We start from the raw sequence: 57,671 nt of genomic DNA, 5'->3' as shown, positions 1-57,671 counted from the left end.
ACCGATGTGGCGCGTGTAAGTAAGCATGGCGGCGGCGTTGGGGCGTATCTTGGTTATGTTCGTTCGTCGGGTGCGGCTATCCGTGGAGTACGCGGTGCAAGTGGTGGCGTTGTTCCGTGGATTAAGCAACTGAACAATACGGCGGTTAGTGTCGATCAATTAGGTCAGCGTAAAGGCGCAATTGCCGTTTACTTGGACGTTTTCCATAAAGATATCGAAGCTTTCCTAGACCTTCGTTTAAACAACGGAGACCAGCGTTTACGGGCACATGATGTATTCACGGCTGTTTGTATGCCAGACTTATTCATGGAAGCTGTCGAGCGTCGTGGGGACTGGTACCTATTTGATCCACACGAAGTTAAAGAGAAGAAGGGTTGGTACCTACAAGATTTCTACGATGAGCAAAAAGGTGACGGTTCTTTCCGTGAGAAGTATGAAGAGTTAGTGATGGATGAAACAGTGAGCAGAAAAATCGTGAAGGCCATCGATATCATGAAACGCATCATGGTGAGTCAACTAGAAACAGGGAACCCATTCATGTTCTACCGCGATGAAGTGAACCGGATGAATCCGAATAAACATGCGGGAATGGTTTACTCTAGTAATCTATGTACTGAAATTATGCAAAATATGAGCCCGACGCGGATGATTCAAGAAATCATTAGCGGTGACCAAATCGTGATTACGAAGCAAGCAGGAGATTTCGTCGTTTGTAACTTGTCTTCGGTCAATCTTGGTCGTGCTGTGACAGCGGAAGATCCGGAAACATTGGAACGCTTGATTGCGATTGAGGTTCGGATGCTGGATAACGTGATCGATTTGAACGAACTCCCAGTACCGCAAGCAACGATTACAAATAAGAAATACCGTTCAATCGGTCTTGGCACTTTTGGATGGCATCATCTGCTAGCCCTGAAAAATATTGCGTGGGATAGCGCAGAAGCAGAAACCTTTGCGGATGAGCTATACGAAGAAATCAATTTCCTAACGATCAAAGCAAGTGCTGCCTTGGCAAAAGAAAAAGGCGCGTACTCTGTCTTTAAAGGTAGTGATTGGAATACGGGTGAATACTTCGAGCGTCGCGGTTACGAAACGGATGCGTGGAAAGAACTCGCGACAGATGTGGCCCAAAATGGTATTCGTAATGCATACTTGCTAGCTGTTGCACCGAACATGAGTACAGCGCAAATCGCAGGATCAACGGCTTCTATCGATCCCATTTTCAGTCCGTTTTATTATGAAGAGAAGAAAGACTATCGTCGTCCCGTGATTGCGCCGGATCTTTCCCTTAAAACATATCCGTACTACGGCAAAGGCGCGTACCAAGTGGACCAATTCGCAAGTGTCCGCCAAAATGGTCGCCGTCAACGCCATGTCGATCAATCACAAAGCTTCAACTTCTACGTGCCAAGTGGTATTAAAGCAAGTAAATTGCTAGAGCTGCACATGTTAGCATGGAGCGAAGGCTTGAAAACAACATATTATGTCCGTTCGAATGATATTGACGTAGAAGAGTGCGAATGGTGTTCAAGCTGATAAATTGAATAGCGAAACGAGCAAAGCGAACGTCTTTGCTCGTGTTTTACATATCTTGAAGGAGGTTATGATATGACGGATCAAAAAGAAGAATTGCACCGTATTAAAATTTTGGAACCGTTGAGCCCGAATCGCTCAACTGCAATTATAAATGGTGACACGAGTGGGATTTTGAATTGGAATGATATTCCGTATCCATCGTTTTACCGCGCGTATAAAGAATTATCGACGAACTATTGGATTCCTGATGAGGTCGACATGAAGAGTGACGCGAAACAATATCCGCTACTTTCAGAAGAAGAGAAGTATGCTTTTGATGCGATTATTGGTTTGCTTGCGACGCTTGATTCTCCGCAAACCCGGTTTATTTATAATGTCGCCGAATATATTACAGACCCCGCAGTGCATGCAAATACCGCGATTATCGGGCAACAAGAAGTAATTCATAATGAGAGTTATTCTTATGTGCTTGCTTCGATTACGAACTTGCAGGAGCAGAAACGTATTTTTGAATTGGCGCGAACGCATCCGACGATTGTGAAGCGTAATGAGCCAATTATGGAATCGTATGATAACTTCATGAATAACAAAACAGGTGAAAATCTGGTCAAGGCGTTGATTCAATCCTCTATTTTGGAAGGTATCAATTTTTATAGTGGTTTTGCTTATTTTTATAACTTGGTTCGTCAAAATAAAATGACGGGAACTGGGAAAATTATTAGTTTTATTAATCGTGATGAATTGGCACACTCGAAGTTTATCTCAGAAGTTATTCGCGCTATTCTTGGTGAAAATCCGGAATTGCAAACAGATGAACTTGTGGAATATACACATGAAGCTTTTCGTCATGCCGTGGAACTTGAGACGATTTGGTCAGAGGAAGTATTGGATGGGATTGAAGGCATCGATGTATCGGAAATGGTCGATTACGTGAAATATCGCGCCAATAAGATGCTTGGAATGCTTGGAATTCCTGAACTTTATCCAGGTCACAGCGAGAATAAGATGTCGTGGATTAAGGCGTATGCAGATAACTTTACCGAAACGAAAACGGACTTTTTCGAAATGCGCAATAGTAGTTACAAAAAAACAAATGTTGACAACGGTTTTGACGATCTATGAAAATCCTCTTGGCGTATGATTCTTTGAGTGGAAATACGAAGATGGTGGCAGAGGAAGTGGAGGCGGAACTTGTTCAAGCAAAGCATGATGTGACAAGTTTCCGCGTGCATCCTGACGCCCAGTATCCGCTTGAGACGGACTACGATTTGTTCATGTTAGGGGCATGGACAGCTGATTTAGGTAGGACACCGCCAGATATGAAGGATTTTATCGCAGAATTGGGAAGGAAACCGCCACACGTCGCGATTTTTGGGACAGGCGAAACACAATGGAGTATGGCATACTTTTGCGGAGCGGTCGATCGGATGGCCACCTATTTTGCATCGGATTATCCGAAGTTGAAAATTGAGCAAATGCCGAATAATGAACGGGACCACGCAGCCATTAAGAAGTGGGTTGCGGAAGTATTGTCCATGAGAGAAGGGGTAGTAAAATGACAAGTATCGAAATTAAATCAATGGAAGAATTCGAACAACATATCGCAGCAGGAGAATTAGTATACGTGGATTATTGGAAAGACAACTGTCCAAACTGCAAAATGCTAGATCTCTCATTCCAAGAGTTCAAAAACTCATCGATGGCAGATAAAGTGAAAGTGTTGAAAGTAAAATTAGAAGAAGTAGGCGAAAATTTCTTTTTCGATCGCAATGTCCGCCAAACACCGACGTTGGTGTTGTATAAAGGCGGCGAAGAGGTTTCACGTTTGAATGGTTTTATTCCGCCGGAGCATATTGAGGAAGCGGTAGTGGCGCAAGAAGCATAATAGAATTTAAAGTTTTAAATTGGACACTCTAGCTAAGAAATATAGCAGGGTGTTTTTTTTTGTTCCAATTAATTCTGCTCCAATCTTGTCCGTGCCTAAAGGACAAATTCCAATTTTGATTGTATTGCTAACTTGGTACCGCTGTCATACAATATAAATAAGAGCTAGGCCAACAAGTGAGACTAAGGTGTGGAATTGCGCAATTTCATTAGTGGATCTGGCAATAGCGTTTACTTCGAAGTAACAGAAATACAATTGACAAAAGGGCATTCTTTTCGAGTTTGGAGAGAATGAAGGAGGACATAAAAATGGAGCAACAACAAGAAAAGTCTGGCTTCCGTGTGAAGGTTCAGCATTTTGGTAGTTTTTTAAGTGGTATGATTATGCCTAATATTGGGGCGTTTATTGCATGGGGACTTATTACGGCGTTATTTATTCCAACTGGTCGAATTCCAAATGCGGAGTTTGCTAAACTTGTAGATCCAATGATTAAATACTTATTGCCACTTTTGATTGCTTATACTGGGGGGAAATTGGTATATGAAACGCGTGGTGGTGTCGTTGGTGCAGCTGTGACAATGTGGGGCTATCGTAGGTACATCAATGCCAATGTTACTTGGCGCGATGATTTTAGGGCCATTCTCGGCTTGGTTGATTAAGCGTTTCGATAAATTAATTGAAGGAAAAATAAAAGCTGGATTTGAAATGTTAGTCAATAATTTCTCGGCAGGTATTTTAGCAGGTACGTTGGCTATTATATCTTTAAAAACGATTGGGCCTGCACTGCAAACGGTGAATCAGGCGATGGCATCAGGTGTTCAGTTCTTAATTGATAATCATCTTTTGCCACTTGTCAGTATTTTTGTAGAGCCAGCTAAGGTACTATTCTTAAATAATGCGATTAATCAAGGTGTATTATCACCACTAGGTATTGATCAGGCTGTGAGCACGGGGAAATCGATATTATTCTTGATTGAGACAAACCCAGGACCAGGGTTAGGGATTTTGCTTGCCTATACGGTATTCGGTAAAGGAACAGCCAGACAAACAGCTCCTGGCGCGATTATCATTCAGTTTTTAGGTGGTATTCATGAGATTTACTTCCCTTATGTTTTAATGAAACCAGCATTACTATTAGGTGCAATTGCTGGTGGGATGACAGGGATTATTACGTTTAACTTGTTTGATGTTGGTTTGGTTGCAACCGCTTCTCCAGGAAGTATTTTTGCGATACTTGCATTGACGCCTCAGGGAGATTATATGGGTATTATCGCTGGGATTCTATTCGCGACAATCGTTTCGTTTGCCGTATCGGCGGTAGTGCTGAAAACTTCTAAAGCGACGGATGATGCAGAACTCGCGACAGCGGAGCAAAAAATGGCTACAATGAAAGGTAAGAAGGCCATGGTAGCAAGCGCAGTCGTTGGAACAAGTGAGGCAGAACTTGCGGCGGAAGGCATCCCAACCGCGACGCGAAAAATTATTTTTGCGTGTGATGCGGGAATGGGATCGAGTGCGATGGGCGCCTCGGTATTGCGTAACAAGGTGAAGAAGGCAGGGCTGGATATTGAGGTTGTGAATTTCGCGATTTCGCAGTTGCCAGCGGATGCGGATATTGTCGTGACACATCAAGATTTGACGGCTCGTGCGACAGAAAAACTACCAAAGGCCTATCATATTTCGGTCGAAAATTTCTTGAATAGCCATAAATACGATGAGCTAGTGCAGAATTTGGCTGACCAGAAATAACTGGGGGAATAAAAGATGTATATTTCGGCAAGGACGAGACTTATTTTGGAGCAGCTTTTAATGAGCCATGAACCTGTAGCAACAGCGGATTTGGCGGAATATATGGATGTGAGTGAGCGAACTATTCGGCGTGATTTGAAGGAGGTCGAAGCGGTTCTTGGATCGTATCAATTGGCGCTAGAACGCAAGGATGCCAAGCTTTCTGTGTTTGGATCGGACGCTAGTCGCCAAGCTTTCAAATGGCAATTGCTCGATCTTTCTTACAATGAGTTCACACCGATGGAGCGGCAACAATTTATTTTAAAAACCTTGTTAAAGGAAAATGAACCGGTCAAACTAATCGCATTGGCGAATGACTTGAATGTGACAATATCAACGGTTAGCAGTGATTTGACGAAACTTGAAGATGAGTTGCTTGGGCGCGCGGAAATTGAGCGGAAACGTGGATATGGTGTGAAGTTGATGGCAGAAGAAGTGACAAAGCGGGCGCTTCTAAGTGATTTAATTTCTAAGACTGGCTCGAAAAATTCGCTATTTCAATTGTTTCAGCAGCAAAAGCAAGACGAGATGGAGATGTTGGCGGACGAACGCTTGCTTCACGTAATTGATAATGCGCTCATTCAAAAAGTCGAAGCGAATGCGCGATCTTGGCGCAAGGATTTGGCATATGAAATTACAGATGAGGCTTATTTGACGCTTGTCGTGCATATTTCGATTTCGGTAGAACGAATGATTAGCGGGAATTATTTGCAGGAGATGAAGCCGGAACAAGAATATTTTCGGAATTTTCCAGAATTTACAGTGGCGAAAGAATTGCTAGCGGCTTGTTTGGAGATGGAACCATTTGTGGTGCCGGATGGGGAAGCGTTGTATGTAACGATGCATATTCGTGGGGCGAAGGCGCAGGATGAGACGGGGATTTTTTCGGGGAATGAAAATGTGCAGGCAGTGACGATGGCCAAACGCTTGATTTCAAAAGTGGAGGCAGAGCTTGGCAGTTCTTTTCAGGAGGCGTCTTTGCTCAATGGTTTGACAGCGCATTTGCGACCGGCTTTGCGACGTCTAGATCAGAATATGCGGATTCACAACCCATTGATTAAGACGATTAAACAGGATTATCCGTCACTTTTCCAAATTGTGCGGGTGGCATTTCGGGAAATTTACCAGCAAACGGATGTGCCGGATGAGGAAATTGGTTATTTGGTGTTGCATTTCGGAGCGGCCTTGTTGCAGAAAAATGAGCGTCGTGTGTTTTCAGGCTTGGTCGTTTGTTCGAGTGGAATTGGGACGTCCAAAATGTTGGCGACAAGGTTGAAACAAGCGTTACCGCAATTGAAGGACTTGCATAATGTGTCGTTATTTGAGGTTTTGAATCATCGCAATACGCGGTATTTTGACGTGATTGTGTCGACGATTGATTTAGGGAAAGTGGATTTTGAGTATTTTCTTGTGAGTCCGATGCTCACGGATCGGGAGATTTCGCAAATTGAGGTTTTTTTGAAGCAGAAGGAAATATTTGTGCCACAAAAGGCGCCCGCGGAACAGGAAGAACAGATGACGTTGCTCGAGGCGGTGCACCGTTTGGAGGGGCAGCAGGAGTATGCGAATACGGTACTTGCGATTTTGAAGGGATTTCAGGTCGTGCCAATGGATGAGACGCAACATGATTTGGAAGACACGTTACGTGCGGTTTGTATGGCGATGTTTGAGCAGGAACGGGATATTCAGGTGGAAATACTGCTCCGGTCGTTGTTGGAACGGGAAAAATGGAGCGGTTTTGGCATTCCTGAGACGAGGCTGGCGTTGTTTCATGTCCGAAATGAGTTTGTGCACCAGCCCGTTTTTCAGATTTTTTCTTTGCAAGATGCGGTGGAAGTACCGGCAATGGGAGGCGGAAATGTAGCGGCGACCACACTACTTGTTTTGCTAGCACCGGAAAAATTGGCGTCGCAAGGACTCGAAGTGATGAGTTTTATTAGTGCGATGGCGATTGAAAATGAGGAAACGACGCAGTTACTAGAATCGGGAAATGGGAAAGAGATCACGGCTTTTGTGATCAGCAAATTGAATCAATTTTTATATGATACGAGGAGGAAATAAGAATGGTAGCACTTAATAGTCAAGATATTGCTTTGAAACAGGCGTTTAGTACGAAGGAGGAAGCGGTTACGGCAGCAGGGCAATTGCTCGTGGAACAAGGATATGTGGATGCGCCTTATATTGAGAAGATGAAGGAGCGTGACGCATTAACGTCAACATTTATTGGAAATATGGTTGCGATTCCGCATGGCACGGATGATTCGCGAGATATGATTAAAAACTCGGGCATTGTGATTTTGCAAGTACCACAGGGCGTATCGTTTGATGGTAATGAAGTGAAAGTGCTTATTGGGATTGCGGGCGCGGATGGGGAACATATGGATTTACTGAGCAGTATCGCGATTGTTTGTTCTGAGGAAGAGAATGTGAGTAAAATCGTTGCGGCAGAATCCAAACAAGAGATCATCGACTTCTTCGAGGGGAGCGAAAGCGCATGATGGCTGTACATTTTGGTGCTGGTAATATTGGGCGCGGGTTTATCGGGCAGTTGCTTCACGAAGCGAAGTATCATGTCACGTTTGTAGATGTAAATAAGAGCGTTGTGGATGCGCTGAACGAGAAAAAACAATACCAAGTGATTTTGGCGGATGATTCGCAGCACGTGGACTTGATTACGGATGTGAGCGCGATTAACAGCCAAGAAAATCCGGAGCAGGTGATCGCGGCTATTTTGGACACAGAATTGGTGACTACGGCAGTTGGACCAACGATTTTACCATTTATTGCAAAAACTTTGGTGGCTGGTATTAAAGCGCGAATCGCTATTCAAAAACCGCTAATCGTCATGGCGTGTGAAAATATGATTGGCGCATCGGCATCGCTTCAAGCGAGTGTTTACGCGGAGCTTTCGGAGACAGAAAAGCAGTATGCGGATGCGTTCGTATCGTTTCCGAATGCGGCTGTGGACAGGATTGTTCCGAATCAAACACAGGATGACCCGCTGAGCGTTCTTGTGGAGCCATTTTTTGAGTGGGTAGTGGAAGAAAGCGCAATTAAAGGCGCGGTACCAGCTATTCCTGGTATCACGTATGTCGCAGATTTGACGCCGTATATCGAGCGCAAGTTGTTCACGGTTAACACGGGACACGCGGTCACAGCTACATTGGCCATATGAAAAATATCGATTCAATCGAAGCCGCAATTCATAATGATAAAGTTTTATTCGCAGTGCGCAGTGCTTTAGAAGAAACAGGAGCTTTACTGGAGAAAAAATTTGATTTTGGACATACAGAACATCAAGCTTACATTGATAAAATTATCGAAAGATTCAAAAATCCGCACATCTCTGATTATGTGTCTCGAGTTGGACGTTCACCAATGCGTAAACTAGGACCAAATGATCGTTTTGTGCAGCCGGCACGTCAATTTGTAGAAGCTTTCAATGAAACACCAAAAGCATTAGCAGACGCGATTGCAGCGGCTTTACGTTTCAATGATCCAGACGATGCAGAAGCGGTGGAACTGCAAGCTCTTGTCGCGGCGGTGGGGCTAGAAAAAGCGATCGCGGACGTCACTGGAATTGAAAGTTATTCCAAGCTTTTCGAAAAAGTGAAGGAATCTTACTTAAAATTAGCATAACGCGAGTATCTTGTGCTACACTCATTGTAAAAAGAGATGGGGCGCAGTGATGGAGCAATTAAAACAAACCGTGCATCAATTTCTTCTGGATCGCGGTTGGGAAAATCAATATAACATGCAGAAAGATTTGGCGATATCTCTCACGTTAGAGGCCAGTGAGTTATTAGAATGTTTCCAGTGGAAGACAACGGAAGAAGCGATTCATGAAAATCGAGAAGCTATATTAGAAGAGTTAGCAGACGTCTTTATTTATGCGCTTCAAATGGCAGAGGCGATGGATGCGAATGTAAATTCTATCGTGGAAGCTAAGCTAGCTAAAAATGTGATAAAATACCCAACAAAAGGTTCCTAATGCGCGTCTAGGGCCTTTTTATTGTCCTAGTATACATTATTTTGCAAAAGTTCATGGTTTTGTCATGGATTATATTTTTTAGACCTGATATACTGGAAGAGGATAGCTATAAACGATGGGCGAATCTGATAATCAACTTTTAGGAAAGTGGGAAAAGGAATATGGGGAAAGTGACAATTGGTATTGATATTGGAACGGCTAATATTAGTATCTACTCAGACATGGAGAAAATGATTTTTCATGAGCCTACAGTTTTAGCATATGATACGAAGAAAAATAAGGTTTTAGAAATAGGGCATGAAGCGAAAGAGTTAGCGGAGAAGACGCCTGGCTCGATTGTCGTGATCAGTCCGCTTCAAGGCGGAATCATTGTTGATTTTGATATGACATTGCGATTAATGAAAAAAGTAGAAAGCCGTGTGAGCGCAGTGACTGGGAAGCGTTTTAAGCAAATGGACTTGATTGTGTCACTTTTGCCAGGTGCGACGAATATTGAGCGTCAAGCGATCGGTGATATCTTATTTTCGCTAGGTGTGAAGTCGCTTTATTTTATCGAGGGATCACTTGCGGCAACGATGGGTACGGGTCTGCCGTTTGAAAAGCCGATTGCTAATGTCATTGTTGATATCGGTGCAGGTAAAATCACAACATCACTTGTTTCATACGGAGGTATCGTAACGAGTGCAACGATTCGTAAATCTGGCAACGAGCTGGATCGTGAAATTGCGCAACTTGTTCGCAGTAAATATAATGTATTGATTGGTTTGGAGACAGCAGAGCAAGTGAAGTGGCAACTACATTGTGACATGTCACAGGTGAACCATACGATTGAGATTGAGGGGCGCGATCTAGTTACGGGTTTCCCGATTACGATCGAGGTAGAGTCCACCGAGTTTCAAAACGAGGTCAATGAATTTTTAAATCGGATTCTGGGTGTGGTACAGACGACGCTTGAGAATAGTCCGCCAGAACTAAGCGGTAATATTCGGGCCAGTGGTTTAATGCTAACAGGAGGCGGTTCTTTACTAGGCGGCTTATCCGAATGGCTCCACAGCAAAATTGCAGTGCCAATCCATCTGGCGCCAGCTCCGTTTGAATCTGTCGCGCTCGGAACAAGCATGGCGATGGAACACATGGATCGGCTAATTAATATCGATAAAGTAGTCGCGCGATAAGAAATAGAAGATAAACGAGTCTTGGATAAGTGGTCTGGGCTCGTTTTTGCGTTGTGCGCATGATCGGCGTAAATCCATTGATAAAAGAGCGGAATTGTGGTAGATTTATTGTCTTAGTGTGGAGCGATAAATGGGAGGGAAAGCAATGAAACCATATGCACTAGCGTTTTCAGAGATTGATACGACGAAACAAGAGCTGGTCGGCGGCAAAGGGATGAACTTAGGAGAATGCTCACGAATAGAAGGCATACGGGTACCAGCAGGTTTCTGCGTGACGACGGAAGCCTACCAACATGTTACTGGTGAAAACGAAGCATTCCATCGACTGGTGGACCAACTAAACCATCAAAAAGCAGGAGATAAAGAAAAAATTAATGCGCTTAGTAAGCAGATTCGTGAAGTAATTGAAGCTGCTCCTATTAAGGCGGATATTGCGGCAGAGATCAAGCGACACCTCCTTAACTCGAGCCCTGAACTTGCCTATGCGATTCGTTCTAGCGCTACCGCAGAAGATCTTCCTTCGGCCTCGTTTGCGGGACAGCATGACACCTATTTGAACATTAGAGGTAGTGATGCCATTTTCGCACATATTCGCAAATGTTGGGCATCATTATTCACTGATCGCGCCGTAATTTATCGCATCCAAAACAAGTTCGATCATAGCCAAGTCCAATTATCTGTCGTGATTCAGCAAATGATTTTTCCGCAAGCATCCGGCATTTTATTTACGGCAGATCCGATGACCGCTAATCGTAAAATACTATCCATTGACGCAAGTTTTGGCTTGGGAGAGGCACTTGTTTCGGGGATTGTATCGGCCGATTGCTATAAAGTACAGGGAGATACAATCGTTGATAAAAGAATCGCCACCAAGAAACTAGCTATTTATGGCCGAAAAGAAGGTGGAAACAAAAACGGAGCAGATCGCGTCTGATAAGCAAAATACTGAAACACTGACAGAAGCTCAAGTATTAGAATTAGCACGCATGGGAAGGCGAATTGAAGCTTATTTTGGCTGTCCACAAGATATCGAGTGGGCTATTGCAGATGGGACCTTTTATATTGTGCAAAGCCGACCGATTACGACGCTTTATCCGATCCCAGAAGAAGCCGATGATGGAGAAAATCGCGTGTATATATCGATGGGACACCAACAAATGATGACGGATCCGATTAAACCGCTGGGCTTATCGTTTTATTTAATGACGACGCCCGCTCCTATGCGCAAAGCGGGTGGTCGATTGTTTGTTGATGTGACACCGATACTTGCGGCACCAGCTAGCCGAGCAGGTTTCTTGAAAATGATAGGTGATGCTGAGCCGCTTATAAAAGATGCGCTTACGACGGTAATCGAGCGCGGGGACGTCATAACTTTACTCCCTGGCGATGTGCCAATAACGAGTGAGGCGAATGTGACAACTACCCATTTTGAAGCAAAAATTGAAAATGATCCGACGATTGTTGCGGATTTGATGCAGCGTAGCCAAGCGTCGATAGAAGTTTTAAAGCAGAATATTTCGGACAAATCGGGGCTCGAATTATTGGATTTTATTGTGGAAGATATGCAGGAATTAAAGCGGATTTTATTTGATCCGCAAAGCTCTGCGGCGATTCATACAGCTATGGATGCTACTTTATGGCTTAATGAAACAATGAACGCGTGGCTAGGTGAGAAAAATGTTGCCGATGCCATCTCCCAGTCGGCGCCAAACAATAATACGTCAGAAATGGGTCTTGCCCTCATGGACGTTGCCGATGTGATTCGTCCGTACCCCGAAGTGATCGATTATTTGCAACAAGCCCAAGCGGAGCATTTTTTAGAGGACTTGCCTACACTTGTTGGTGGACCGGAAGCATTGGATGCGATACAGGATTATCTTCAAAAATACGGCATGCGCTGTGCCGGAGAAATCGATATAACGCGAACACGCTGGATGGAAAAGCCCACGACGTTGATCCCGATGATCCTTAGCAACATTAAAAATTTCGAACCGAATGCGAGCAAGCAGAAATTTGAGCAAGGGCTACAAACAGCTGTGGCAAAAGAGCAAGCGTTAATGGCACGTTTAGAGGCCTTACCAGATGGCGATGCGAAGGCAAAAGCAACGAGAGAAGTAATCAGCCTCATCCGGAATTTTATTGGCTACCGAGAATATCCGAAATATGGTATGATTTATCGTTATTTTATCTATAAACAGGCGTTGCTGAAAGAAGCAGAGAAGCTGGTACAAGCAGGGATTATGCATGAAAAAGAGGATATGTATTACCTCTCGTTTGAAGAGCTTCGCGAAGTGGTGCGCACGCAAGCATTAGATCTGGCAATCACAGACGAACGACGAGAAGCGTATAAACTATATGAAAAATTAACACCGCCACGTGTGATTACATCAGACGGAGAAATCATGAATGGGGCGTACAAACGCGAAGACCTTCCAACAGAAGCGATTATCGGCTTGCCTGTTTCCTCGGGTGTGGTCGAAGGGCGAGCACGCGTCATTTTAAACATGGAAGAGGCTGATCTTGAGGCAGGTGATATATTGATCACCGCTTTTACAGATCCTAGCTGGACGCCGTTGTTTGTTTCGATCAAAGGCTTAGTTACCGAGGTCGGCGGATTGATGACGCATGGCGCAGTGATTGCTCGCGAATATGGTTTGCCTGCAGTCGTTGGAGTGGAGGACGCTACGACACGCATACAAGATGGACAACAAATCCGTATAAATGGCACGGATGGGTATGTAGAAATTTTATAGCATAAAGAAACCCAGCGATCTTCTGCAATTGTCAGATCGCTGGGTTTCGTTTTATCTATATGAATAGGGACGACTACGTTTTCTTTTAGAACGAAGCATGAATAAGATACCAAGGATAAATAGGACAATAGAGACTAAACAGACGATAAAACCTATAATCCCAACAATGCTAAATGATACGCCAATACCAATGATGCCTAAAATAAGTAAAATCAAACCAGCAAATTTCATTAAAAAACTCCTTTCTATTTTTGGATACATCTCTATTATACAGAACTAGGTAGAAAAAATTAAGTGACTTTTGGAGTGAAATAAAATATTTAATCGACTAAACAAGATATTAAACATATAGCTGTTATTTTGTGCGATAATAGGGTTTTTGAATGATTATTAGTTATATTGTTTAGTAAGTAAAACATCATTTGCCTTTCATGCTTATCCTCGCTAGAATGAAGAAGATTAAACGAGAAAAGGGGATAAGGCATGAAGGATTATATTGTGGACCGCTCTTATAAAGCGTCGATGGGGATTGCAAACGCGGTACTCGTAACACTTGGTATGGGGTTGTTATTACAAACGATTGGGCAGATGATAGGATTCGCGTGGTTAACTGAAATCGGTGCGGTCGGGAAATTATTACTTATTCCGGGACTTGGTGTCGGGATTGCAATCTGTCTAGGTGCGAATACACTTGTCGTCATTAGTGCCGCGGCTGCTTCGGTCATTGGTGGCGGTGCCATATTAGCACTTGAAAATGGCGGATTTTCGATTATCGGTGGAGAGCCGATTGGGGCAATTTTAGCGGTGATTGTGGCAGTATGGGTTGGCAAACGCGTTACTGGCAAAACGAATTTCGACATGATTTTGATTCCGGCCGCGGCGTTACTTTCGGGGGGAATTAGCGGACTTCTTTTTTCAAAAATTATGGCGCCTGTTTTGACCTCGGTGAGCGGTGAAATTACATCACTGGTGGCTGGATCACCGCTATTTTCTTCGATGGTGATAGCGCTCGTGTTTGCAATTTTGATATTGAGTCCAGCATCATCGGCGGCGCTAGCGATTGCTTTGCAACTAGATCCAACGGCGAGTGCGGCTGCGTTGATTGGATGTTCGGTGCAGTTTGTTTCATTTGCGGTGCTAGGGTTCCGTGATAACAATTGGGGAGCATTTTTTGCGCAACTGATTTGTACGCCAAAACTGCAAACGCCGAACATTATTAAACGGCCAGCGGTGATGATCGTTCCGCTTATTTCGGCAGTGATAGCAAGCCCGATTGGTGTTCTTGTTTTTCATTTACAAGCGTCGGCCGAGGTAGCGGGGCTTGGATTATGCGCCTTTGTTGCTCCATTATTTTTGATTGCGAATTATGGGTGGTTGTCATTTGGGGCCTTCTTAATTGTAGCGGTCGTGATTCCAGCGGTGATAGCGCTCATTGCCAGACCATTTTTATTGCGTTCATCATGGTTGCGAGCCGGAGATTTACGAGTAGAATTAGAATAACAAAAAAAGAGGATGAAGTAGGAATGGTTACAAGAACGTATCCATTTCTACTCATCCTCTTTCCTCGAGATGTGTCGGAATTTGTCTGAGTAACTGGTTAAACAAAAATCGAAATATGATCGGATATTTAAAAATAATAGGTAGATCAAAGACGGGTAAAACCCGACATCTACTAGACAACTTTGGACTAATAAATATCACTACCAAGAATATATTTTTAAAACCCTTCCTTTGAATACGAAACTTTTTCGCGAGCTATATCAAAAGTGAGGTAAAACAAATATTGATATAGTTGGAGCGACGTAACGAGATTCCATATTCCTTGCCATACGAGTGGGTAATCCTCTTGACGCGACCTTTACATTTACCGTGGTCTTCCTCAAGCTCTCGCAAGACTGACCAGCTACTGAACTTTCCTTCACCAGACGATATCCGACTATAGCAAAGTTAATGTATCTCATCCATACACCTATACGCGTACTCAGTGAGACAAAACATATAGATTACTCGCACGATATTTAAAAAATATCGCTTTCGTTAACGAGAATTGGGAGTCGAGATACAAATAACTTGTGCAAACTAGATTCGGTATAATCGTATTACTACTTTAAAAACATTCCCTAAATACTGACGGCTCCGACGCGACATTGGTTAACTTATCAAACTGATCTTTGGCTTCCTTGGCTAATTCGTCTTTTTCACCGGTAAGCTTGTTCTTCAGTCTTTGCAATTCTGTCACCCAATCACCCTCTTATCGCTTTGATACTATACATTAGCCGCTTTTGGCAAAGTTAAAACATAAAAAGTGAAAAATGATACATTGGTGATGTGCCAAAATAAGGATGCATGGAATTTTAATGCAATTAATAGTATCGAAAGTAGTCTTTTTATAGGAAAATCGCCATAAAAATGTCATCTACGTACTCGCCATTAATAATAAATTCATTGTGTAGCTGGCCTTCTTTTTTTAAAACCATGTTTCGTATAAAATTGGATTGCTTTTTCGTTTGTCGAGAGGACACGTAGCGATATCTTTTCCTTGTTCTCGGCTTTGGCGATTCGGAATAATTCTTCCATCAATGTGGAACCGACGCCGTGTTTTTGGAAATCGGGATGTACAGCGATGTCGAGATCTAAGACATGTTGGTTTGTTTTGAGCGGAATCGGCGAATGGTAGCCTAAAATACCAGCAATTTTTCCGTCGATTTCAGCAACTACTTTCGAGCCGGCCGGATTTTTTAGCAGATATTCCGCTTCATTTGCAAAATGGATCTCGCCGGGGGTGGTTCCGGAAGTCCAGACGAGATGTTCTAACTCCATCATATCCGTAGCGTCTTGTTGCGTTGATTTTCTGATTATCATTCGTAAAACCTCTTTTCTAGTCACGTTTAGCATATTTTAAGGATGTTTTCCATGTTTTGAACAAGCCGTCATTTGTGTAAAGGAGTACGTTGCCGCGGTATAGTCGAATCGCTAACCAAAAGGCTAGAGCGTTTGTCAGAACTAGAATACCGAGTGAGATGAAAATACCCGTCGCGTCCACGGCGAGCAGGTCCATTCGGGCAAGCATCATCATTGGCGAGAAAGTCGGAATATAAGAACCAATAATGACGAGCATATTACTAGGCGCGTTGGCAGCGGCAATCGAGCCCCAATATCCAATAATTGCAAGCATCGTCATCGGATACATAAACTGAGAAACGGTCTCGACATTAGGCGCCATCGAGCCAATTATCGCGGATAGCAGAATGTAGAGAAGCAAGCCAAGTACGACGAACAAGATATTTAAAATCAAGTAATATGTCGGGAACTGGGCTAACTGATCAAGTACACTTTGGATGACCTCCGTATTTTTGCCACCGATCATGACGACAGCAATACAGAGCCCGTAAAAAGCGATTTGAGTCAGTAGCATCAGCAAAATGGCGGTTAGTTTTGCCATTAAATGTGTCGTTGAGGAGACGCTAGATAAAATAATTTCCATGATTCGTGTGCCTTTTTCGTTGGCAATTTCGGCAGCTACAATGCTAGCATAGCTCATCACGAAGATGAAAATAACGAGTGTCAGCATGAGAATAGCGGCACTCATGGCTTCTTTTTGACTGTTGGTGAGTTGGTCGTTGGATAGAAGCTCGTTTTTAACTGGAACGGGAGTGGTCAGGCTCGCGAGTTGTTTTTCTGTGATGTTGTATTCTTTTATTTTTTGTTGCAAGGTTACAGTTGTGATGTCTTTTTGAAGTGCTGTCATCAAGGCGTTTCCGGCGGTCTCTTGTGATGTATAGACAGCATTGACTTCTTTTCCAAGAGGTGTGATCGTTACGAAACCTTCGATGTCACCATCTTTGAGCGCGTTTTTTGCTTGTTTTTCGGTTTCGATTTTCTTGTCTACTTTAAAGTTGGCCTTGTCGGCGGCGATGACTTTAGCGAATGCAGGGTTTTCAGCGATAACCGCAATTTTTGTTGGATCGTCGCCACCTCCGAAGTAGTCAATGATTTTAGGTAAGGCGAAGATGAGTGCGCCAATAATTAACGGGAGTAAAAGAGATACTAGAAATGATTTCGTTTTGACGCGGCGTTTGTAGACTTGTGACGTAATGACCCAGAATTTACTCATTCAACTCACCTGCTTTCCATTTGAAAATTTCTTCGAGGGTTGGTGGCTCTAAGCTAAACATCGGTATAAAGCCGTCTTTTGTGACAAAATCAAATACGCTGTTGGCATCGGATTCTTCGGCGAGATGCACGATGCGGATACCTTTGTGGTTTTCGATTTGGATAACACCAGGTAGAGCGGCGAGTGCTTCACTTGGGTGTGGCGCATCCAGCATGATTCGTTTGCGGCCAAAGCTGTTTTTGACATCCTCAGATTTGCCACGAAGTACTGTTTTTCCGCGTTTTAGCATCACGAGGGAATCGCAGAGCTCATCGACATTTTCCATCCGATGACTGGAGAAAATAATGGTTGCGCCGTCTGCTTTGAGATCAAAAACGAATTTTTTCAGAATTTCGGCATTGACGGGATCAAGGCCACTGAATGGTTCGTCTAGAATGACTAATTTGGGTTGGTGAATAATCGTGCTAATCAGTTGAATTTTTTGTTGGTTCCCTTTGGATAAGGTTTTCACAAGATCTGTTTTCTTACCGACGATTTCAGCGCGATCCATCCAAAGATCGATTTCTGGCTTTATTTTAGCTCGAGAACAACCTTTTAGCTCAGCAAAAAAGAGAATTTGGTCTTCAATCGTGACATTTGGATAGAGACCGCGTTCTTCTGGCAAGTAGCCGATGATATCGGTATTGATTTTTGTGATCGTTTGGTTGTCCCACAGAATTTCCCCGCTATTGGGACGCAGGAAATTGAGAATAAGGCGGAATGTCGTCGTTTTACCTGCACCATTTTGGCCAATTAAGCGAGAATTTCCCCTTCATTAATTTGGAAATGTAGATCATCGACGGCTATTTTGTCGCCGAATTGTTTGGATACGTTATTGACTTGTAGCATGTGTGTATCATCTCCTTTTTTAAATTTTAAAGTAATTCTTCTTCTTGATGTGTTCGTGATTCGATATAAGCGTCAAGCATTTGCCAATCGCGCAATGTTGGATTAGTATTCCAGACGATTTGCGGGATATCGCTATGTGGTAGTGGTAAGTCGGTAATAATAAAATCGGCTTGTGGGTGACCACTTTTTACGATGATGAGTTGTTGCGCCGAGTATCGAGAACGAATTGTTTTTTTCACGAGATCTTCCCAGAGAAAACCGTTTTGTGAGAAGATTTTTGCGGTTAAAATGTCGGGGCGTGCGGAGCGTTCGATCGCTGTTTGGATGCTGATGCCGATCCGATACATTAAAACATCGTGATTTTCGCGTAAGTAAGCATACATGGGTTCTTCGGAAAACATTTGAAATATCCTATCAATTTCTCGTTCTAAATCAGGGGATAAAACGTGCTCTTCCTTGATTAAAAATCGTTCTTGCGCTAAAAACAATGGACTTTCTACCGCGTGAAATACCGAAAACGTGTCGATTAAACTGACAAGTAAATCGGTTTCATCCCAACCGACTTCTTTTGGTAGGGCATGGAAAATAGTGTCGACGAGTCGGAACGTGACAGGGGTTGCTTTTTGACAGATTTCAATTCGTTTTTGTTTGGATGTTTCTGAGGTATAGGACTTGGAACAAAAGAACATACAGGACAGCATGAAAATAGATTCTGCTTCGGAAATATCGATTTGTAACTCATCGCCAAGGTCTTGGAAACAGGTGCTAAATCATTGTTTTCATTGAAGATAAGCCATGTTTTTGTTGTGCGAGTGTCGCGAATATCGATAGGATAGCCGCGTTTGATTCGCGTTAGAGAAAGCCCAATCCAAGCCGCGTATTGAATTTTTGCTGCAGGTGAAAAGTATAGGTCTAATTTTCGCATAATATTCTCAATAAAGCGATCGATAATTTCCCACGTGATGTCGATAAAGAAAATATCATGCGCCGGATAGGCATTGAAAAATAGATCGTAGAAGAGGAAGCGAATTTGTGATTCTTTACCAATCAAATCAAGTGGTTTATTTTCTAGTTGTAGGTGAATCGATTTTAAGTAGCGATGAACGGGTGTGAGCTTACGATAAATGGTCGCTTGACTGACGAAGTTCTCCTGGCACCACGCGGCGAGAGAAAGTTTCTTTTCATCATAGATATCATAACAAAGTCGGAACAAATACGTTTCTGAAAAGAAGGCCGAAAATAGGTGAATGAAGTTTTCATCGAATGGCTTCTCAAGGCTAATTCCTTCGATAGTATTGATGAGAGACCAGTTGGGTGGTAGCGAATGCTCCAGATTTTTTAGATCGCGAGCCAATGTTTTTTTCGAACAGTTGACAAGTTTGCAGATTTCTTGGCGATCCCAAATTTTATGATCGGATAGGAGGAGTTTTATGACCAGCAATTGCCGTTCTTTATCTTTTTCTAGAATCCCATTCATGGCGAATCATCCTTTCTTGATTGATGAAACTTCTTATTTTTTCCGCTGCTGAAAGTCAACTTTGAGGCATCTTGCTCTTTTTTAGTTTCGCTTTATCGTTTACAATGAGGAGGGATCATAATAAAGTGAAGAAGCGGGTAATTGATGATGATACTAAACAATGAACGAGTAGCAGATGAAATCTATGCGTCTATAAAAAAGGACATTCTTTGCAAAAAATACAAAATTGGTGACACGATTGAGGTGCAACATCTTGCAGCTCTGTTTGGTGTGTCGAGTAATATTGCAGAACAAGCATTGCGGTTGTTGAGCCAAAGAGGTTTGTTAACGCAATTGCCTGATGATATGTATTGTGTAAAAGAAACGCATAGTCAAGAATTTTTTTATTCAGGTCGCTTCCAAATCATGTTTTTGAATATGGAATACATTATCCAGCGCATAAAAGAGATGAATGTGCCGATTGTGAAACAGCCGCTTTATACACATCTGGAAGAGATGAGAGTAAGTCTTGAGAATGCTAGCTATACAAATTATATAGATGCGTGCGAACGGTTTTACCTAAAACTTTGTCAACAGGCGAATATGATGAGTTTAGGCAGTAGTCTTCGGAAGATTAATATGCAATTGACAGAGTTTGATGATATCTTTGGTAGACAGTTTATACTTACTTCGGCGATGTGCACAGTGGAGGCGATGGGACTGCTACTGGATGCATTGGAAAAGCGAGAGTATGAGCGTGCGACGGAAGTTGTGCAACAACTGTATAAATATTATATCTCATTATTAACGGATTAGCTCGTGCTTCTCTTTATAGTAGCGCTTTCTGCGGGATAATGCTATTAAAAAATCGCGATTTGCAGGAAATTTTTTATGTATAAACGGAATAGTATACTTTTAGGTGAAAACAGCTTTCTAGCGTGGCGAATTTGTTGCGATAGAAAGTTGTTTTTATTGAAAAACCACTTAAAACCTCGATATAAAGTGGTTTTCATATTAACAAACAACATGTTCCCAATTAGCTTTGGAACGCCATTTGTCTTGGTTTTGTTGGATAAAGCTTGATTTACCAATGGTTTTGATTCGGATTCTAATGGGAAATATGCTAAAATTTATGTATGGAAGGAATATGCAAAATATAATGGAGGCGTATAGTTATGAAGGTCAGTATTTTTTCGACGTGTCTTGTGGACATGATGTTCCCTAATGTCGGGATGGCGATGGTGGAATGTTTGGAAAGGCTGGGGTGCACGACGGATTTCCCAGAGTCGCAAGTGTGTTGTGGGCAACCTACTTATAATAGCGGTTACATGGAGAAGACGCGAGCAACTTTGATCAATCAATTAGAAGCTTTTAAGGATTCGGAATATGTCGTTGGACCCTCGGGATCTTGCGTGGGAATGATGCGCGAGTACGAGGAGATTTTTAAAGCGGATCCGGAATATGCGGAAGCGGCGCGGGAACTTAGTGCTAAAACCTATGAGTTTTCGCAGTTTTTATATCATGTGTTGGGTGTGACGGATGTTGGCGCGACGCTTGAGGGGAAGGCTACATATCATCGCTCGTGCCATATGACGCGGATTTTGGGCGAGAAGGAAGCGCCGTATGCGTTGCTTGCGGAGGTGCAGGGATTGGAATTAGTGCCGTTGCCGCATGTGGAAAATTGTTGCGGGTTCGGTGGGACTTTTTCGGTGAAGATGCCGGCGATTTCGGAGCAGATGGTCGAGGAGAAGATGGCGGATGTTGTGGCGACGGATGCGGAGATTCTGATCAGCGCGGATATGGGCTGTTTGATGAATATCGGTGGGAAATTTAATCGTGAGGGTAAGGAAATCAAGATTATGCATATCGCGGAAGTGTTGAATAGTAATGTCACAAAGCCTGTTCGGGCAACGGTTTAAGGGGGATTCTAAAATGGGACTATCGACGAGTACGAAGGATTTTGATACGCGGGTGAAGGAGAGTCTGGACGATACGTTTATGCAAAAAGCGGTCGCAAAAGCGCAGGATGATCAGTGGGTGAAACGGGAAACGTCGCGGGAGAACTTGGGCAATTGGGAAGAGTGGCGTGATCTTGGAGAACAGATTCGGCAGCATACGCTTGAGAACTTGGATTTTTATTTGGAGCAGTTTAGCGATAATGTGACGAAGAATGGTGGTAAGGTGTTTTTCGCGTCGACGGAGCAGGAGGCCACGGATTATGTGAAAGACGTGATTCGGCAGAAAAATGCGAAGAAAATCGTGAAGTCGAAATCGATGGTGACAACGGAGATTGATTTGGATCGGTTGTTGCTTGAGATGGACGGAGTTTCGGTGATGGAGACGGACCTCGCGGAGTTTATTTTGCAGATGGATGATTGGGATGAGCCATCGCATATTGTTTTTCCTGATATACATAAGAACCGGGAGCAGATTCGGCTGGTTTTTAAGGAGAAGCTAGGATATGACGGGGACAATGAACCAGAGCATATGGCGCGATTTGCCCGAGAGGTGCTGCGGGAATTTTTCTTGGATGCGGACGTCGGCATTACGGGCTGTAATTTTGCGATTGCGAGCAGTGGCATGGTAAATTTGGTGACGAATGAGGGGAACGCGGATTTGTGTGAGAGTATTCCGGATACGCAGATTGTGTTGATGGGAATGGAGCGGATTGTGCCGAACATGGCGGATGCGGAAGTGATGGATAACTTGTTGTCGCGCAGTGCGGTCGGTCAGAGTTTGACGAGTTACATTACTTTTTCGGGGCCAAAATTGACGGAGGAATCGGATGGGCCGGATGATTTTCATGTGGTGATCCTGGATAATAAACGTTCAGAGGCGCTGGGTACGGAGTTTCAGTCGGTATTGCAATGTATTCGCTGTGGGTCGTGTTTGAATGTGTGCCCGGTGTACCGGACAATTGGTGGACATGGTTACGGCTCGATTTATCCGGGTCCGATTGGCGGGGTGTTATCACCGGTACTTGGCGGTTACGAACAGTTTGGCGAGTTGCCTTACGCGTCGAGTTTGTGCGGTGCTTGTACGGATACGTGCCCGGTCAAAATTCCACTTCATGGCTTGCTGATTGAGCATCGACGGGTGATGACGGACGAGTTGAAAATGGGACATGGTTTCGTGGATCAGCAAATGCGCTTTATCGCCAAAGCTACCTCGTCGCCGTTCTTGTTTAAGCAGGCGCTGAAATTTGGGCATGTTGGGCTCGGTGTGCTTGGCGCCAAACCGTCTTCTACGACGGAAAACTTGTATCAATACGGCGGCTATATTTCTGGCGGATTTGGCTTGATCAAAGGTTGGACGAGCGTTCGTGATTTGCCGCGGCCTCCGAAAGAGCGCGATAATTTCCGAACATGGTATAAGAATCGGGAGCAAGGAGGTGTCGCGAAATGACAGCGACGGATAACCGGGAAGCATTTTTGAATGGGATTGCGGAGAAACTAGGCCGAGAGCGGCGTCGGACAGGTGTTGAACGGCCAGAGCGCGTGCATACGATTGCGGATACGACGCTTGCTGGGAAATCGCAGGACGAGTTGTTGGCGATTGCGAAAGAAGCCTGTTCGCGGATTCATACCGATGTGGTAGAAACGGCTGTCGCGAATCTTGCAGCACACATCGAAAAAATCGCTACCAATTATGGTAACGAGTCGGTGCTTATTGCGGATGATCCACGGTTCGCGGAATTCGGATTACAGAATTTAGCGGATAATGCTTGGGATAATTGCGCGGTTTCCATTTGGAAAGAAGGACGAGAGAACCGCGTGGCGAACATTGCCACTGCAGCCGATGCGAACATTGCGATTTCCTTCGCGGACTTTCTCCTAGCTGAAAGCGGCTCGGTTGTCGTAGAATCTAGTCCTAAACAAGGACGGACGCTCCATTTTCTACCGGTTCACTACATCGCCATCGTGCCCAAAAGCAAGATTGTCCCGCGCTCCACGCAAGCCGCAGATTATTATGATGCGCGCCTTGCAAACGGTCAGGAAATCGGCTCCTCCATCAACTTCATCTCAGGTCCGTCGAATTCAGGCGATATTGAGATGCAACTTGTGGTGGGTGTCCATGGTCCAATTAGCGTCACCTATGTAGTAGTAACAGATAAATAGGTCGAATAAAAAGTCATGTTTAGTAAATCGCTAAGCATGATTTTTTATTCGACCTATTTTTTAGGCCTCGTTCTCTTCACTGATAAGAAGTACGCGCTTATTAAAGATGACACGGTCTTCTTCCATCAATTGTTGCAAATGCGTTGTCAGTGTACTAAGACTAATCCCAGCATAGTTCGCAATCATTTTTCTTGAAAAATATCTCGGTAATTCAATCATACCTTGATCATCCGCTTTCGGATTATAACGCGTTGCTAGTGTGTGAATGAACGCTGCAATCCTATTTTTCATGTCTAATGTTGCTTGGATTTGCTTCTTCTCTAAACGGCGCTGAATTGTTTGTAGCATGTGGTAATGCTGTAATTGAATCTCTGAGCTCTCTGCAATTTTGTTAAATACATCACTTTGTGCAAATCTCCAAACCGTCACTTCGTCTGTCAAAGCTTTTCCGAATAGTTGGCTAGAGTAGACGTTGTAATCTAGTAAATCACCTTCACCAGCAAAGTCAATCGCTACATTTGTGCTAGAAAAAATACCAGCAACACCAGAGACAATGACAAAGATATAAGGCGTGTTATTCGTTGACGTCAATTCAATTTTGTCATTCTTCTTTAATGTCATTCTGTCACGTGTTATATCAGACTCAAGTAATGACGTAAGGAATTTTCCGGCTTGTATCTTAGTATCCAATGCTTCGTTTTGTGCTAATGTATTTGTATTCATATAATCTCCTCCTACTATTTGTACGGCGCTTCGTCAGCTGCCTCTATAACCATTAAACCATGAATAGAACTTTTAGCAAATTCATTATTGTCATAGAAATGGACAGAAATGAAAAAAAATCGTTTTTTTGGAATCTAATGACCTGAAAAGGGGTAGTGTATAGATATAGTATAAAAAGCTATACCTTCATAAAAAAATTTAAAAATCTCATCCTATTTTTATCTTTCTTTGATACAATGCGAGCATGATGAAATACACGGGAAAAATACTTTACTTACTGTCTATAAGATAGTGCTATTCTAATGAGAAAAGGATCTGTTGAGATGAAAAATAAATTACAAACCCCAGCAGGCTTATCTTCAATTGAAGTAGCCGAGCGAATAAAACATGGCCAAGTTAATCATGCACTCAAACCACTAACGCGCAGTGTGCTAGGTATTATACGGGATAATACGTTTACGCTTTTCAATATGATAAATGTGGTGATCGCGAGTTTTATTATTCTTGTGGGAAGCTATCAAAACCTGCTATTCCTTGGTGTGGCGCTCTGCAATACGACGATGGGGATTTTTCAGGAAATAAGGGCGAAGCGGAATATCGATAAGCTAACGATTCTGACGCAGGCCAAAGTGAAAGTCATGCGGGATGGCGTGCTTGGCGAGTTGGAGCAGCATGAGCTCGTGCTTGGTGACATGATGGTTCTAAACCGCGAGGATCAAGTTTGCGCGGATGGCATGATTTTTCAGACGGATGGTTTGGAGGTCGATGAGTCACAGTTGACCGGTGAGGCGGAGCCTGTCGTGAAGCGGGCAGAGGATTATGTCATGTCTGGTAGCTACATTGTCAGTGGCCAGGCGTACGTGAAGGTTTCTGCTGTCGGAGAGCATAGTTTTGTATCGAAAATTTCGATGGAAGTCAAGCAGGAGAAGCGGCCAGATAGCGAGTTAATCCGCTCGATTAAGAAAATTATCAAAGTATTGACGTTTATCATTATTCCGATTGGTTTGGCGCTATTTTTCTCAAAGTATTTTCAAGGATTGGCGCTGAAAGAATCGGTGCTCGGAACGGCGGCTGCGATGATTGGGATGATTCCAGAAGGCCTCGTGCTTTTGACCAGTATCGCGCTTGCGGTCGGGGTTATTAACCTAGCCAAGCAGAAAGTTCTCGTAAAATCGATGCCGTGCATTGAGACATTGGCGCGTGTAGACGTGCTCTGTTTGGATAAAACGGGGACGATTACAGATGGAAAATTGGATGTCACGGATATCGTGTTGAAGCATCCGCGCGTGACTTCTTCGCAGATTACAGCCAGTGTCGGCGCCATTGTGGGGTCGCTTTCGGATAACAACGCGACGAGTGTCGCGCTTGGGAAACATTTCACGGAGAATCCAGAATGGAAAATTGAGAAGCGTATTCCCTTCTCCTCCGCGCGTAAATGGAGCGGTTGTAGTTTTGTGGAAAAAGGCACGTTTTTGATCGGTGCGCCAGAGTTTATTTTCAGAGATTTATCTCCGGAAAATCGGCAGGAATTAGATGATTATGCGAATCAAGGTTTCCGGGTTTTAGCGGTGGCTCATTCACGTGACATGCTTGTTGAAAGTGTTTTGCCAGAACAATGTGAGCTCTTAGCCTTCATCTTGATTGCGGACAATATTCGTGCGGAAGCGCCAGATACGTTCGCTTTTTTTGCCGAAGAGGGCGTTTCGATTAAGGTTATTTCGGGAGACAATCCGGTGACGGTCTCAAATGTTGCGGTTCGGGCGGGGATTGCGAATGGTGATAAATATATTGATATGAGCGAAGTTGCAGAGGATGCTGATTTGTTGCCGATTATCGAAGCTTATACCGTTTTTGGCCGCGTAACCCCGCATCAAAAGAAAGACTTGATTCGGACGTATAAATCGCAAAGCCACACCGTTGCGATGACTGGTGATGGCGTCAATGATGTGCTTGCGTTAAAAGAAGCCGATTGTAGCATTGCGATGGCAGAAGGTAGTGATGCCGCACGTAGCGTTTCTGATTTTGTCCTGCTATCGAATAATTTTGATTCGATGATTGGTGTGATGCGGGAAGGTCGGCGTGTTGTCAACAATATTGAGCGTGTGGCATCACTGTACCTCATCAAAACGATGTATTCGACGGTACTCGCGCTCGCCTTCATTTTCCTAGCAGGGGCGTATCCGTTCCAACCGATTCAACTCAGCCCAATCTCGGCGCTAACCGTTGGAATCCCGTCGTTCTTCTTAGCACTAAAACCGAACTACGACCGCATCAAGGGACAGTTCCTACACAAAGTATTGCAAACTTCCGTGCCAGCTGCGACCTGCGTTATCACCTATATCATGCTTATTCTAGGTTTTGGAAACATGCTAGGATTAAGCTTCGCACAAACATCGACCATGAACGTCATGCTAACAGGGGCTACATGTTTCGTCGCTTTGATTAGTGTTGGACATCCATTCGGACGCAAAACGAAAGTACTCGTGGTAACGATGATGGCTGCGTTTGTTTGCCTATTCTTATTCGGTGGTAAGCTATTCTCACTCGTATCGATTTTCGATTGGCACATGATGCTGATTTACGTACCGCTACTCGTGTCATGTGGACCGTTATACTGGTTCATCCGTCACATGATTATGCGATTCAGCTGGGCTGGAGCTAGGGATTAGCATTACACGAAAAAATGGATCGACTCATCAATTTTCGAGTCGATCCATTCTTTATTCTGCGTCAAAAAACTCGTTATACAACGCGCGTACCGCTTTTTTCTCCTCCTCTTCCTTCACGCCAAACATAATGCTGACCTCAGAAGACCCTTGATTGATCATCTCAATGTTGACATGCGCTTCCGATAAAGCTTTTGAAGCGCGCGCGGTGGTTCCGACATTGTGCTTCATTGCCTCACCAACGACCATGACAAGCGCGATGCCATGCTCTATAATGACTTCATCAGATGACAACTCATTTTTCAAGCGATCTAGCACGGTTGTTTCTGTTTGTCGATCCATCTGATTCTCCCGCAAAATAATCGTCAAATCATCGATCCCAGAAGGCATATGCTCATACGTCAAGCCAACATCTTCTAAAATTTCTAACACTTTGCGACCAAATCCGATTTCGCGGTTCATCAAGTATTTCGTAATATAAATACTGCAAAAACCGCCATCACTCGCGATTCCCACAACTGGACCATTCGTATTTTCCCGGTGGTGAATCACGCGTGTACCAGGCAATTGTGGTCGGTTCGTATTTTTAATTTGAACAGGGATTCCTGCTTGAAAGGCGGGAACAAGCGCTTCATCATGGAACACAGAAAAACCAGCATAAGATAACTCACGCATTTCCCGATATGTCAGCTCGACAATCGCGCGGGGTTTATGTACGATAGAAGGATTCACCGCATACACCGCATCGACATCCGTAAAGTTCTCATAGACCTCCGCTTTCACGCCATTCGCCACAATCGCCCCCGTAATATCCGAGCCACTGCGCGAAAACGTACTGATTTCGCCGTCCTTCGTATAACCAAAGAACCCAGGGAAAACAACAATCCCGTCACGTTCCAGTAATTTATACAAATTATCATAACTTTCCGGCAAAACTTGCGCATTTCCAGGCTCATCTGTCACAAATAACCCCGCATCTTTCGGATTCACGTAGTGCGCTTCTGTTCCTTGACTTCGGAAAAATGCCGCGATCAATTTCGCATTATTATCCTCACCACTCGCCTTAATCCGGTCCATGAAGCGGTCGGGATTCGTCTTATCAGAAGCCAAAAGCTCCTCAAAATCTCGGGTGATTCGGGCCATAACTTCCGCACCAAGACCAAGTTCATCCGCAATCGACGCATAGCGAGCCAGTACTTCCTGCTCCAAATCCACCGCCGTTTCCCCTAACAGATGTTTTGCGCCACAATCAATTAATAAATCCGTCACCTTCACATCATCTGCAAAACGCTTACCAGGAGCTGATACAACAACGAATTTTCGCTTCGAATCCTCTACCACGATTTTGTATACTTTTTGTAGTTGCGTAGCCGAAGCCAGCGAACTTCCGCCGAATTTAATAACTTTCATCTTTCACACTCCTGATCCATTCAATTAACCATGCAAAATTTAAATTCAATTTTCTGAATCTAGTATGCATAAGCTCGTACTCTATTTATCCATTATGAACGTTTTCGGTAGAAAAAACAATATGTTTTTTGAATATTGAATCGGGCAGGTGAAAAAGCGATGCTGTGCACTCCGTTTCGAAGCGTCATACAGCATCACTTTACCCTGTTAAAAGGTAATGCGATTCTTACTTTAGGCGCATGTACAGTTTTTTTAATGTCGTTCTTTGATTAAGCCTTGTCGGTATGCACGGAGTAAACATTTGAGTTCGTCGATTTGCTGCAATAATTCTTGACCGATATCGGTATCGCGAACCAACTTCCGTTCGGTTTCTGTCTCAATCACTTGGCGCGTCGAGAGAATGTCGGTTTCTTTTTGAATGGCGTCTTCTGTGGAGGTGAATGGCTGATGGGAGACCAGTTGCAAGCCAAAGGAGTTGTACAGTAGCGTATATCCCGCAAGACCTGTTGTTTTTTGATAAGCAGGGGAGAAGCCGCCATCGATGACTAGCATCTTGCCACCAGCTTTAATCGGACTTTCGCCTCTCCCTTCTTTTACAGGTGTGTGCCCATTAATAATATGACCATTCGCATCCAAATCAAATTCTGTTAAGATCTGATGGCAGGTGGCTTCTTCGTTTCGCAGTTTATAATAGGCATTCTTCTTCTCGACATGGGTTTCTTTATCCGCGACAAAATACCGTTCAAAAGTTGTCATTTCACTTTTTCCAAATAGGGAAGATGCGGCGCCCGTCCATAAATACCAGACGATATCAAGCGCATATTTTTTCTCAGGGGTGCCACTTGTCCGAAAATAACCTTCCCGTGCGATTTGCTCAAACTGATTCAAAAGGGCGCGTCCAGAAAAACGTTGACCTTTTAGCGTCATCTCCATGAAACTGCCATCTTCGTTTAGCGGAATGCAACCATGATACAGCAAGTTGTTATTATAAGTCAGCACCATGCTACCCTTGGCGTAAAGAAAGGAGACGTGGCGTTGCAATTTTTCACAGTTTTTAAAAGAAGCGGTGAGTTTATCGATCAGCTCATGCTCGCTATCCGTTAATGCATAAGGATCGTCGGGGTCAATCGTCGGGAAATGCGAATCTGTTAACGGATAAGTTTTCCCTCTTATTGTCACCGTCCCAGTCGCGTAATCGACCATATCAAGTAGTAAACGATGCTCCATCTTAAACTCAGGATGACGTGCAATAATCTCGCCCTCCAGTTTAAACTGAATAACCGCAATCGCCTTATGCATCCGTGCAATCTGATTGATTTCCGTCGTGCTCTGCTCCGTTATCGCCGTCTGCTGCGGTAAAAAGGGAGTACAAGGATCATCCCTATAATTTTCCTCTGCAAAAAGTGCCAATGGCCGAATCGAGATGCCATAACTATCCTCAATAATATCCAAATTTAGATAACGACTCGAAATGCGTAATACATTCGCCAGACAAACACGCGATCCACTCGCAGCGCCCATCCAGAGCATATCGTGATTGCCCCACTGAAAATCAAGTGAATGATATGCCATCAACGAATCCATAATCTTATCAGGGTAAGGTCCACGATCATAAACATCGCCAACGATATGTAAATGATCGACAACAAGACGCTGAATGAGGCGTGCAAGGGCGCCGATAAATTCCCCAGCTCGATCAAGCGAAATAATACTCGCAATAATTTCTTGATAATAAAGCGACTTATCCATCACCAAATGGTTTTCATGCAACAATTCTTGCAAAATATATTCAAAATCTGCCGGCATTGCCTTGCGGACTTTCGAACGTGTATACTTAGACGAAACATGCACAGAAAGCTCAATCAATTGAAAAAGTGTATTCTTATACCAAAAATCTAAATGCTCCGTTGTCTCTAGAATCAAATCTAGCTTTTGCTCGGGATAATAAATCAATGTCGCCAGGCCATTCATTTCCTCATCGGTCAGACGATCGCCGAAAACATCATGGATTTTACGTTTGACGACACCTGAACCGTTACGAATCACTTGTTCAAACGCTTCATATTCCCCGTGCAGGTCACTCAAAAAATGTTCGGTCCCTTTTGGGAGGTTGAGAATGGCTTCTAAATTAATAATTTCAGTGGCTGTACTTGCAATGGTCGGATAATTACGAGATAACAAACTTAAATATTTGAATTGGTCTGTTTGCATAAATATAAATCCTCCTTTTAATAAAGCCATTATTTAATAATTGGTATAGTTCATTATAAATAACTGTACAAATATTCGCAAGGCAGATGATTCGAATTTTGAAAAACGGTTATGTAGTATAATAGAGAAGTGCTCAGAATAAATTTTAATCGAAGAAGCTTACAGATATTTTTAAGTAGGTTGTGTGGCAGACTAGTGGAGGAGATGGTTAGCGATGACAGTTATCATTGGAATTTCAGGAACGCTCCGCAGTATGGAGTTTCCACAAAATATTTTTGAGCCGCGCGCGACAGTAAATGATACTTACGTGAAGGCGATCGCAAAAGCAGGGGGCGCGCCGATTATTTTACCGGTGACGCAAGGTAGTTATGCCAAGGAGATCGTGGCGCGTATTGACGGTTTAGTTCTTACAGGAGGCGATGATATTTCGCCATTTTTATATGGAGAAGAACCGCTCGCAGAACTCAGCGCAACGCTACCAGAACGCGATATTTATGAAATCGAATTATTGAAAGAGACGCTGGCACAAAATAAACCAGTACTCGCGATTTGTCGTGGTGTGCAGTTGATGAATGTGGCTTTTGGTGGAACACTGTATCAAGATATCAGCTATGCACAGGGTATTGAACGCCAGCATTTGCAACGCACGGATCCGGTTTTCCCGATTCACTCGATTACGACGAAAGCAGCATCGGAACTTCGTGCTATTTTTGGTGAGAAGGCCATGGTTAACTCGCTACACCATCAAGTAATTCGAGATATAGCCGATGAATTTCATGCAACGGCTTGGGCGTCAGACGGCGTGATCGAAGGCCTTGAGCGAGAAGGTAATCTCTTTGTTGTCGGCGTGCAGTGGCACCCGGAAATCATGGTGAAACAGGACGACGAAATGTGCCCTTTATTCGAAACCTTCGTTCAAAAAGTAGAAGAAAACAACGACGCACCATCTTAACCAAAAAGCTGTGCCCGTATCGTGTTTTGCAAGCGATGGGGGTACAGCTTTTTAGTGAGGACCATCAGAAATGAATTGTAGGCTAAAATCTGGTACAATAGAGAACACATGAGAGGAGTTGTGAGCAGATGGATTTTATTAAAAGATGGTCAGACAGAACACCACGGTTGTTGCGAGCGGCACTTAATTTAGCCTTAATCTTAGTCGCGATCACACTCGTTATTTCGTTGTTTAAAGAAGTATGGGAGATTTTTTATAGTATTTTTTACGATGCTTCGGAAAATTTTTATCAGATCACAGAAGAAATATTAGTTTTCTTTCTTTATTTTGAGTTTTTAGCTTTGATTATTAAATATTTTGAGATGGGTTATCATTTTCCGTTGCGGTACTTTATTTATATCGGAATTACTGCCATTGTGCGCTATATCATTCTCGATCATAAAAGTGCAGCATCGACATTATTTTTGTCCAGTGCCATTCTGGTACTATTAGTTTCACTTTTTGTCGCTAATACTAAAACGATGCGACGGAACTCGGATTAGTTTTAAGGGGGAATTTTTGTTGAAAATAGTATTAGTTGGAGCGACTGGAACGATTGGAAAAGCAATTATTGCAAAGCTTGAAAAGGAACATACAATTATAACAGCAAGTCGTAAAGGCGCCGATGTGATGCTTGACATGACATCGGTTGCGAGCATTCAAGCAATGTATGCGCATGTTGGGAAAGTAGACGCGGTTATCGTTGCAGCGGGAGCGGCTTATTTTGGTCCACTCGAAACAATGACACCGGAAGACAATCAACAATCTATTGACAGTAAACTAAAAGGTCAGATGAATCTTGTTCTGCTTGGTTTGGATCATATCCAAGATGGCGGTAGCTTCACTTTGGTGACTGGAATTATGATGGATGATCCAATTAAGCAAGGAGCTTCGGCGGCAATGGTAAACGGTGGCATCCGAGCTTTTGTTAAATCGGCAGCGATTGAGATACCGCGCGGGATTCGGATAAATAGTGTAAGCCCCAACGTATTGCAGGAATCTTGGGATAAGTACGCTAACTTCTTCGTCGGTTTTAACCCAGTTCCCGCAGAAAAAGTGGCCCAAGCTTTTGTTAAAAGTGTTTTAGGCGGACAAACAGGCCAGAATTATGAAGTGTATTAGGAGGAATGAGAGAATGGATTTAGTAAGAGGCGCGAATGGGTTTGATGTGATCCATGAGAATGGAAATTGGCAGTTAAATCGCGATACTGGCTTTTCACCAACACAAGCAACGGTGGCAGCAGTAGCAGCGTGTAGCGGCTATGTATACGACGCTATTCTAGAAAAGAAGCGAATTGATTATACGATCGAAAATATTCATGTGACATTTGAGCAAGATCAGGAAGCAGTTGTGCGTGTTTTAAAGAAAATCGAGGTTATCTTCACATTGAAAGTAGGCGACGCAGATCAAGCGAAAGCTGAAAAGGCACTCCACCTTGTTAAAAAATCGTGTCCTGTTGCGATGTCACTTGATCCCAAAATAGAGATCATCGAAAAAGTTATCTTTGTATAAAAGGACGTAAGAATGAGGAAAAATCAAACCATAGGCCTAGGTAAATTGTTGAAGATTGTTGCATAATAGAGTTAGATATGGTTGCGTTACAGAAAGATTGAAAAATAAAATGATTTTTTATCTGGATTTTTGTTATAATAAGGATGGATGACTTTAAGCTTAAAATAAAAACAGGCTTTGGCAAAGGCACGATGGTACTTTATCATGGTGTGGAGGGAAGGCGAAAACAGTGAACATAGGCATTTTTACAGATACTTTTTTTCCGCAGATTAGCGGTGTGGCAACATCAATTAAGACGATGGAAAAAGAGTTAACAAAACGAGGACATAATGTATATATATTTACAACCTCAGATCCACAGGCTGACTTGGAGGCGGAGCAAGGGAAAGTATTCCGTTTTTCAAGCATTCCGTTTGTGTTTTTTCCTGAGCGCCGAATTGCGGTTGCTGGAACACAGAAGGTAGCCCATTTGATCAGACGTTTAGAAATTGATGTTATTCATACCCATACCGAATTTTCGATGGGGCTAATCGGGAAAAAAATGGCGAAAAAATTCGACCTACCTGTTTTGCATACGTATCACACGATGTATGAGGATTACTTGCACTATATCGGCAAGGGCAAACTGATTACTCAAGGCGTTGTGCAGCGACTAAGCCGTGCTTTTTGTGAGTCGATGGATACGGTTATTGTCCCAACAGAGAAGGTACAAACGTCGCTACGTCGTTATGGTATTCCGAATCATATTCGCATTATCCCAACAGGAACGGAATTTCAATCGTTTAAAGCCGACCGTTTTGATAAAACGAGTTTGCAACATACGAGGGCTGCTCTTGGCATTGCGCCAAATGATAAAGTGGTGGTCTCAGTTGGTCGTGTCGCGCAAGAAAAAGGCATTGATATTATCGTGAAGGCTTTTCCGAGTGTGCTTGCGAAGATACCGAATGCGAAGTTACTCATCGTCGGGGACGGTCCAGCTCGTAAGGAGTTGGAAGAACTGGCGTTTACAGAAGATATTTCGAAATCAGTCATTTTTGCAGGAGAGCAGGATTGGGAAACGATTGGTCGTTTTTATCAATTAGGAGATGTGTTTGTCAGTGCTTCTACGTCAGAAACGCAAGGCATGACCTACATCGAGGCGATGGCTTCGGGCATTCCTGTGATTGCAAAAACGGATCGGAGTAACGAAGACCTTGTGTTGGACCGCAGAACGGGTCGAAGTTTTAGAACAGATGCAGAATTGCCAGAAATGATTTGTGGATTGTTTCAAGAGCCGGAGATGGCAAATCGCTTAGTCACAAACGCGTTGCATCATATTCAAAACTTTTCAGCAGAACAATTCGGCGCAAACATTGAACAATTATACATGGAGACGTGTGAGAATTATGGCTGGATCGATGGGCAAAGAACCTATGAGCCGTTAGATCAGTATACGGTGAACAATTATGTGTTAAGCATTCCAGCAGCAGTACTTCAAAAACGTGAAAAGAAAGTGAGAAAATACCATGAATAGAATTACGATGCTATCCTCTGCAGAAAAAGTGAAGGGACAGGGGGTAGCTTCTGCGTATCGCGAGCTCATTAACTTAATGACAACACATCATGCGGATAAGTATGACATCGCCATTAATACATATCGCAAATCTGACATCACACACTATCACACGATCGATTTTCCGTTTTTCTTATCCACTTTTAGGAGGAAGCGGCGTGGTGTGATGGTTGGATATGTGCATTTTTTACCGGAAACTTTGGACGAGAGTCTGAAACTACCTTGGATTGCAAAAAAGATTTTTTATAAATACGTTATTCTATTCTACAAACGGATGGACGTGCTCGTTGTTGTGAACCCGTCATTTATTCCGCAATTAGTAGCGTACGGCATTCCAAAAGAGAAAATTAAATATATACCGAATTTTGTGTCAGCGAAAACATTCTATCCAATGTCTGGCGCAGAAAAGTTAGCATTGCGCCGAGAACATGGTATTGCACCAGATGCTTTCGTCGCGATTGGTGTGGGGCAAGTGCAGCATCGTAAAGGCGTTCTCGATTTTATTGAAGTCGCCAAACAGTTGCCAGAGATGCAATTTATTTGGGCTGGCGGTTTTTTCTTTTGGAAAAATTACGGCTGGGTATAAAGAGCTGAAGGAAATTTATGATCATCCGCCGAAAAACGTTCAGTTTCCAGGGATTGTGGAGCGTGCGGATATGAATGCATATTATAATATGGCGGATGTGCTTTTCTTGCCGTCATTTAATGAGCTGTTTCCAATGGCGATTTTAGAAGGTATGAGCAGTGGGCTTGCTGTATTGTTGCGGGATTTGGAGCTGTATGAGGGCATTCTTGCGGGCAATTATATGCAGGCCTCTGATGTTGCTTTATTTCAGGGCGAGTTGGAGCGGATGGCAAAGGATCCAGCGTATATGCAAACGGCGAAAGATGGTGCTAAAAAAGGAGCGGACTATTATTCAGAAGCTAGACTCACTGGATTATGGCAGGAATTTTATGACGGACTTTTGAAGGGATAGAAGCAGATGAATAAAAATATAAGCCGGCATGTAATCAGTATTTTACTTGTTGTTGCAATTAGTGTTGGGTTTATTTTTTTCCAATTTCGTAATGTCAAATGGAATGTTGTTCTGGACGTTTTAAAAAATGTGAATTTAGGTTATATCGGGATTGCTTGTTTGGCAATGTTTTTATACTGGTGGCTGGAGTCGGTTGTTTTGCAGCGATTTGGAAAACTTGCAGATCCGACATTAAAGTTACGAACGTCCTTTCGAATTACGATGATTGGGCAGTTTTTCAACTCTGTGACGCCGTTTGCAAGTGGTGGTCAGCCAGCTCAGCTTTACTTGTTAACACGACGAAAAATAGATATTGGGCTTGGGAGTTCTGTGCTCTTAATCAAGTTTATTATTTACCAAGCGGTGATCGTGGGGACCTTCGTATTTTTCTTGATTTTCGGTTTTCCGTTATTGGGGCATACGACATTCGAGATTAAATATTTAATACTGATTGGCTTCGTCATCAATTTGGCGGTGATTGTCGGCTTGATTACGGTTGCTAAAAGTGAGCGTGTGGCATCAGCGATCGTGCATATTCTGTTAAAACCCGCGCTATTATTTGTGAAAAAGGAACGTCGTGCGGGCATTCGCGAAAATGCGGATAGTAAAATTACGTCGTTCCATGAGGAAAGTGTGCGTTTTAGCGGGAACCGGCGGCTGATTTGGGAATGTACGCTTTACACAGTTGTCCAGTTGCTCTTTTATTTAAGCATTCCTTATTTTGTGTTGCTGAGTATGGGCGTGACGGATGTTGGTTTGATGACTGTGATGACGTATCACGCTTTTGTTATGAAATTGTCGTCTTCGATTCCGACGCCTGGTGGTAGTGGTGGCGCGGAATATAGCTTTACCTCGTTTTTTGGTATGGTACTCAGCCCTGAAAAACTAGTAATGGGCCTCATTTTATGGCGTTTGATTACGTACTATAGCTGCACGATTTTTGGTGCGATTGCGATGATTCCATTTGGAAGTAGGAAAAACCGTCAATTGGGCGGGAATAGATAAGAAAAAGGAAGTTCCTATTGAAATGGGAACTTTTTTTGATTGAGAATCAATCTCAATTAGGCAAGTGTGTATTTTTTTGTTATAATGGAATTTCCGTGAGAAGAAGGGGGAGAATTGGGTGTTAAAACGTTTTTTTAGTTATTATAAGCCATACAAGCTTTTATTTATAATCGATTTTGGGTGTGCGGTAATTGCGGCATTACTTGAGTTAGCGTTTCCGGTAGCTGTGAATCAGGTGATCGATAAGTTGTTGCCTAACAAGGATTGGGGACTTATTGTGACGGCAGCTTTGGCGCTGTTGTTCTTTTATTTCTTGAATATGTTTATGCAATATATTGTGACGTATTGGGGGCATATGTTGGGGCTCAATATTGAGACGGATATGCGTCGGGATTTGTTCGCGCATTTGCAGAAGCAACCGTTTGAGTATTACGACAACGAGAAAACGGGGAAATTGATGTCGCGGATGACCACCGATCTGTTTGAAATTGGTGAGGTCGCGCATCATGGTCCAGAGGATATTTTTATCTCGATTATGTCGCTTGTTGGAGCATTCTTGTTGATGATGACGATTAATGTGAAGCTGGCGGTGATGACGATTGTACTCGTGCCGATTTTGACGGTGCTGATTATTTTTTTCAACAAGAAGATGACGGGTGTGAACACGCAGATTTTCAAGGACTTGGGAAGCTTTAATGCAGGTGTAGAAAATGCGATTAGTGGTGTGCGCGTGGTGCAGGCATTTGCGAATGAGGGGTTTGAGCGGGAGCGTTTTGGCAAGTTGAATCAGACGTATCGCAAATCAAAATTGATGTTTTACAAGGTGATGGGATTTAGTTTTTCGTTTAACTACTTTTTAATGCGATTGATTACGCTGTTTGCTTTGTTTTTCGGCTCCTATTTCGTGATTAATGATGGGATTTCGTATGGGCAGTTTGTGAGCTTTATTTTGCTGACGAATGTTTTTATGCGGCCAATTGAGAAGATTAACGCGGTGATTGAGAGTTATCCGAAAGGGATTGCTGGATTTAAGCGGTTCATCGAAGTTATGGATACAGAACCATCGATTTTAGATAAACCTGGAGCGGTTGATGCGGGGCATTTACGAGGAGATATTCGCTATGAAAATGTGTCATTTCAATACGATTCTGGAAAAAAAGTACTGGATGGGGTCGATTTGACGGTGAAAGCTGGGGAAACGATCGCGTTCGTGGGTCCTTCTGGTGCTGGGAAAACGACGATTTGTAACTTGTTACCGCGTTTTTATGATGTGACAGATGGTGCGATTACGATTGACGGTGTGCATATTGGGGCGATGACATTGGCGTCTTTGCGGGCTCAGATTGGGGTCGTACAACAGGATGTGTTCTTGTTTTCTGGAACGATCCGTGAAAATATTGCTTATGGGAAATTGGATGCAACCGATGAGGAAATTTGGTACGTGGTGCGGTTAGCGCATTTGGAAAAAGTGGTGAACGAGATGCCAAATGGTTTGGATACTATGATTGGAGAACGTGGCGTGAAACTTTCTGGAGGTCAAAAACAACGGCTTGCGATTGCTCGGATGTTCTTGAAAAATCCGCCAATTTTAATTTTGGATGAGGCGACTTCTGCACTCGATACGGAGACGGAGCTTGTGATCCAACAATCACTAGATGAATTGGCAAAGGGAAGGACGACATTGATTATCGCGCATCGCTTGGCAACGATTAAACATGCGGACCGGATCATTGTGGTGAACGAGTCGGGAATTGCGGAGCAAGGAACACACGCGGAATTAATGATGAAAAAGGGTGCGTATCGTCAGTTGCACGATGCTCAGTTTTCGAGAAACGAATAGAGATAAGGATGGGACTGGCATCATTGTGCCGAGCGCCCATCCTTCTTTTATTTTTGATATTTTTTGCGGTATTCCCGAGCAAGCATACTCATTGTGATGGAGTCATGGTAGGTATGGTCGTAAAATAGTGCTTCACGCTGAATGCCTTCCACTATGAAACCGACTTTTTCATAGGCACGGGTGGCTTGTTTGTTGTAAGCAAAGACATTCAATTCGATTCTATGTAGGTTCAAAATGCCGAATCCATAATCAAGCATTAACTGCATGGCCTCAGAACCGTAGCCTTTACTTTGATGTTCGGTTTTGCTGATCGCAATGCGTAAATTGGCATGGCGATTGGTCGTATCGATATCTTGAATTGCGATGTCTCCAATGACTTCTTCTGTATCTTGTAAACAAATCAGTAACAAGACAGCGTCGCTTTCCTGCCATTTTGTCGCGATATATTGCTCGATTTGAGGGTAGGTGAACGCTTGTTTTGTTCCAGTTAAACGGCGAACATCCTCGTTAAAAAACATCGTATAATACGCATCCAGATCGTTCGGATGTAGTGGACGTAAAAAAATGAATTCTCCTTGTAAAAGCTTATCTTGACGCATATTCCATCACCTTTCTTTATTCATATCAAGTAGTTTTTCAGCACCAGCAATAATGACATCGAGTCCAAACGAAAAATTCAAATCAAATCGGCTCTCAGACTGGGCGTGCTTTTTCATGACAGGTAGTACGCGCAAGTCTTGCGTATCTTCGCGCTCAAACATCGAGGCAAACAAATCATGAATCTTTTCTGGGCCGACTTCGTTTAGGGTGCGTTCTTGAGAGGCCTCATCGATCGCGATCCCCGTCACGTAGTTGTCGATTAGGTTGCATAATGCCAGTGTCTGATCATCATCGAAACCGGCTTCCAAGAAAGCGACGAACAGGCAATCAATCATTTTCAAACGGTAAATGTCGATCGGAATTGTTTTCATCATGATTTCGGCACCGTCAGGAACTGCACACATGGCATGATGACTTCGTATTGCAAGCCAGCGTGTTTTCTCCTGCCAAGAAAGCGCCGGATCAGGTAGCTCAATCTGAGCGGAGATGTAACTCGCCAAGCCTTGAAGCAAGTCCTGTTTATTTTTGAAATGCCAATAGAGCGCGGGGGCTTGTACATTCATCGCTTCGGCCACTTTGCGCATCGATAAACTTTGGATACCATTCTTCTGTAAAACTTCTAATGAGGCTAGAATTATCTTTTCTTTTGTTAGATTTCTTTTTTTGTTCACTAAAAATATCTCCTTTAGACTGATTTTATTTTAAAGGGAATAAGGATATAATTTAACAGTGTTAAATTAAAAAGGATAAGCCGTGATAGTTCTATTATACATGGTTACGATCAAGAAGGGTGAGAAAAATGGCGAAAACAGAAACGAAAATAGTTCCGGTATTAGTCGCGTTAATGCTTGGAATCTTTGTTTCTTCTCTTGACAACACAATTGTTGCAGCGAGTATGGGAACAATTGTAGGGGATTTAGGGGGACTTGATAAGTATGTTTGGATTACGTCGGCGTACTTAGTTGCGGAGATGGCAGGGATGCCGATTTTCGGAAAATTATCGGATATGTATGGACGGAAACGGTTCTATGTGTTCGGGATTACCTTATTTTTAATTGGTTCGATTCTTTGCGGAACGGCGGAAACGATGACGCAACTGGCCATTTATCGTGCGATTCAAGGCGTTGGTGGTAGTGCGTTAATGCCGATCGCGTTCACGATTATTTGGGACGTGTTACCGCTAGAAAAAAGAGCGAGTGTGGGCGGTTGGTTCGGCGCTGTATTCGGCCTATCAAGCGTTGTTGGGCCGCTACTTGGCGCATTTATTACGGATCACATTAGCTGGCATTGGATTTTCTATATCAACGTGCCAATTGGGATTGTGGCCTTATTCTTAATTAGTATTTTTTATAAAGAATCGCCGAAACATAATAAAGCTAAAATTGATTGGCTGGGCGCGTTCTTCCTCGTTGGCGGGACGGTTGCTTTAATGTTTGGACTTGAGCTTGGTGGTCAAACGTATGCATGGGACTCAGTACAGATTTTAGGATTGTTTGCTCTGTTTGTCATCGCGATGATTGTGCTGATTTTTGTGGAGCGTCGCGCATCAGATCCGATTTTACCGTTTTATTTGTTTAAGCGTCATGTCTATTTAGGGACGGTGCTGACGGGGATGCTGTACGGTGGAGTCTTCATGGTTGCGACGATTTATATCCCGCTGTATGTGCAAGGTGTCGATGGTGGAACGGCGACGAATTCAGGCTTGTTACTCCTGCCGATGATGGTTGGGACAAGCGTGATGGCGGCTGTTTCGGGGAACTTGGCGAATCGTTTTAGTTTTCGCGCGATCATGATTTGTGCAGGGATTTTGACGTTTGTGACGACGATCCTGTTTGGGACGCTGACGCCGGATACGCCGCGTTACATGTTGACGATTTACATGGTGATGCTAGGTGTAGGAATCGGGCCTTCGTTCTCGATTCTTGGAACGGCGAGTCTGTATAAAATTAATCCGAGTGAGCGCGGGACAGCGAGTGCGACGAATAATTTTATTCGCTCGTTTGGGATGACTGTTGGGATTACGATTTATGGCGTAGTACAGCGAAACCTATTTGCGGATGGCGTTCCTGAGATGTTCAAACATGTGGATAGCCGTGCGATTTTATCACCAGAATTGCGCGCGAAAATTCCGACCGAAATTTTGGATAAAGTGACCGAAGTGTTGTGTAGCTCAATCGCACAAACTTTCCTTTGGACGCTGATTCCGCTAAGTTTGGCATTCTTCACGATGCTTTTGATGGGGAAAGCAAAGATGTCGGATTTAAAAGAATAGTTCAGCGCACCGATACAGATATATATTTTCTTAAAATAATACACATGCGAAAACGCGAAATCTTTTTAGAGGATTTCGCGTTTTTTTTGATTTAAAGATGAGATTTTTCGGGTATAATGGATAGTATATTGTAAAAAAAGAGGTGTTTTGGGAATGGCGAGGTATCAGGAAGAGGCAGAAAAAGTATTAGAAGAGTTAGAAACTTCTGCGAAAACTGGTTTGACAGCGACGGAAGTGGCGAATCGGTTGGAGCGGGATGGTTATAATGAATTGAAAGACAAGTTGAAAGATCCTCTATGGAAACTGTTTTTAGAGACGTTTAAGGATCCGATGGTTATTGTGTTACTTGCCGCAGCGCTCGTGCAAATTTTGCTGGGTGAGGTTGTGGAGTCGCTTATCATTTTTGCGGTGCTGCTTTTGAATTCGGTCATTAGTGTGGTGCAGACGCGGAAGGCGGAGGGTTCGCTTGATGCGCTCAAGGAGATGTCGGCGCCTCTGGCCAAGGTGATCAGGAACGGAGAAAAGCTGACGATAGATGCGAGGGAACTTGTGAAGGGTGATATCGTATTGCTTGATGCTGGTGATTTCATTCCGGCGGACGGACGAGTTTTTGAAAGTGGTTCGTTGAAAGTCGACGAGGGGATGTTGACGGGGGAATCAGAAGCGGTAGAAAAACATGTACGGGCGATTTCGGATGAGGTGGCCTTAGGTGATCGGAAAAACATGGTGTTTAGCGGTGCGTTAGTCGTTTATGGACGAGGAGCTTTTGTCGTAACGGAAACGGGCGGTGGCACGGAGATCGGGAAGATTGCAGGCTTGTTGGAAAGCGCCGAAGCAAAGCAAACCCCTTTACAGCAAAAAATTGGAGAGCTTTAGTAAAAAACTCGGTATCGGGATTTTGCTTCTTTGTATCTTGATTTTTGCGATTGAGGCGGGGCGTGTCTGGCTTGGCGGTGGAAGTGGCGACATGACGAAGGCGATTTTGAATGCGTTTATGTTTGCAGTGGCAGTGGCTGTTGCGGCGATTCCGGAGGCGTTGTCCTCGATTGTGACGATTGTGTTGTCGGTCGGAACGAACAAGATGGCAAAAAGGCATGCGATTATTCGGAAACTGCCGGCTGTCGAGACGCTCGGTTCAACGAGTGTGATTTGTACGGATAAGACGGGGACGTTGACGCAAAACAAGATGACCGTGGTGGATTATTATTTGCCGGACGGGACGCAAGAAGTTTTCCCGGATACACCGGATACATGGTCGGAGGGTGAGCGTCGTTTGATTCATATCGCGGTGCTTTGTAATGACTCGAACATCAATGAGGAGGGGCTTGAACTTGGAGACCCGACGGAGGTTGCGCTGATCGCGTTTAGTAATAAGAACAATAAGAATTATAACGAGATTCGCGAGCGTTATTTACGGGAAGCGGAGATTCCGTTTGACTCGGAGCGGAAGTTGATGTCGACGATGCACACGTTCGACGGGCAAAAAGCGATGCTGACCAAAGGTGGACCGGATGTCGTGTTCGCGCGCTGTAGCCAGGTATTCTTGGATGGCAAAGAACAGCCGCTTACGGAGGAATTGAAGGCGAGTTTGATGCAGGCGAATGAGGACTTTTCGAATCAGGCGTTACGGGTTCTGGCTTATGCGTATAAGCGTTTGGACGGCTCGCAGTCGGATGTTGATTTGGACGATGAGCATGATTTGGTGCTCGTTGGTTTGACGGCGATGATTGATCCGCCACGTGAAGCGGTTTATTCCGCGATTGAAGAGTCGAAAAAAGCCGGAATTCGAACGGTGATGATTACCGGGGATCACAAGACGACAGCACAAGCGATTGGACGTGATATTGGTTTGATGGAACCGGATGATATCGCGCTGACAGGCCAAGAGCTCGATGCCTTATCGGAGCAAGAGCTCGATGAAAAGCTGGAACATATTTCTGTGTACGCACGTGTCTCTCCTGAAAATAAAATTAGGATCGTCAAAGCATGGCAGAAAAAAGGCAAAGTAACTTCGATGACGGGTGACGGTGTAAATGATGCACCAGCCTTGAAGCAAGCGGATATCGGTGTTGCGATGGGAAGCGGGACAGACGTTGCCAAAGATGCGTCGGCGATGGTGTTAACGGATGATAATTTCGTATCGATTGTAAGCGCGGTGGAAGTTGGCCGTACCGTTTTTGATAACATAAAAAAAGCGATTGCCTATTTGTTTGCGGGAAATTTAGGTGCGATTATTGCGATTCTGTTTGCTTTGGTATTTGACTGGATCAATCCATTTACAGCACTTCAATTGCTGTTTATCAACTTGGTCAACGATTCATTACCAGCGATAGCGCTTGGCATGGAAAAAGCAGAGCCAGACGTGATGGAACGGAAGCCACGAGATATTAAAGAAGGTATTTTTGCAGGTGGAACGATGCAGGCTGTTGTCACGCGTGGCCTATTAATCGGGGTAGCGGTTATTATTTCGCAATACATCGGGTTACAGCATTCTCCTGAAATCAGCGTTGCGATGGCGTTTACAACCTTGATTCTAGCGCGGACATTGCAAACATTTGCAGCTCGTTCAAATAAGCTGACTGCATTTGAAGCAGGATTTTTTAGCAATAAATACGTGATTTACGCAGTCTTAGTATGTTTCGTACTTTACGGTGTGACAGTACTTCCAGGTGCGCGTGAAGTCTTTTCGATCCCAGAATCATTTGGTTTAACGGAGTGGGGAATCGCAGCAGGATTAGCACTTGTCGCTGTGATTTTAATGGAACTTGGTAAATTAGTAAGTCGGATTGGTAAACATAAAGTGTAAAAAAGCGCGTCGTGTAAAGTGTTACAAAACTTTACACGACGCACTTTTTTTTATGTCTCAATGATACAGCCTGAAAAAAGGCGAGGAACTGCTTCAGCCGAGTTCTAACCAAGCATTCATTCCTCCGATAACATTTTCGCACTGGAGACCGCGCGCACTCAAATATTCGCACGCTTGTGTGGAACGGTTACCAGAATAACAAATCACACTATAAATCGTATTTGGATCTAGCTCATCCACAAAATTTGGTAAGCCTATAAGTGGAATATTGCGTACACCCTCGATATGGATTGCATTAAAATCAGCAGTATCTCGCACATCAATAATATTAGCTACAGAACGATTCTCTAGCTCCTCTACAGAAATAAGATTAAAACTCATATCAAAAACTCCTCTCGAATATCTCTATTTTAATGCATCATCTAGGATGAAAACAACTTCTTAGCTTGAGATGAAGCTATTTGAAATAGGTAATGAGATAAAAAATAATGCCGATATGAAGCACAATCGAAAGCGGAACGAACAATTGGAATTTCCGTTTGTGCGTTTTATGATGGAAAATAGACATACCGAGCCATGATCCAACCCCTCCACCTAAAAAGGCACAAAGCAATAATGTCGCTTCAGGGATACGCCATTGGTGCTTGACTGCTCTATTTTTATCGATCCCCATCATAGCAAAGCCGATCACATTGATCATACTATAATACGCCGACGCGAGTAAAAGTAGCATAAAATTCTCCTTGTCTTTAAAAGTGCTAAATAATGAGGAACAGGCTATAATTATAACATATTAAAATGAAAGGGAGGTTTTACAACATGATTCGGGAGTATGCTACTTTTTTTGGTATGACGATAGTAAGGCCAGTAAAGACGAGTATGCAAGCAGAGAAAAAGCGGCACGGTGCATTTGGATTAATACATATTTCCTTATTTGTACTATGTTTGACGTTTCAATACGCTTGGAATATGCGGGACCTAATTTTAAATTCGTTACAAGGTTATCCGATTTTTCAGCGTATTATTACAACAATTTTTGTGTCATCTGGGCAAGTTCTGCTCTATATTTTGGTGATGATGCTACTAAATGTAACGGTCGTTTGGCTCGCTGTGCGCTATGTTATGGGGATTAAAGAAGTTTCCTTTCTAAAATGTGCGGCTGGAATTGGTGGAATGATGACTTTTCCACTCGTTATCATGATTCTTTCACTCTTTGCTACATGGTATATTTCGACGCTCGTTTCGGTGATTTTGTGCATGGTTGCGTTATTATTTTTACCATTCTCGATGATGTATTTTATTATCGGACATTACGAAAAATCAAGAGTCGACGTTTATTGGATTAGTTTACTAGTATTTGTCGTCGTTGCGTTGATCACCATCGAGGGCATGGTTTTACTCGTACAAATTTTTACATCGAACGTGCATGAGCTGACACAAGAGATCCACCAAGCGGTCGTCGATTGGCTTGAGACCCTAAAATCACGACTCCGACGCTAAAAATTGCAAAACTGTCTGAATTGACATACAATACTAACATAACCAACTATTAGGAGGATTTGAACATGACAAAAGAAATAATTCACACAGATCAAGCACCAAAAGCGTTAGGACCATATTCGCAAGCGGTGAAAGTAAATGGCTTTATTTATGCTTCGGGACAACTGGGCATTGATCCAGCAACTGGCGAAATGGTAGTAGGTGTTGAGGCGCAAACAAAGCAAGCGTTTGCGAACATTCAAGCGGTTTTAGAAGCTGGCGGTTCAAGCCTTGATAAAATCGTCAAAACAACGGTTCTTTTCAAAGATCTTGGTAATTTTATCGCGGTCAATGAAATTTATGCGTCATTTTTCGAAGGGGATTATCCGGCACGTAGCGCGTTTCAAGTAGCGAAATTGCCTAACGACGCAGATATTGAAATTGAAGTAATCGCAGAAGCATAGAATAAAAAAAACTGAGCCTAGTAAAATAGGTTCGGTTTTTTCAAATTGGATGATTGGAGTGGGGAGTATGGAAAAAGGACCATTTAGAGCAGATCAAGTAGGCAGTATCTTGAGGACGGAAGCGATTAAACAAGCGAGGTTAGATAAAGCGGCAGGCAAGATCGATGCCGGCGAATTGCGCGCGATTGAAGATGAAGAAATTAAATACATTGTGGCGAAACAAAAAGAAGCAGGGTTAACCGCGGTGACAGACGGCGAATTCCGCCGCGCTTGGTGGCATTTTGATTTTCTGGAAGGTCTAGATGGCGTGGAAGGCTACGATGCGGATACGGGGATTCAGTTTGCTAACGTCCAAACCAAGACCCATTCTGTCAAAATTGTAGCGCCAATCCGGTTTGGAAATCATCCGATGCTTGCGGATTACCGTTTTTTACATAGCATCGCGGGAGAAGAGGCCGTTGCTAAAATGACGATTCCGAGCCCAGCGATGTTGCATTATCGCGGTGATATTGACTACGCGCCGTATATCGCGGACAAAGCGCTATTCCTGCAAGATTTGGCGGATGCCTATAAACAGGCGATTCAAGCGTTCTATGATGAGGGATGTCGCTATTTGCAACTCGATGATACGTCTTGGAGCTATTTATGTTCCGATGAGCAAAGAGAAGTTGTACGGTCGCGTGGGTTTGATCCCGACGAACTACAAACGATTTATAAAGATCTCATCAACGAGGCTATTTCTGAAAAACCAGCTGACATGGTCATTACGATGCATATCTGTCGCGGTAATTTCCGTTCGACATGGATCGCATCTGGCGGCTATGAGCCAGTAGCAGAGACCTTATTTGGCGGACTCCATATCGATGGCTTTTTCCTTGAGTATGACAACGATCGTTCCGGAGATTTCGCGCCATTACGCTATGTGAAACGCCCAGATTTAAAAATTATTCTCGGTCTTATCACATCGAAAAATGGTATTTTAGAAGATCCAGACGCTATTAAAGCGAGAATAAAAGAAGCATCGGAATTCGTGCCACTTTCTCAACTATGTCTAAGTCCCCAATGCGGTTTTGCTTCTACAGAAGAAGGAAACGTCTTAACGGAACATGAACAATGGGCCAAGCTTGCGCACGTTGTAACGATAGCAAAAGATATTTGGAACGAAAAATAATTGCCATAAAAAAACCTTGAAATGAACCGCTGTTTTAAGGTTTTTTTATGCCTTCTGGTAAGCTTATCTGAATTAGGTATTTTCAATAAGGTTACATTATGATAAAATCGAGAATGTGTTATCTTTTTTACAGCATCGAAAGTAAAGAATATTTTATATATATATCGCACAAATGGGGAGGAAACAATGAAAAAAACCAAAATACTATTTTTACTCTTGTCGTTTATGGCTGTTTTCGCAATGGTTGCGGGCAGCTTCGTACCAGTCGCGCATGCTGAGGAACAGAAAGTTTACGAGATCGGAACCGATGAAACCTTTGCGCCATTTGAGTTTCAGAACAATAAAGGTGAGCTAATCGGCATCGATATGGATATCTTGAAGGCAATTGCGAAAGATCAAGATTTCCAATACAAAGTAAAGCCACTCGGTTTTAACGCTGCAGTTCAGGCGCTTGCGAGCAATCAAGTCGACGGTGTTATTGCCGGTATGAGCATCACCGACGAACGCAAGCAAAAATTTGATTTTTCTGATCCATACTTCGAATCAGGAATTGTTATGGCCATCAAAAAAGGCGACGATACCATCAAGTCATACGAAGATTTACGAGGTAAAAAAGTTGCTGTTAAAACAGGTACGGAAGGTTACGCGTTTGCAGAAGCTAACAAAGCTAAATATGGCTATACACTCGTGCCGTTTGATGATTCCGCGAGTATGTACGCCGATGTTAGAACAGGCAATTCCGCTGCATGTTTTGACGACTATCCCGTCCTTGCTTACGGTGTGAAACAAGGCAACGGTCTGGATATTGTAACCGAGAAAGAAAAAGGAAACTCCTATGGATTCGCCGTGAACAAAGGGAAGAATCAGGAGTTACTAAAAAAATTCAACGCTGGGCTTATCAACATCAAAGCAAGCGGTGAATATCAAGAGATTATTAATACGTATATCGGTAGTGACGTGCAGCAGAAATCATTTTGGGATCTGCTCATAGAAAGCGCACCAGCCTTACTGTTAGGTCTATGGTATACAATTAAATTAACACTTATTTCTCTTATTTTTGTCAGCTGTTTTAGGCCTTGTTTTCGGATTTTTGAAAGTGAGTCGCAACAAATTTTTACGAGGAATTGCTACGGTTTACGTCGACATTTTCCGGGGTATCCCGCTGATCGTTCTCGCGTTCTTTATCTATTTCGGGATTCCAGAGGCGTTGGGCTTCAAAATGGATGCCACAGTCGCCGCTGTTATCACGCTTAGCTTGAACGCCGGTGCCTATATTACCGAGATTATCCGCGGTGGAATCCAGGCAGTCGATAAAGGTCAAATGGAGGCAGGGCGCTCACTCGGACTACCATACGGCAAAACGATGATCAAAATCATCCTGCCACAGGCGATTCGCGTCATGATCCCGTCTTTCATCAACCAATTTGTCATCACACTAAAAGATACATCCATTATGAGCGTCATCGGCCTTGTCGAGTTGACACAATCCGGTAAAATCATCATCGCCCGTACATTTGAGTCATCCACCATTTGGTTGATCGTCGCAATCATGTACTTGATCGTTATCACGGCATTAACGAAACTATCCAACGTGATGGAACGGAGGGTCAATAATGACTAAACTAAAAGTAACAGATTTAAAGAAAAGTTTTGGCACCAATGAAGTTTTAAAAGGAATCAATTTAGAAGTGGCAGAAGGCGAAGTAGTCTGCGTTATCGGCCCATCTGGTTCCGGCAAAAGTACGTTCTTGCGCTGTATGAATCACTTGGAGGAAATCACGGCTGGCTCTGTTATCGTCGATGATTTCAACATTACCGATAAAAAAACGGACATCAATAAAGTACGCGAAAATATCGGCATGGTTTTTCAACATTTTAACCTATTTCCGCACATGTCCGTTCTTAAAAATATCATGTTAGCACCGACAGAGCTTAGCAAACAATCGAAGGAAGAAGCGCGCAAGGCGGCCCTCGCACTCCTCACACGTGTCGGACTCGCAGATAAAGCAGATGCGTTTCCAAGCCAACTATCCGGTGGTCAAAAACAGCGTGTCGCGATTGCCCGAGCACTCGCAATGAATCCTGATATCATGCTATTTGATGAACCAACTTCCGCGCTCGATCCAGAAATGGTTGGCGAAGTGCTTGGCGTTATGAAGGATTTGGCCAAAGAAGGCATGACGATGATGGTCGTGACACATGAGATGGGCTTTGCCAAAGAAGTAGGCGATCGTGTTATCTTCATGGACGGCGGCTATATCGTCGAAGAAGGCACACCAGAGCAAGTATTCGATACGCCGAAACACGAACGAACGATCAGTTTCTTAGAAAAAGTACTGTAACTCAAAAAATACAAGCCATCTTGTCCGTCCTTCGGATAAAATGGCTTGTATTTTTGTTGGTCCTGTTTCTCTTGTTTTGTCTTCGTTCGTTTTGTCCGTAAATCAAGTGTTGCAAAAGCGCTCCGATGCATTGTCGGGTCGAGCCTACCTTCGCGGATACGTTTTAATCGCTGTTTCTTTGCATGTGAGTTCGCCATTTCTTATCATACCTCCTATTTTAGCCAATTATAACAAAAGTTCGTTAAAAACGCATCTATTCGCCGCATTATTCGTCTTTAAACCGTTTTCAAGGCGCAAAAATAAAAAATAATTCGTAAATACCTCATATTTTTTTGAAAAAGGACTGTTTTTGTCAAGCGTTTTGTGTTAAAGTGAACCTATAGAGAAAATAACAAGCGGGATAGTTTTTGAAAAGCGATTGGAGTGATACCATTTGCAAGAAAATAAAGATGTATTGAATAAAGTAATCCAACAATTAGAGAAAAAAGGTATTTTTGTAGAGAAGACGAAATCAAGAAACGACATCTGGCGCAATTTGCAAAAAAATCATTTAAACATTGTGAAGCTAGGTGTACGTTAAAACTACATAAGACACATCTTTCGCATCGATATCAACAGGTATCGATGTTTTTTATTATAAAATTTGCCGGCAAAAAAACTCTAAATAGTATAAATAATACAGATTAATACAATAAAAGCTCATTTTGTCATGAATTAGTAACTAAGATTTGAATCAATTGACACATACAATTAGGGCTAAGTGTTGTATGATAAGGATAGAGATGTGTGAGATAAGAGAGGAATTGGGTGAGTAGGGCAATGAAAAAAGAGATATTGAAGCAGCAGACGATTTATGTACACATGGACAATGTGATAAATAATGTTGTAACGAGCGGTATTACTTTCTGTGACTTTATGAATGGCGTGATGACGCCACCGCAAAATATGTTATTGCTAAAACACCAGTTTCCAGAAGCTTCTTTCAATGCGCATACATCGTTTCATTATACTGATGTTAAGGATTTACCGGAGCTTATCAAAGCACCAGTGTCGCAATATGGTGATTTTTGCTGGATTGATTTTGAGGAAACGGACCTAGTGAATCAGCTGACAGCACAAGAAGTAGCGGAATTACTCTATTTGGCGCATACCGGTAGACACTTACGTTCACCATTTTATTACAAGTTACAGAATAATTTTGTATATTTAACAAAAAATGACGGTCGCTACAACAAAGTCTACTATCGCAATCTAGACCAGTTTTATAACGTATTAGGTTACGCAATTTGGAAAAATATGATGCAAATGACAACGGAAAAAATCACCCTGCCGTTCATCAAACGTAAAAAAATTGCAGATATTCCAGTGGAGTTGCTTAAGAAGTTTGCCGGCTATTTCCGTGAGGGCGCATGTATCTCTTTTGATGACGCCGTGAAGTCGCGCAATCAGATCGAAGTGCCCATTGGTTTGAATCTCAAAGACGATATGCAAGAGTTGTTGCGTTCCAATGAATTAATCGCGTATGAACACGTGGTTGCGCACTTGATTTATGATATGAGACAAAATGAATGGTCGGTTATTGACGGCTAATTGGAAGATATCAAGAAAATCACGAAACATAAGGCTTTACGTTTTGTGATTTTTTTGATAGAATAAAACTAATGATCGTTAGTTAGGGGAGATTTTTATGTCAGGTCAACGATTGAAAGAGGCTGCATTACCACTTTTTGCGGAGCAGGGATACGATGGCACAGCCTTATCAGAAATAGCGAAGGCTGTTGGGATTAAGACGCCATCCATTTACGCCCATTTTGCCTCGAAAGAAGCCTTGTTTTTGGAAATTTATCGCGATGTGATGCGACATGAGTTGGTTGTGCTTGGAGAGATCGCACAAGAAACACATGCAACAGTGGAAGACGAGCTACACGCTTTTTTCTACAAGGTCACCGATTTCAACAGTGATCCAGAAGTAAAGCGTTTTTTCCAGCGCGCCATCTTTTTTCCACCGCAATCACTCGCGACACAAATGAGGGAAGAGATGACAACGTATGAAGCGCTGACCTCGGAATCCATCGGGAACATTCTACTAAGGAAGTTAGATGAGGCGCAGAAGGAAAAATGGATTTATGTATTTTATTGTTTACTAGATGGCCTCAGTTTGGAACATGAGATTTATAGCGCGGCAGATTTCGCGAAACGACGCGATGCTGCGTGGGAAGCGTTGGCGGCGCTTTTGTAGGGTCGAGCAGAGAGGATGGCCTTTCGGATACGGTTAGCCGTATTTTTAGCAATTTTGGGACAGCCCGATAAATTTAGGAGGAAAAAATGATGGCATGGATTTATTTAGTGCTCGCTGGGTTGTCTGAAATCGTTTGGGCGTTCGGTTTAAAAGAAGCACATGGATTTAGTAGGTTAGGGTGGAGTTTATTAACGGTTGCGTTTTTGATTGTTAGTTTCTATTTATTCGCAAGAGCGATGCGCAAAATTCCAATTGGCACAGCATACGCGGTGTTTACGGGAATTGGCGCGGCTGGAACAGCGATTATCGGGATGCTATTTTTGAATGAATCAACAGGTATTTGGAAAATTGTTTCGCTCGCAGTACTGATTTTCGGGATTATCGGTTTGAAGTTGGTCGATAGCGGTGCAAAATCGGATGAAAAGGCGGGTGATGCATGATGGCTTGGATATTTTTATTAGTAGCAGGATTATGTGAAATGGTTTTTGTCGTGATGATGAAACTCTCTGAAGGATTCAAAAAACTAAAATTCTCATTGCTAACAGTCCTTTTTATGATTGCTAGCTTCTTCTTATTGTCCTTGTCGTTGAAAACCATTCCGATTGGGACTGGCTATGCTATCTGGACTGGAATTGGAGCGGTTGGATCGGTTGTTATGGGGATGATCTTGTTTAAGGAGAAGAAGAGCGTCTTAAAATTACTATTTATCGCGATGATTGTGGCGGGGGTTATTGGCCTCAAACTCACTTCTGGCGCCTAGCGGAGTGCTGAACGCTCATCTGCGTCGTTAAAGCCTGTGCTCCGATGCTCACGTACAAATCGTACGCTCCGCTTCGGTGCTCGGCTTTGCCTAGCATCTAAGCATTCAGCGCTCCGCTAGGGTTTGGCGACTATTTCGTGTATTCTGTAAGTCGTGTTTGTTATTTTGGCATGATTTTTGGCATCTTAAAAATAATGAGGTGCTTTTTTTGTGTTTTGCTTTCATTCGGGGGAAAACGTGTTAAAATAGATTGTATTGATTTAGGTAGGATAACGGAGGGGTACGATGAAAACAAAATTAGTATTGCTTTATGGTGGGAAATCCGCGGAACATGAGATTTCTTTGCAAACGGCTTTTTCAGTCATTAATGCTTTGTCTTTTGATAAATTTGAGGTTAAACCGATTTACATAACGAATGATGGTGACTGGGTGCAAGGCCCAGCTTTGACGCAAAAAATGGATTTTGTCGAGCAGCTTCGTTTTGAACAGCGCGATGGCTTGAAATTGACGCAAGATAAGGATACGGCTTCTCATGGTTTAGCAATTAGTCCGGCCTCTATTCGGGAGGATGGCGACGCGGAGCAGTTGGTTGTTTTTCCGTTGTTGCATGGTCCTAACGGCGAGGACGGGACGGTGCAAGGTTTGCTCGAAGTTCTGAACTTACCGTATGTCGGGGCTGGTGTTCTAGCGTCGGCCGCTGCGATGGACAAGATCGTGATGAAAATGGTGTTCGCGGATGCCGGTATTCCGCAAGTTGCTGATGTGTCTGTGCGCGCCATTGACTGGCAAGAAAAGCAAACCGAGATGATTGCAAAAGTGGAGGCAGAACTTGTTTATCCTGTCTTTGTGAAGCCTGCAAATCTTGGCTCGAGTGTGGGAATTAGTAAAGCAACGGATCGGGAATCACTGATTGTTGCTATGGTGGAGGCGCTACGTTATGATCGCCGAATAGTGGTGGAGCAAGGCGTCGTAGCCCGTGAAATTGAGGTTGCGGTACTTGGAAATGATACACCGGAATGCTCCGTGGCTGGTGAAATTATCCCCAAAGGTGAGGTAGCTGTATTTTATGACTATAAGGCGAAATATCAGGATAATGATACGGTGATGGCTATTCCAGCTGAGCTCGATGCGGGGATTTACGAGCAGCTTGTGGATTATGCGAAGCGCGCGTTCCTAGGGCTCGACTGTAGTGGTCTTGTGCGTGCAGACTTCTTTGTTACGAAAGACAATCAGATTTTCCTAAATGAAGTAAATACGATGCCAGGTTTCACGCCATTTAGCATGTATCCGTTACTATGGCAAGAAAGCGGTTTGCCGTATGCTGATTTAATTATCAAACTCGTCGAACTTGCTAAAGAACGACATACCGCAAAAAATAGTTTAAAATATACATTAGAAGACTAATCATGACGGGAAAGCAGTGCCAAACACGGGCTGCTTTTTTGCCGGAATTTTGGAAGGAGTAATATTTTGAAAAGAACAGTTGGAGAAATTGCAGAAATGATACCGGTTATAAATGATATAGAGGTGTGGAAAGACATTGTGCTCACAGGTGTTTGCTTTGATACACGCCAAATAAAGGATGGAGATCTGTTTGTCCCGTTTGTTGGTGAATCCCGTGACGGTCATACTTTCGTAGTGCAGGCACACGCGGCAGGAGCGGCAGCAGCTTTATGGCAAAAGGATAGCCCGAATCCACCGGTTGGCATCCCGATTTTGATGGTAGAAGATACGCTAATCGCATTACAACAGCTCGCACAAGCCTATCTGAAACAAGTTGCTCCGAAAACAATCGCAATTACCGGAAGTAACGGAAAAACGACGACGAAAGATATCATGGCAGCGATTGCTTCGGTGAAATACCGTGTCCATAAAACAGGTGGTAATTTTAATAATCATATCGGCCTGCCGTATACGATTTTGACGATGCCTGAGGATACGGAGGTTGCGGTTCTTGAAATGGGGATGAATCATCGCCACGAAATCGAGACCTTAACGAAGATTGTGGAGCCAGACTTGGCGATCATTACAAATGTTGGTGAGGCGCACTTAGAACACCTCGGTTCTAGAGCTGAAATTGCCAATGCCAAAATGGAAATAACGCAAGGTTTGGTGCCGGAAAGTTTACTGATTTATCCGAGCGATGAACCGTTATTGACGCCGCTCGTAACGAATGCATACAGAACCGCGACATTCGGCATGACTGGTGATCTTCGCCCAGAGACAATGCAGACCGAAATGGAAGGCACGACCTTCACGACCAATATTGCGCCAGAGACAGAAATTTTCGTTCCGATCGTTGGGGAGCATAATGTCTTCAATACAATGGCCGCGATGTTAGCCGCGCGCGAACTTGAGATCACGCCAATCGAAGTAAAAGAAGCTCTGGCAAATATGGAACGCTCGAATAGCCGCCTCGAATGGCTTGTTGGTGCGAAAGGCAGTGACATCCTAAACGACGCTTACAACTCAAGCCCAACCGCATTGACTGCCGTTTTAAAAACTTTCATGAACTTAGAAGCCCCCGGCAAAAAGAAATTTGTTGTGGTGGCCGATATGTTAGAACTTGGCGATAATGCTGATAAGTTTCACGCTGAAGCCGGAAGCACAATCACAAAAGGAAGTGTGGATGCCGTGTTTGCATATGGAACCCACATCGAAGCCTTCACAAAAGCAGCTGCAAAGAATATCGGTGCAAAAAATGTGTATTACTTCCGCGAAAAAGCCGATTTGCAAGCCGCGCTGCTGGATCAGGTGACGGGCGAGGAGTATATCATGGTGAAGGGGTCTTAGTGGGATGGGGTTGAAGGATGTAGTGGACGCAATTCTATAAGCATAACTAAAAAGGGTAGAATACAAGCTGAGCCAGGTACCCCTTGTTTCTATCCTTTCATTTTTATAACATATATTTCCTGTGAATATTGTGGCATATTGTGAACCATACATGGGTAATTAAGCAAAAAGTATCTATACTTACTTTTTTGATGCAACAAGAGATATAATTGAATTTTGGAAACCAACAAATAAATTGCTTTTGGATAGTCTATATCCACGAATAGATGGAAACGCCACCATCTTCATCTACTAAAAATAATTCACCTAATCCAAGTTAAATCATTGAAAACACAAGGGATTCATGTTATGATGATTTGTGGAAGTTAATTAGGTTTTTACGATAAGCCTACATTATTATTAGAGGGCTTTTTTTATTTTTTTGCGTAAGAGACTGTGGACTGAATCGATCGCTTGTCGGCGTTGATGTTTGCTCCCAGCCTCCATTATGTCGTGAATCATATGCTTGGTTTATCCAAGCTTTTCTATTGCAGAAAAATGAAATATGCGGGCGTTATTTTCAAAGATATGAAGAACAACGAGCTGCATTAACCAGATGAATTAAAACGATGAGTAAAGATGATGAAGATGAGAAAGTGCTCTCCCAAAAAAACTTATTTTTAAAGGAGAAATGACATTGACAAAGTTTTCGGAGTTCGGTTTAGATCCGCTAATTGTTAAATCAGTAAACAGAATGGGATTTGAGGAAGCTACCCCAATCCAAGAAAAAACAATTCCACTAGGTCTTTTAGGTAAAGACATTATTGGACAAGCACAAACAGGTACAGGTAAGACGGCAGCTTTTGGTTTGCCACTTATCAACAAAATTGATGCGAAGAAACAAGGTGTACAATCGCTAATTATTGCTCCAACACGTGAGCTTGCGATTCAGGTTTCAGAAGAGTTATATCGTTTAGCATCTGATAAACGTCTTCACGTTTTAGCAGTATATGGTGGTTCTGACATCAGCCGTCAAATCCGTTCATTGAAGAAAAATCCACAAATCGTTGTTGGTACGCCAGGACGTATTCTAGATCATATCAACCGTAAAACGTTGCGTCTAGAAAACGTGGAAACATTAGTATTGGATGAAGCGGATGAAATGCTAAACATGGGATTCATCGATGATATCGAGTCGATCCTAAAAACAGTTCCAGACGATCGTCAAACGTTGCTGTTCTCAGCAACAATGCCAAAACCAATCCAACGCATCGCAGAACGTTTCATGAAAAACCCAGAATTGGTACAAGTTAAAACAAAAGAAATGACAGCTCTATTGATCGAGCAATTCTTTGTGAAAGTAAACGAAAGAGAGAAATTTGATGTTCTTTCTAGACTTTTAGACGTGCAAGCACCTGAACTTGCGATCGTATTTGGTCGTACAAAACGCCGTGTTGACGAAGTATCTCGCGCGCTTGACATGCGTGGCTATGTTGCAGAAGGTATTCATGGTGATTTGACGCAAGCGAAACGTATGAGCGTATTGCGTAAGTTTAAAGAAGGAAAAATCGATATCCTTGTTGCCACAGACGTAGCAGCACGTGGTCTAGATATTTCTGGTGTAACACATGTCTATAACTTTGATATTCCGCAAGATCCAGAGTCTTATGTCCATCGTGTTGGACGTACTGGTCGTGCCGGTAAAGAAGGTATGGCAGTAACATTCGTATCACCGCGTGAAATGGGTTACCTAAAGATCGTGGAAGATACAACGAAAAAACGCATGACACCACTTCAACCACCAACGTGGGACGAAGCATTCGAAGGTCAATTGCGCGTAGCTACTGAAAAAATTAGCGATATCGTTCGCGAAGACAGCCTAGCTGACTATAAAGTAGTAGCAACGAAATTACTTGAAGAATACGATCCAACAGATATCGCAGCAGCAATGTTGAAACTGTTATCGAAAGAACCAGACCAAACACCAGTCCATATTTCCGAAGAACGCCCATTACCTCATCGTGGAGGAAAAGGCGGAGGCGGTAAAGGCAAAGGTGGCGGCGGCTATCGCGGAGGCGGTAAAGGCGGCTATCGTGGTGGCTCTGGCGGTGGAGATCGCAAAGGCGGAGGCGGCG

At 43.3% G+C, this 57,671-nt stretch carries 46 protein-coding genes and 8 pseudogenes (1 of these 54 running past the window's edge); 40 read left to right on the top strand and 14 right to left on the bottom strand.

The annotated features are described in order from the left end of the window. The 11 genes and pseudogenes from PGRAN_RS04115 to ppsA all read left to right on the top strand — a co-directional run. Positions 1-1,536 carry the 3' portion of a ribonucleoside-diphosphate reductase subunit alpha gene (locus PGRAN_RS04115; protein ID WP_036065399.1) on the top strand. 741 nt of this gene lie to the left of the window's left edge, so 1,536 of the gene's 2,277 nt are visible here — the last part of the coding sequence; its start codon lies beyond the left edge, outside the window; the stop codon is at positions 1,534-1,536. A 72-nt stretch (positions 1,537-1,608) separates the two neighbouring features. Then, a complete protein-coding gene (locus tag PGRAN_RS04110) occupies positions 1,609-2,658 on the top strand; it encodes a ribonucleotide-diphosphate reductase subunit beta (protein WP_036065397.1) in 1,050 nt (349 codons plus the stop codon). Next, a complete protein-coding gene (locus tag PGRAN_RS04105; RefSeq protein ID WP_036065395.1) occupies positions 2,655-3,095 on the top strand; it encodes a flavodoxin in 441 nt (146 codons plus the stop codon). The genes PGRAN_RS04110 and PGRAN_RS04105 overlap by 4 nt, the downstream gene beginning before the upstream one ends. Continuing rightward, complete coding sequence (locus PGRAN_RS04100; RefSeq protein WP_036065394.1) at positions 3,092-3,421, top strand: thioredoxin family protein; 330 nt, start codon at positions 3,092-3,094, stop codon at positions 3,419-3,421. Before PGRAN_RS04105 ends, PGRAN_RS04100 begins: the two co-directional genes overlap by 4 nt. A gap of 308 nt (positions 3,422-3,729) precedes the next feature. Beyond that, positions 3,730-5,170: pseudogene (locus PGRAN_RS04095) on the top strand (PTS mannitol transporter subunit IIBC). A 15-nt stretch (positions 5,171-5,185) separates the two neighbouring features. Next, positions 5,186-7,270 carry a BglG family transcription antiterminator gene (locus tag PGRAN_RS04090; RefSeq protein ID WP_036065393.1) on the top strand — a complete coding sequence of 695 codons (2,085 nt, stop codon included), beginning with the start codon at positions 5,186-5,188 and terminating at the stop codon, positions 7,268-7,270. Positions 7,271-7,272: 2 nt separating this feature from the next. After that, positions 7,273-7,707 carry a PTS mannitol transporter subunit IIA gene (locus PGRAN_RS04085; RefSeq protein WP_036065392.1) on the top strand — a complete coding sequence of 145 codons (435 nt, stop codon included), beginning with the start codon at positions 7,273-7,275 and terminating at the stop codon, positions 7,705-7,707. After that, positions 7,704-8,848: pseudogene (locus PGRAN_RS17700) on the top strand (mannitol-1-phosphate 5-dehydrogenase). The gene PGRAN_RS04085 and the pseudogene PGRAN_RS17700 overlap by 4 nt, the downstream one beginning before the upstream one ends. 49 nt (positions 8,849-8,897) lie before the next feature. After that, a complete protein-coding gene (locus PGRAN_RS04075; protein ID WP_036065391.1) occupies positions 8,898-9,200 on the top strand; it encodes a nucleotide pyrophosphohydrolase in 303 nt (100 codons plus the stop codon). Positions 9,201-9,361: 161 nt separating this feature from the next. After that, positions 9,362-10,375, top strand: a complete 1,014-nt coding sequence (gene mreB / locus PGRAN_RS04070; protein WP_036065388.1) for a rod shape-determining protein MreB — start codon at positions 9,362-9,364, stop codon at positions 10,373-10,375. 145 nt (positions 10,376-10,520) lie between these two features. Beyond that, positions 10,521-13,128: pseudogene (gene ppsA, locus PGRAN_RS04065) on the top strand (phosphoenolpyruvate synthase). A gap of 51 nt (positions 13,129-13,179) precedes the next feature. On the opposite strand, the gene PGRAN_RS04060 reads toward ppsA, so the two are convergent. After that, positions 13,180-13,359, bottom strand: a complete 180-nt coding sequence (locus tag PGRAN_RS04060; protein ID WP_036065386.1) for a hypothetical protein — start codon at positions 13,357-13,359, stop codon at positions 13,180-13,182. A 252-nt stretch (positions 13,360-13,611) separates the two neighbouring features. Between PGRAN_RS04060 and PGRAN_RS04055 the strand changes: the two genes are divergently transcribed. Then, the gene (locus PGRAN_RS04055) at positions 13,612-14,628 is read left to right on the top strand and encodes a PTS sugar transporter subunit IIC (RefSeq protein WP_036065384.1); all 1,017 of its coding nucleotides are present in this window, start codon (positions 13,612-13,614) and stop codon (positions 14,626-14,628) included. 607 nt (positions 14,629-15,235) lie between these two features. Here PGRAN_RS04055 and PGRAN_RS17485 read toward each other — a convergent pair. The 6 genes and pseudogenes from PGRAN_RS17485 to PGRAN_RS04030 all read right to left on the bottom strand — a co-directional run bounded on the left by PGRAN_RS17485 (position 15,236) and on the right by PGRAN_RS04030 (position 19,607). Beyond that, positions 15,236-15,367: a hypothetical protein gene (locus PGRAN_RS17485; RefSeq protein WP_260451640.1), complete on the bottom strand. Its 132-nt coding sequence runs from the start codon at positions 15,365-15,367 to the stop codon at positions 15,236-15,238. Positions 15,368-15,515: 148 nt separating this feature from the next. Beyond that, positions 15,516-15,990 (bottom strand): annotated as a pseudogene (locus PGRAN_RS04050) (N-acetyltransferase family protein). A 16-nt stretch (positions 15,991-16,006) separates the two neighbouring features. Continuing rightward, complete coding sequence (locus PGRAN_RS04045) at positions 16,007-17,242, bottom strand: ABC transporter permease (RefSeq protein ID WP_036065382.1); 1,236 nt, start codon at positions 17,240-17,242, stop codon at positions 16,007-16,009. Then, positions 17,235-18,130 (bottom strand): annotated as a pseudogene (locus PGRAN_RS04040) (ABC transporter ATP-binding protein). The gene PGRAN_RS04045 and the pseudogene PGRAN_RS04040 overlap by 8 nt, the downstream one beginning before the upstream one ends. Positions 18,131-18,156: 26 nt before the next feature. Further along, positions 18,157-18,531, bottom strand: a complete 375-nt coding sequence (locus tag PGRAN_RS04035; protein ID WP_206537352.1) for a hypothetical protein — start codon at positions 18,529-18,531, stop codon at positions 18,157-18,159. A 125-nt stretch (positions 18,532-18,656) separates the two neighbouring features. Next, positions 18,657-19,607, bottom strand: a complete 951-nt coding sequence (locus PGRAN_RS04030; RefSeq protein ID WP_036065378.1) for an AcpB/EbpR/MafR family transcriptional regulator — start codon at positions 19,605-19,607, stop codon at positions 18,657-18,659. Positions 19,608-19,751: 144 nt separating this feature from the next. Between PGRAN_RS04030 and PGRAN_RS04025 the strand changes: the two genes are divergently transcribed. From PGRAN_RS04025 to PGRAN_RS04010, 4 genes are all read left to right on the top strand, one after another. Continuing rightward, the gene (locus tag PGRAN_RS04025; protein WP_036065377.1) at positions 19,752-20,402 is read left to right on the top strand and encodes a GntR family transcriptional regulator; all 651 of its coding nucleotides are present in this window, start codon (positions 19,752-19,754) and stop codon (positions 20,400-20,402) included. Positions 20,403-20,761: 359 nt separating this feature from the next. Further along, positions 20,762-21,505, top strand: coding sequence for a (Fe-S)-binding protein (locus PGRAN_RS04020; RefSeq protein WP_036065376.1), 744 nt, complete (start codon positions 20,762-20,764; stop codon positions 21,503-21,505). 13 nt (positions 21,506-21,518) lie between these two features. Further along, positions 21,519-22,991 carry a LutB/LldF family L-lactate oxidation iron-sulfur protein gene (locus PGRAN_RS04015; protein WP_036065375.1) on the top strand — a complete coding sequence of 491 codons (1,473 nt, stop codon included), beginning with the start codon at positions 21,519-21,521 and terminating at the stop codon, positions 22,989-22,991. Next, a complete protein-coding gene (locus tag PGRAN_RS04010; protein ID WP_036065374.1) occupies positions 22,988-23,704 on the top strand; it encodes a LutC/YkgG family protein in 717 nt (238 codons plus the stop codon). Before PGRAN_RS04015 ends, PGRAN_RS04010 begins: the two co-directional genes overlap by 4 nt. Before the next feature lie 60 nt (positions 23,705-23,764). On the opposite strand, the gene PGRAN_RS04005 is transcribed toward PGRAN_RS04010, so the two are convergent. Then, positions 23,765-24,427, bottom strand: coding sequence for a Crp/Fnr family transcriptional regulator (locus tag PGRAN_RS04005; RefSeq protein WP_036065371.1), 663 nt, complete (start codon positions 24,425-24,427; stop codon positions 23,765-23,767). A 323-nt stretch (positions 24,428-24,750) separates the two neighbouring features. Between PGRAN_RS04005 and PGRAN_RS04000 the strand changes: the two genes are divergently transcribed. After that, on the top strand, positions 24,751-27,096 hold the full coding sequence (locus PGRAN_RS04000) for a cation-translocating P-type ATPase (RefSeq protein ID WP_036065369.1): 2,346 nt from the start codon (positions 24,751-24,753) through the stop codon (positions 27,094-27,096). A gap of 51 nt (positions 27,097-27,147) precedes the next feature. Here PGRAN_RS04000 and PGRAN_RS03995 read toward each other — a convergent pair whose 3' ends face one another. Together PGRAN_RS03995 and PGRAN_RS03990 are read right to left on the bottom strand one after the other, a co-directional pair. Further along, positions 27,148-28,503: an aspartate kinase gene (locus PGRAN_RS03995; RefSeq protein ID WP_036065368.1), complete on the bottom strand. Its 1,356-nt coding sequence runs from the start codon at positions 28,501-28,503 to the stop codon at positions 27,148-27,150. Between the two features lie 252 nt (positions 28,504-28,755). Then, positions 28,756-30,714 carry a fructose-bisphosphatase class III gene (locus tag PGRAN_RS03990; RefSeq protein ID WP_036065366.1) on the bottom strand — a complete coding sequence of 653 codons (1,959 nt, stop codon included), beginning with the start codon at positions 30,712-30,714 and terminating at the stop codon, positions 28,756-28,758. A 214-nt stretch (positions 30,715-30,928) separates the two neighbouring features. Here PGRAN_RS03990 and PGRAN_RS03985 point away from each other — a divergent pair, with 214 nt between their 5' ends. The 8 genes and pseudogenes from PGRAN_RS03985 to PGRAN_RS03950 all read left to right on the top strand — a co-directional run bounded on the left by PGRAN_RS03985 (position 30,929) and on the right by PGRAN_RS03950 (position 38,631). Next, entirely contained in the window at positions 30,929-31,666 is a 738-nt protein-coding gene (locus PGRAN_RS03985; protein WP_036065364.1) for a gamma-glutamyl-gamma-aminobutyrate hydrolase family protein, read from the top strand. A gap of 128 nt (positions 31,667-31,794) precedes the next feature. Continuing rightward, complete coding sequence (gene psiE, locus PGRAN_RS03980) at positions 31,795-32,208, top strand: phosphate-starvation-inducible protein PsiE (RefSeq protein ID WP_036065362.1); 414 nt, start codon at positions 31,795-31,797, stop codon at positions 32,206-32,208. A gap of 19 nt (positions 32,209-32,227) precedes the next feature. Further along, positions 32,228-32,827 carry a short chain dehydrogenase gene (locus PGRAN_RS03975; RefSeq protein WP_036065360.1) on the top strand — a complete coding sequence of 200 codons (600 nt, stop codon included), beginning with the start codon at positions 32,228-32,230 and terminating at the stop codon, positions 32,825-32,827. Positions 32,828-32,840: 13 nt separating this feature from the next. Next, a complete protein-coding gene (locus PGRAN_RS03970) occupies positions 32,841-33,218 on the top strand; it encodes an OsmC family protein (protein ID WP_036065359.1) in 378 nt (125 codons plus the stop codon). Between the two features lie 229 nt (positions 33,219-33,447). Then, positions 33,448-34,731 (top strand): glycosyltransferase family 4 protein, encoded by a 1,284-nt coding sequence (locus PGRAN_RS03965; RefSeq protein ID WP_036065357.1) that lies wholly within the window; start codon positions 33,448-33,450, stop codon positions 34,729-34,731. After that, positions 34,724-35,747 (top strand): annotated as a pseudogene (locus PGRAN_RS17585) (glycosyltransferase family 4 protein). The gene PGRAN_RS03965 and the pseudogene PGRAN_RS17585 overlap by 8 nt, the downstream one beginning before the upstream one ends. 6 nt (positions 35,748-35,753) lie before the next feature. Then, on the top strand, positions 35,754-36,791 hold the full coding sequence (locus tag PGRAN_RS03955) for a lysylphosphatidylglycerol synthase transmembrane domain-containing protein (protein WP_036065355.1): 1,038 nt from the start codon (positions 35,754-35,756) through the stop codon (positions 36,789-36,791). 118 nt (positions 36,792-36,909) lie between these two features. Further along, positions 36,910-38,631 carry an ABC transporter ATP-binding protein gene (locus PGRAN_RS03950; protein WP_036065353.1) on the top strand — a complete coding sequence of 574 codons (1,722 nt, stop codon included), beginning with the start codon at positions 36,910-36,912 and terminating at the stop codon, positions 38,629-38,631. A gap of 47 nt (positions 38,632-38,678) precedes the next feature. On the opposite strand, the gene PGRAN_RS03945 is transcribed toward PGRAN_RS03950, so the two are convergent. Both PGRAN_RS03945 and PGRAN_RS03940 read right to left on the bottom strand, forming a co-directional pair. Next, entirely contained in the window at positions 38,679-39,230 is a 552-nt protein-coding gene (locus PGRAN_RS03945; protein ID WP_036065351.1) for a GNAT family N-acetyltransferase, read from the bottom strand. Positions 39,231-39,236: 6 nt separating this feature from the next. Continuing rightward, positions 39,237-39,902 carry a TetR/AcrR family transcriptional regulator C-terminal domain-containing protein gene (locus tag PGRAN_RS03940; protein WP_036065350.1) on the bottom strand — a complete coding sequence of 222 codons (666 nt, stop codon included), beginning with the start codon at positions 39,900-39,902 and terminating at the stop codon, positions 39,237-39,239. A 128-nt stretch (positions 39,903-40,030) separates the two neighbouring features. Here PGRAN_RS03940 and PGRAN_RS03935 point away from each other — a divergent pair, with 128 nt between their 5' ends. Further along, complete coding sequence (locus PGRAN_RS03935; RefSeq protein WP_036065348.1) at positions 40,031-41,503, top strand: MDR family MFS transporter; 1,473 nt, start codon at positions 40,031-40,033, stop codon at positions 41,501-41,503. Between the two features lie 153 nt (positions 41,504-41,656). Next, positions 41,657-44,309, top strand: a pseudogene (locus PGRAN_RS03930) (cation-translocating P-type ATPase). Between the two features lie 93 nt (positions 44,310-44,402). Here the strand turns inward: PGRAN_RS03930 and PGRAN_RS03925 are convergent. Both PGRAN_RS03925 and PGRAN_RS03920 read right to left on the bottom strand, forming a co-directional pair. Further along, positions 44,403-44,690 (bottom strand): rhodanese-like domain-containing protein, encoded by a 288-nt coding sequence (locus PGRAN_RS03925; protein ID WP_036065346.1) that lies wholly within the window; start codon positions 44,688-44,690, stop codon positions 44,403-44,405. Between the two features lie 76 nt (positions 44,691-44,766). After that, a complete protein-coding gene (locus PGRAN_RS03920; RefSeq protein ID WP_036065345.1) occupies positions 44,767-45,042 on the bottom strand; it encodes a DUF1294 domain-containing protein in 276 nt (91 codons plus the stop codon). 86 nt (positions 45,043-45,128) lie between these two features. On the opposite strand from PGRAN_RS03920, the gene PGRAN_RS03915 reads away from it, so the two are divergent. The 13 genes and pseudogenes from PGRAN_RS03915 to cshA all read left to right on the top strand — a co-directional run. Next, the gene (locus PGRAN_RS03915) at positions 45,129-45,809 is read left to right on the top strand and encodes a hypothetical protein (protein ID WP_036065343.1); all 681 of its coding nucleotides are present in this window, start codon (positions 45,129-45,131) and stop codon (positions 45,807-45,809) included. 65 nt (positions 45,810-45,874) lie between these two features. Next, positions 45,875-46,252: a RidA family protein gene (locus PGRAN_RS03910; protein ID WP_036065341.1), complete on the top strand. Its 378-nt coding sequence runs from the start codon at positions 45,875-45,877 to the stop codon at positions 46,250-46,252. Between the two features lie 67 nt (positions 46,253-46,319). Continuing rightward, positions 46,320-47,423 (top strand): 5-methyltetrahydropteroyltriglutamate--homocysteine S-methyltransferase, encoded by a 1,104-nt coding sequence (locus PGRAN_RS03905; protein WP_036065338.1) that lies wholly within the window; start codon positions 46,320-46,322, stop codon positions 47,421-47,423. Positions 47,424-47,648: 225 nt separating this feature from the next. Then, positions 47,649-49,044: pseudogene (locus PGRAN_RS03900) on the top strand (amino acid ABC transporter substrate-binding protein/permease). After that, entirely contained in the window at positions 49,037-49,765 is a 729-nt protein-coding gene (locus tag PGRAN_RS03895) for an amino acid ABC transporter ATP-binding protein (protein WP_036065336.1), read from the top strand. Before PGRAN_RS03900 ends, PGRAN_RS03895 begins: the two are co-directional and overlap by 8 nt. A 433-nt stretch (positions 49,766-50,198) precedes the next feature. Further along, positions 50,199-50,345, top strand: a complete 147-nt coding sequence (locus PGRAN_RS16925; RefSeq protein WP_173399967.1) for an Lmo0850 family protein — start codon at positions 50,199-50,201, stop codon at positions 50,343-50,345. A gap of 239 nt (positions 50,346-50,584) precedes the next feature. Then, the gene (locus PGRAN_RS03890) at positions 50,585-51,355 is read left to right on the top strand and encodes a hypothetical protein (protein ID WP_036065335.1); all 771 of its coding nucleotides are present in this window, start codon (positions 50,585-50,587) and stop codon (positions 51,353-51,355) included. 97 nt (positions 51,356-51,452) lie between these two features. Continuing rightward, positions 51,453-52,004, top strand: a complete 552-nt coding sequence (locus PGRAN_RS03885; protein ID WP_036065334.1) for a TetR/AcrR family transcriptional regulator — start codon at positions 51,453-51,455, stop codon at positions 52,002-52,004. An 89-nt stretch (positions 52,005-52,093) separates the two neighbouring features. Continuing rightward, positions 52,094-52,444: a DMT family transporter gene (locus tag PGRAN_RS03880; RefSeq protein ID WP_036065332.1), complete on the top strand. Its 351-nt coding sequence runs from the start codon at positions 52,094-52,096 to the stop codon at positions 52,442-52,444. Further along, positions 52,444-52,764, top strand: a complete 321-nt coding sequence (locus PGRAN_RS03875; protein ID WP_036065425.1) for a DMT family transporter — start codon at positions 52,444-52,446, stop codon at positions 52,762-52,764. The genes PGRAN_RS03880 and PGRAN_RS03875 overlap by 1 nt, the downstream gene beginning before the upstream one ends. A gap of 285 nt (positions 52,765-53,049) precedes the next feature. After that, complete coding sequence (locus PGRAN_RS03870) at positions 53,050-54,168, top strand: D-alanine--D-alanine ligase (RefSeq protein WP_036065331.1); 1,119 nt, start codon at positions 53,050-53,052, stop codon at positions 54,166-54,168. Between the two features lie 66 nt (positions 54,169-54,234). Next, on the top strand, positions 54,235-55,557 hold the full coding sequence (locus tag PGRAN_RS03865) for a UDP-N-acetylmuramoyl-tripeptide--D-alanyl-D-alanine ligase (RefSeq protein ID WP_241433271.1): 1,323 nt from the start codon (positions 54,235-54,237) through the stop codon (positions 55,555-55,557). Between the two features lie 676 nt (positions 55,558-56,233). Next, on the top strand, positions 56,234-57,671 hold a 1,438-nt coding region (gene cshA, locus PGRAN_RS03860), incomplete at its 3' end, for a degradosome RNA helicase CshA (protein WP_036065329.1).

This window comes from Listeria grandensis FSL F6-0971 (genome assembly GCF_000525835.1).
In the GTDB taxonomy this organism is placed as follows: Bacteria; Bacillota; Bacilli; order Lactobacillales; family Listeriaceae; genus Listeria_A; species Listeria_A grandensis.
This window is presented reverse-complemented; position numbering and strand designations above follow the sequence as displayed.

What these genes read in the sequence shown, in the direction of transcription:
- PGRAN_RS03995 (WP_036065368.1), bottom strand. Translation starts at nt 28,503, where the DNA reads ATGAAAGTTATTAAATTCGGCGGAAGTTCGCTGGCTTCGGCTACGCAA.
- PGRAN_RS03895 (WP_036065336.1), top strand. Translation starts at nt 49,037, where the DNA reads ATGACTAAACTAAAAGTAACAGATTTAAAGAAAAGTTTTGGCACCAAT.
- psiE (WP_036065362.1), top strand. Translation starts at nt 31,795, where the DNA reads ATGGATTTTATTAAAAGATGGTCAGACAGAACACCACGGTTGTTGCGA.
- PGRAN_RS03910 (WP_036065341.1), top strand. Translation starts at nt 45,875, where the DNA reads ATGACAAAAGAAATAATTCACACAGATCAAGCACCAAAAGCGTTAGGA.
- PGRAN_RS04045 (WP_036065382.1), bottom strand. Translation starts at nt 17,242, where the DNA reads ATGAGTAAATTCTGGGTCATTACGTCACAAGTCTACAAACGCCGCGTC.
- PGRAN_RS03985 (WP_036065364.1), top strand. Translation starts at nt 30,929, where the DNA reads ATGACAGTTATCATTGGAATTTCAGGAACGCTCCGCAGTATGGAGTTT.
- mreB (WP_036065388.1), top strand. Translation starts at nt 9,362, where the DNA reads ATGGGGAAAGTGACAATTGGTATTGATATTGGAACGGCTAATATTAGT.
- PGRAN_RS04020 (WP_036065376.1), top strand. Translation starts at nt 20,762, where the DNA reads ATGAAGGTCAGTATTTTTTCGACGTGTCTTGTGGACATGATGTTCCCT.
- PGRAN_RS04030 (WP_036065378.1), bottom strand. Translation starts at nt 19,607, where the DNA reads ATGAATGGGATTCTAGAAAAAGATAAAGAACGGCAATTGCTGGTCATA.
- PGRAN_RS03880 (WP_036065332.1), top strand. Translation starts at nt 52,094, where the DNA reads ATGGCATGGATTTATTTAGTGCTCGCTGGGTTGTCTGAAATCGTTTGG.
- PGRAN_RS04015 (WP_036065375.1), top strand. Translation starts at nt 21,519, where the DNA reads ATGGGACTATCGACGAGTACGAAGGATTTTGATACGCGGGTGAAGGAG.
- PGRAN_RS03935 (WP_036065348.1), top strand. Translation starts at nt 40,031, where the DNA reads ATGGCGAAAACAGAAACGAAAATAGTTCCGGTATTAGTCGCGTTAATG.
- PGRAN_RS03905 (WP_036065338.1), top strand. Translation starts at nt 46,320, where the DNA reads ATGGAAAAAGGACCATTTAGAGCAGATCAAGTAGGCAGTATCTTGAGG.
- PGRAN_RS04100 (WP_036065394.1), top strand. Translation starts at nt 3,092, where the DNA reads ATGACAAGTATCGAAATTAAATCAATGGAAGAATTCGAACAACATATC.
- PGRAN_RS04075 (WP_036065391.1), top strand. Translation starts at nt 8,898, where the DNA reads ATGGAGCAATTAAAACAAACCGTGCATCAATTTCTTCTGGATCGCGGT.
- PGRAN_RS03915 (WP_036065343.1), top strand. Translation starts at nt 45,129, where the DNA reads ATGATTCGGGAGTATGCTACTTTTTTTGGTATGACGATAGTAAGGCCA.
- PGRAN_RS03870 (WP_036065331.1), top strand. Translation starts at nt 53,050, where the DNA reads ATGAAAACAAAATTAGTATTGCTTTATGGTGGGAAATCCGCGGAACAT.
- PGRAN_RS03955 (WP_036065355.1), top strand. Translation starts at nt 35,754, where the DNA reads ATGAATAAAAATATAAGCCGGCATGTAATCAGTATTTTACTTGTTGTT.
- PGRAN_RS04025 (WP_036065377.1), top strand. Translation starts at nt 19,752, where the DNA reads ATGATGATACTAAACAATGAACGAGTAGCAGATGAAATCTATGCGTCT.
- PGRAN_RS04105 (WP_036065395.1), top strand. Translation starts at nt 2,655, where the DNA reads ATGAAAATCCTCTTGGCGTATGATTCTTTGAGTGGAAATACGAAGATG.
- PGRAN_RS03890 (WP_036065335.1), top strand. Translation starts at nt 50,585, where the DNA reads ATGAAAAAAGAGATATTGAAGCAGCAGACGATTTATGTACACATGGAC.
- PGRAN_RS04000 (WP_036065369.1), top strand. Translation starts at nt 24,751, where the DNA reads ATGAAAAATAAATTACAAACCCCAGCAGGCTTATCTTCAATTGAAGTA.
- PGRAN_RS03945 (WP_036065351.1), bottom strand. Translation starts at nt 39,230, where the DNA reads ATGCGTCAAGATAAGCTTTTACAAGGAGAATTCATTTTTTTACGTCCA.
- PGRAN_RS04005 (WP_036065371.1), bottom strand. Translation starts at nt 24,427, where the DNA reads ATGAATACAAATACATTAGCACAAAACGAAGCATTGGATACTAAGATA.
- PGRAN_RS04110 (WP_036065397.1), top strand. Translation starts at nt 1,609, where the DNA reads ATGACGGATCAAAAAGAAGAATTGCACCGTATTAAAATTTTGGAACCG.
- PGRAN_RS03970 (WP_036065359.1), top strand. Translation starts at nt 32,841, where the DNA reads ATGGATTTAGTAAGAGGCGCGAATGGGTTTGATGTGATCCATGAGAAT.
- PGRAN_RS03920 (WP_036065345.1), bottom strand. Translation starts at nt 45,042, where the DNA reads ATGCTACTTTTACTCGCGTCGGCGTATTATAGTATGATCAATGTGATC.
- PGRAN_RS04010 (WP_036065374.1), top strand. Translation starts at nt 22,988, where the DNA reads ATGACAGCGACGGATAACCGGGAAGCATTTTTGAATGGGATTGCGGAG.
- PGRAN_RS04035 (WP_206537352.1), bottom strand. Translation starts at nt 18,531, where the DNA reads ATGTTTTCCGAAGAACCCATGTATGCTTACTTACGCGAAAATCACGAT.
- PGRAN_RS04090 (WP_036065393.1), top strand. Translation starts at nt 5,186, where the DNA reads ATGTATATTTCGGCAAGGACGAGACTTATTTTGGAGCAGCTTTTAATG.
- PGRAN_RS03885 (WP_036065334.1), top strand. Translation starts at nt 51,453, where the DNA reads ATGTCAGGTCAACGATTGAAAGAGGCTGCATTACCACTTTTTGCGGAG.
- PGRAN_RS04060 (WP_036065386.1), bottom strand. Translation starts at nt 13,359, where the DNA reads ATGAAATTTGCTGGTTTGATTTTACTTATTTTAGGCATCATTGGTATT.
- PGRAN_RS03875 (WP_036065425.1), top strand. Translation starts at nt 52,444, where the DNA reads ATGGCTTGGATATTTTTATTAGTAGCAGGATTATGTGAAATGGTTTTT.
- PGRAN_RS03925 (WP_036065346.1), bottom strand. Translation starts at nt 44,690, where the DNA reads ATGAGTTTTAATCTTATTTCTGTAGAGGAGCTAGAGAATCGTTCTGTA.
- PGRAN_RS04055 (WP_036065384.1), top strand. Translation starts at nt 13,612, where the DNA reads ATGAAGGATTATATTGTGGACCGCTCTTATAAAGCGTCGATGGGGATT.
- PGRAN_RS04085 (WP_036065392.1), top strand. Translation starts at nt 7,273, where the DNA reads ATGGTAGCACTTAATAGTCAAGATATTGCTTTGAAACAGGCGTTTAGT.
- PGRAN_RS03990 (WP_036065366.1), bottom strand. Translation starts at nt 30,714, where the DNA reads ATGCAAACAGACCAATTCAAATATTTAAGTTTGTTATCTCGTAATTAT.